Genomic DNA, 56,321 nt, shown 5'->3' with positions numbered 1-56,321 from the left:
CGGCGCCAGGAACCCGGCCGTCAGAAACTTCAGCAAATGACGAAACGGCAACCGCAACAACGGGTTGATCATCCGCAGCTCGATCAGGTCGTGCAGATAAGCGCCTACCGTCTCGTCGATCTCGACTTGCGCGCAGGCATCAATCCAGTAGTCGTCGAACGCTTTCCGAGTCGGTGGCCATTGCTCTTCGAGTACTTGCAGGGTGGTGCCCAATGGCCACGCGGAGCGGTAGAACTGTTCGGCCTGCTCGGCGTTCATCGGCCCGCGCAGCAGTTGATAGGTGTCTTCCAACCCGACGAACAAGCACGCGGCCACCCACAGCTGCAGGTTGCGGTCGAAGGCGTTGTAGCGGACCGGGCTGTCGGGCGCGGACCTGACGTGCCGGTGCGCGCCGTCGACGGCGTCGCGGAATGCGGCCCGGTCCCGCTCGTTTCCGAACACGGCGACGGCCAGGTATTGAAACGTGGTGCGGGCCCGTTTCCAGGGGTGCTTGAGCAGGTTGCCGGAGTCGACCTTGGATTCCACCACGCCGTAACCCACGCCGGGCCGCGACAGCTGCATGATCACATTTGCCGCGCCGGCCGCGAACGACCAGAAGTCCATCGCATGGCGCACGTCGACTGGTGCGTCGGTCCAGCGCGCCGTTTGCCGGGTGACCTGGATGCGGGTGCGCTCGAGGGTCAACGCCGGACGGCGAACCGACGGCTCTGGCGAAACAGTCATTAACTCAACCCTAGCTTTCATCGCGTCAAACCCGCGCTCAGCAGGTATCGCCAGATTCTCACAACCGACCGTGCTGGGCAACGATTGTGCGGAATTGCAGTTAACATAACGGTGATGCTCACCAAACTTCGCAACCTGCTCGATTACCGGATGACCATCGCCGAACTGATCGGCCTCGCGGTGATCGTGGGCGTCCCGTATTTCATCGTGGGGCTCGTCTGGTCGTTGACGCACACCACGCATCTGCACCGATTGCACGGCGCCGACCTGGTGGTGTCATTTCTGGGTTCCATCGTGTCGTGGCCGGTGCTGGTGTTTTCCAATGTGTGCATGACCTGAGTGCGCTGGACGACAGCGCAGACGTGGCTACTGGGGGTGTGAAGCCAGATAGTCCGCGACCGGAATGCGTTCGGACGCGGCGTAACCGACCGGCAGCAACACGTCGCCCGAGGTGGTCAGATAGTAGACATCCCAACGGTGATAGGCCGCGAATGCCGCCGGATCGCCGCCGATCGCCGCGGCGTAATCGTTGACCGCTCCGACATAGTGGCTCGAATGGTTGTAGCTGTAGATGGCGCCGTCGCGGTTGCCGGCGAACCCGTTTGCCGCGAGCATGCGCCCAGCCGCCATGATGCTGTCGCGTGGTGAGCGGATGTCGCCACCCTCGCCGTAGCTGGCGAACGTCGACGGCAGGAACTGCATCGGCCCCTGGGCGCCGGCAGTGCTCACCCCGGAGATGCGACCGAACGCGGTCTCGACCATATTGATCGCCGCCAGGTAGTTCCAGCCGACGCCGCTGGCCGCCTCGGCGGCACGGTAGTAACCCAGCAGCTCGCCGGTGGAAGCCGGCGCATCTATCCGCCACGCGGGCAGCGTGGGCTTCGCCTCGCCCGCGTTCAGCGCCTGCAGGTGGTGGCGGGCGTCGACATTGAGGTCGTAGGTCGCGGTGAGCGACGCCGGAATGATCGGGCGCACGGTCGACTCCCACTCCGGGTGGCGCCCGATGGCGCGGTAGGCGGCCTGTTGGCGCAGTGCGGCGGCCTGCAGAACGGCCTCCGACGACGACGGGTCGCGCAGCGCCTGCTCGTCGGCCACCAGATCCCGGGCCAGCAGCGCGGGGTCGGAGGCCAGTGCCGGCGCCGCGGGCCGCGGTGCGGCGTTTGCCGGTTGCGGCCCGACCAACAGTCCCAGGCCGGCCATGCCCGCCAATAGCATTGCAGCACAACGGGTTACGCTGGCTCTCAGGACCGAACCGGGAGACGGGCGTCGGCGGTTACGGCGTGGCTGTGCAACGTGCATGGGATACATCTTGTCCGCCGCGCACCATTTGTCCAAGCGTCCGGCGTCACCAGGTCGGTTCGGCGTCCAGCGCGACGACGCGGCTGCCCTGCCACTGGTAGCGCGTGGTGGTGATCGGGCCGGGGCATGCGGTGCAGACGTTGCGGCCGTCTTTGTAGTCCAGGGCGACCGTGTCGTCGGTGGTCTTGGCGGTGTTCAACGACGTGAACGGGAATGCCTTCGCGGTGGCGACACCGGCGAACGCACCCTTGTGGAACAGCAGGGCGAGGTCAGGCGAGCTTCCCGTGGCGCCCAGGACGGTGATGATCACCGTCGACAGCGTGGTGCAGGGGTTGTAGTTGCTGCTCGGGTCGAAGCTGTGGGTGTTGGTATCCCAGGCCGAGTTGTCCGGTAGCACCGGCAGCGATTTGACCGCCGTCTGAATCTCCGGCGCAGCAAGATTGACCCCGCATGTCGGTTCGGCGTAGGCGGGCGCGGTCAGTGGATTGAGCACGCTGAGAGCGGCGGCAAGCATGGCCAGGACAACCATTCGCATCGAAACATTGCCTCCCTGTTGGCTGCCATTCATCGTCGCCCTGCCTTCTGCCGGCGGGTAGGACTGTGGCGACATTGTTTCGAAGAAGTGACCCTATGGGTCCCCGGGAATTGACCTCAGTCTTCGGTCTCCACCACCAGCACCTCGGTCTGCGCGCGCTTGGAGACGGCTTTGGACACCGAACCGACGACACGCCCGACCAGCGAATTGGCCCCGACGTCGCCCACCACGATCAAGTCGGCCTTCGAGTCGTCGGCCAGTTCCAGCAGCGCATCCACCGGCGCCCCTTCGACGGCGCGTTCCTCGACGTCGGTGGCGCCGGCGTCGCGCGCCCGGTCAGCGGCTTTGCGAAGCAAGTCGTACACCGGCGCGTTGCCCTGGGTGCGGTACTTCTCGTCGCGCGCCTGGTCGGGATCCGGACCGCCGCCGCGGTCGTCGTCGTCCACGAACGCCGACGCCACGATCAGCTTGGCACCCGATTCGGCGGCGATCTTCGCGGCGCGATCGACGGCGCGAAGGGACGTGTCGGATCCGTCGGTACCTACCAGCACGACTTTGTAATCGCTCATTGCATACCTCCCGAAGGTGTGACCGTTGGCTAACCAATCGCGGGAGAAACGAAACAAGTTCGTTCCCACGACTCGGTCAAGTCGTCCTGATCGGCAGTCGCGCCCATCCCCGCACACTGGACGTCCGGGCCCGAATTGCGTTGTCGTAGTCGACTTCCCAGTCTGTCCACCGCTTCAGGACCTCTTCGAAAGCGACCCGCCCCTCAAGACGTGCCAGTGCCGAACCGAGGCAGAAATGCAGTCCCTGCCCGAAACTGAGATGACCACCCTTGCGGTGGATGTCGTAGCGGTCGGGTTCGACGAATTTCGTCTCGTCGCGGTTGGCGGACCCGTTGAGCAGCAGCATGTACGACCCTTCGGTGACGGTCTGCCCGTACAACTCGACGTCGGCGGCGACGTAACGTGCCTGCACCGGGGAAGGCGGCTCGTAGCGCAGGGTCTCCTCCACCGCGCCGGGGATCAACGAGGGATCGGCGACCAATTCGTGGCGTTGTGCTGGATGCTCGCCCAGCAGCTGACCCATGAATCCGATCAGCCGGGCGGTGGTTTCGTTGCCGGCGCCGGCGATCATCGCGGTGTAGGCGAGGACTTCGGTCCGGTCGAGTCGGCGCCGGGATCCGTCTTGTTCCTCCACCTCGGCGTTGAGCAGTTCGGTCATCAAATCGTCGGACGGGTGCTGGGCGCGCCACTCGATGTACTCGGCGAACAGCGCGATCGAATCCTGAAAGATGGTGGCGCTGATGTCGCCTTGCTCGGCGCCGACGGTGATGCTCTTGTCGTTGCGGTCGCGGATCTCCTGCTGCCCCTCCTCCGGGATGCCCAACAGGTAGCCGATGGTGCGCATCGGCATGATCGCGCCGAGATCGGCGACGAAGTCGAAGCCGTCCAGGTCGCGCAGCGGATCCAATGCGCGCGAGCATGATTCACGCACCAGGTCTTCGACGGCCAGCATCCGGCGCGGGGTGAACACCCTGGACAGCAGCTTTCGGTGCAGATCGTGCAGCGGCGGATCCTCGAACAGCAGGATGCCCGGCGGTACCTCGAGGCCGCTGAACAAGATGTCGGCGGTGGTGCCCCGTCCCGACCGGTAGGTTTGCCAATCATGCAGTGCCGGAGCCACATCCTGGTAGCGGCTCAGCGCGTAGAAGTTGTACCTGTCGTTGAAATACAGCGGCGCTTCCGCGCGCATCCGCTTCCACACCGGGTACGGATCGTCGTCGATGTCATAGTCGAACGGGTCGTAGTAAAGCTGCGTGGTTTGTTGACTCATGGCTCACTTGGGTTGATTGGGTACGCCGGGGAACAGCTGCTCGTCGGGTCCCGAGGTCACATAGCCGTTCAGCATGGTTATCAGATGGGGCGCAAAGACCGCGCCGTAGAGCAGGTTTCCGATCAGGACGACGGCGCCGATGGACAGCAGTGACGACTTGACCCGGCTCTTCGTCTTCGACTCCGCCCACATCTCGATGACGTTGCGCCCGAAGGAATCCGTGCGTCCGAGCAGATAAGCGAAGACCATCATCTGTACGCCCAGGGCGATGGAATCGTAGATCGGGTACTGGTGCTTGGTGCCTTCGAACACCGCAAGCCCGGGGATCACGTAGGCGTAGTGGAAGACACCCAACCGGGCGCCCAGGAACGCGTTGAAGGCAAACGCCCAACAGAAGCCGACCACGAAGCCGGTGCCGAGGAGCGCAAACGGCCGGCGCCAACCGAACCGCGCGGCCGCCCGTTGCCCAAGCGCCGCGCCGATCACGGCGGGCAAGCAGAAATACCCGATGTAACCCAGCGGCACGGACGACGGCAGCCCACCCCAGGTCATGTTCAGCGGCCACCACGACGGCATCCGCGGCAGCGCCGGCGGGAACTGCGCATACATCGCCCAGTCGTAGGGCGCCTCGATCCAGGAGAACGAGATCGCCGAGATACACAGCAGAAGCAGCGGGTGCAACCGGCGTTGGCGGACGCTCAAATACACACCCGCAGCGGTAAACGCGATACCGCTTCCCCAGCCGAAGATGACCGCTCCGGTGAGCAGCGGCGTCAGTTCGCCGCTCACTGGACCGGCTCGTCCCGGCCGCCGCCACGCGCTTCGGGATCGAAGTAATAGACCAGTCCGAAAATCAGGACGATCAACCCGAACAGCGTGCCGAGCATGATGACTGCGCCCACGTCCGCGCCCCTTCGTCAGGGAACAATCCGACGTTGAATAGTGCACACTATTCTAAGTGGAAGGTCAAGGGACTATCGTGGGAAATCGTGTCCCCGCGACCGGCGCCCAAGAAGAAGCCGGCGGCCGAAGCGTCCGTTCAACCGCTCCGGCGGCCACGAGGCGAGCCCCGCAGGTTGCTGCTCGACGCCGCCCGTGAGCTGTTCGGGCGCCAGGACTACCGCAGCACCACCACGCGTGAGATCGCCGAGGCCGCCGAAGTCAGCGAATACCTGCTCTTCCGCAACTTCGGATCCAAGGCCGGGTTGTTCCGGGAAGCGCTCGTCGTTCCGTTCACGAACTTCGTCGACGAATTCGGGCGGACGTGGCAATCGATCATCCCGGAGGAGACCGAGGAAGAGGAATTGGCACGCCTTTTCGTCGGACAGCTCTACGACGTGCTGGTGGAACATCGCGGACTGCTGCTGACGCTGTTGGCCTCGGAAAGTTTCAGTCGAGACGAGATCGCCGGCACCGGGATGGACGACATCCGCAGGGCGCTCGCGGTGCTCGGCGGGATCAGCGCAGAAGGCATGCAGTTACGCGGTTTTCGCTCGAGCCAGCCCGACCTGCCCGCGCACTCCACGGTGGCGATGATCGTCGGCATGGTCGCGTTGCGGTCGACCTACTTCGGCGAGAGACAACCTTCCCGGGAAGCCATCGTCGACGAACTCGTCCAGGCGACTCTGCACGGGTTCCTGCACCGCAACGACTGACCTCGAACCTGCTACGCGGGCTCCTCGGCCGGCCCGTCGCACCGCGGAAGCCGGTGCAGCGCGCCCGGCCCCTCCCCCGTCGTCCGCAGGATGCGCTGTCCGTCCGCGGTGGTGGCGACGCTGATCTGCAGATCGTCGCCCGCCGCGTTGTCCGGGGTGACGAAAAGCTCCAACTCACCGGAATCCGCGAACAGGATCGCGTCGTCGTTGGACAGCTTCCAGGGCTGGCCATCGCTGGGCCACCGGCCTCCGACCACCCGGATCTCCTCGCGGTCGCTGTCGTGTTCGTCGGACTTGATATTGACGCAATCGACCCAGAGCTTCGCCGGGACCGGACGGAAGTAGACCGCGAGGCGCTGACGATTCAGATTGGCGTCCACCGGGATTCCGAGCGGGGGCAGCAACGTCCCCTCCGGGCGGTCGTTCAGCGACTTCTTGACCTGGCGCGACCCCAGTCCGGCGCCGAACCAGTCGATGGTCAGCAACGTGCCGATGTACTGCACGATCGCCAGCGTCAGCACGCTTCCGGCGCTGGCGCCCACCCCCGCCCCCACGGCCCACGTCACGGGCAGCGCGAGCAGACCGACCACGGCCGCCGCGCCGGCCGCCGTCGCGGCCTTGCCGGCCAACGTCAGCCCGAATTCCGCGTTCACCTCGGGCTCGGGCGGATTCTGCGTCGGACGCACTCCGACCGTGCGGGGCAGCGCCTCGAACTGGTCGCTGACGTGCTTGACTATCGCCTCGTAGTCCTGCTCGTCGAGTTCACCGGCGCGCTTCTTGTCGCCGGCTGCGCTCAACGAACGCTCGAGAGCCTCGACGGTTTCCAGGTCGGCGTAGTGGGCCTCGCTGGGGTCGGGATCGCGCGGTATGTCGTCGAGACCCATTTCGTAGGTGACCTTGAAATTCGCCTTGAAATCGTAGAGCTTCGTGTCCGCGCTGACGGTGCCGTCGATGACCAACCGGCCTTCTTCAGTGCGCGGCAGGATATCGGCGGCAATGGCGTCCAGGCAGCGATCGTCGCCGCCGATGTTGACGGTCTTGGGACCGTTGAGCACACAGGGCACCTCGGCCACGAAGTCGCTTTCCTCCAGGCCGAAGTTCTTCATCACGGTGTCCCGGACCTGGCGCAGGATGCTCCACCCGGTGACGGCCAATCCTGCTTTCTCACGCGGGTTTTCGGCCAGTATCGACGCGGGCAACTCTTCGCCCGTCGGCAACTCGCGCAGCGTCTTGAGCTGGATCACCAGCGACTCGTGGGTGTCCTCCCCGATCTCGAAACGCTGCACGACGGCGTCGAGGTCTTTGAAGGTGGAGTCGTCCTGCGCGTCCGGGTCGATGTCGACCGGTGTGGGCATGATGTTCACGATGCCGCCCTCGCCCTCCTCGGCGAGTTTGGGACGCACGGCATCGGCGATTTGCGCGGCCAGGGAGTCGAGCACCCGGGTCCGCAATTCGTCGTCGGAAGTAGTGGGGTGCTGCACTCGCTCCAGGTTGACCAGCAGTTGCCCGGCAATGCTGTGCGTGATCCAGTACGCCTCGGCATAGTCGAGTTCCCAGCTGACCCGCGGGTCTTGGCCGGCGAAGACGGTATGACCATCCTCGCGGCGCTCGAGGTGTGAGCCGAACAGACGGCCGGTGTATTCGTCCGGCGGCGGACCGGCCACCAGGACGGGAGCGTCCTGCTCGGTCAGGTTCAGCACCACCGTCTGCTTGCCCGGTTCGATTTCGTGCGGCTCGAGTTGATCGTGCACCGTCAACCGTCCGAACAACGGAATCTCGTTGTAGGCGATTTCGCGCGACTCACCCTCGCGCGGGCCGTCCGGGATGGTGACCGTCGCCGGTGGCAGTTGCACCAGCGGGATGCAGGTCACCGAGTCGATGACGATCTTCGAATCGAAGATTGCCAAGTCGATCGCGAAGTGCCGCAACGGGTCTCGGGTTTCGCCGTCGATCTCTTCCTGCCACGGCCGCTCGTGCGAATCGAGGATGAACCAGACGCGGTCCAGCGTGAGGTCCAGCGTGGCCGTCGCGGAGTAGCCGGTGCCGTCGACGGACTCGGTGTACTTGTCACCGCCGACCATCTCGGCGGTCTGATCCTGGACGCGTTCACGATGGATTTCGATGATCGTGTCAGGGCGCTGCATGTCGACCTCTCAATACGTGCCGGCGGTGAGGGTGGTTTGCGGTTCTAGTACCCACATCGACCCGTATTGAGTCGTGTCCCGAGTCCGGGACGCACTGCCGGAGGTCAGGGCAGCTTGATCACCGACACGTACATCTCCAGCATCGGCCGGAACAGGTCGACGTCGTCGAGTTGAGTGCCCAGCATCACCGAGTCCGTGGTGGCCACCAGGATGTGCGCGAACGTCAACGGCGGAATCAGCAACGCTCCCCCGAGCCGGTCGATGCCCTCCACGACGAATTTGCCCAGCGCCTCCACGACCTCCGCACGTTTGGCGGACACCCGCTCGCGCGCTTCGGCGTTGCGCAGCAGATAGAGCGTGAACTCGTGCCCGAGCGCGGCGTGCTCGGCGCCGCGGTCGCGGCTCAGCTGCCGCCAGCGATCGGCGATCTCGTCGAGTTCGCGGGCACCGATGTGCGTCGCGGTCGACATCACCTCGGCGAAGTTGTCGAAATAGCGCCGCCAATAGCGGTCGCTGACCGCCAGGAACAGATCTTCCTTGGTGGCGAAGTGCTTGTAGATGGCGCCCTTGGTGTATCCGGCAGCGTAGGCGATGTCGTCGAGAGTTGCTGCGGTGAAGCCCTTTTCGGCGAAGACATCCTCGGCGGCATCCAGCAGCAGCGAGCGGGTGTGTTCGAGTCGTCGCTCCCGCGTCCAGCGCTCCGGCATGCGGCCGATTGTGCCACAGGGATCTGAGAAGCTCATTGTTCATCCAGATACTCGTTGGTATATTGCCGAAGGTCAGTCACCAAGGGGGACTTCATCGTGAGCAAACCGCTCAGGCAGCAGGAGCGGCCGGTCGTCACCGAGTCAGCCGGCAAGGTGGCCGGCCTCGGTGCGCAAAATCCGTCCCAGCGGGTGCGGATCTGGGCCGTTGCCGGCGGCGCGGTGCTTGCCCTGCAGGTCTATGTGTGGATTCGGTGGATCACCGGCCCCTACTTCCAGCGCGTCCCGGCCGGGCCGACGGAGCCGCCGCTGTTCATGAAGGTGCCGCTGATGGCGAACGCGATCGTGCTCTGGGCCGGTCTGCCGTTTGCCGTGTGGTGGTTCATCGTCAGACCGTGGCGGCGCGAGCGCCGTATCACGCTCGACGGCATGCTGTTCGCCTCGATGGGGCTGATGTTCTTCCAGGATCCGCTGCTCAACTACTTCAACACCTGGTGCACCTACAACACCTGGCTGTTCAACCGCGGGTCGTGGTCGTCGCACATACCGGGCTGGATGTCACCGGAGGAACCGGGCCGTCAGGTCGCCGAACCATTGTTGACCAATGCGCCGGGTTACGCATACGGGGTGCTGCTGATCACCATCCTCGGGTGTTGGGTGATGCGCAAAGTCAAGGCGCGGTGGCCGAACATCAGCAACATCCGATTGATCGGCGTCACATACCTTTTCACCTTCGTCCTGGATTTCGTGATGGAGGGTTGCCTGCTGCTGCCGACCGGCCTGTTCACCTATCCCGGTGCGATGCGGGCAGTTTCGATCAACGCCGGCCACTACTATCAATGGCCGGTCTACGAGGGGCTGATGTGGGGTGGCGTCCAGGCGGGGCTGTGCTGTCTGCGCTACTTCACCGACGACCGCGGCCGTACCGTCGTCGAACGCGGAATCGACCAACTGCGAGGCGGATTCGCGGCACGCGAGTTCACCCGTTTCCTGGCCATCTTCGCCGCGGTCAGCGCGTGCTTTTTCTTCTTCTACAACGTTCCCGCGCAGTGGATGGGCCTGCACGCCGACCCGTGGCCGCAGGACGTGCTGAAGCGCTCGTACTTTCTCGGCGGAACGTGCGGCGACGGGACGACCCAACCCTGCCCCGACCCTGCGCTGCCGATGCCCCGCAAGGGCTCCGGCTACGTGAATAACGAAGGCAGGCTGGTCCTTCCACCCGGCGTAGAGCTGCCCAAGACGGTCCCGGTCGAACGGGGTAAGTGAGTTTGACTATCCAGGAGTCTGTTTCGTGAGTGAACTGATGAACCATCATGCGCCCGTCGTCACCGAGCGGCTCGGCGGAGCCACCGCGCTCGGTACGCAGGCGAAGCGCCCCTCCGGGCCCGTCCGGGGTTGGGCGATCGTCGGCGGAGTGATTCTGGCTTTCCAGTTGTTCGTCTGGATCAGCTGGATCAGCGGACCGAACTTCGAGCGAGTGCCTACCGGTCCGAGCGACCCGCCGACGTTCATGAAGGCGATTCTTCTTACCTGGACCGGCGTCATCGTCATCGGTTATCCGGTGGCCATCTGGCATTTCCTCATCCGACCCTGGCGGCGCGAGCGGCGGATCACCCTGGACGGCATGCTGTTCGTGGCCTGCGGCCTGATCTTCTTCCAGGATCCGTTGCTGAACTACTTCAACACCTGGAGCACGTACAACACCTGGATGCTCAATCGCGGCTCCTGGGTGCTGAACGTGCCCGGCTGGCAGTCATTCGGCGAACCGGGCCGGATGATGGCCGAACCGTTGCTGATGAACGCACCGGGTTACTCGTTTGTTCTGCTGTGCACGATGCTTGGTTGCTGGGTGATGCGAAAGGTCAAGGCGCGCTGGCCCAATGTCAGCACCCTCGGTCTGATCGGCGTTGTCGTGGTGTGGGCGTTCTTCTTCGACCTGGTCATCGAGGGCTTGTTCTTGATGCCGATGGGGCTGTTCACCTATCCCGGCGCCATCCGGGCCTGGTCGATCAACGCGGGCACCTACTATCAGTGGCCGCTCTACGAAGGACTGATGTGGGGAGGTGTACAGGCGGGACTGTGTTGTCTGCGCTACTTCACCGACGACCGGGGCCGGACATTCGTCGAGCGGGGTCTCGAACGCATCCGGGGCGGGGTCGTCAGACAGCAGGTCACCCGCTTCCTGGCGATCTTCGCCGCGTGCAGCGCGTTCTTCTTCGTGTTCTACAACCTGCCGGCGCAATGGTTCGCCATGCACGCCGAGCCTTGGCCCGATGACGTACTGAAACGGTCTTATTTCTTGATGGGCATCTGCGGGGACGGAACCGATCGGCCGTGCCCGGATCCGTCACTTCCGATGCCGCGCAATGGTTCCGGCTACATCAACACCGACGGCAAGCTGGTCCTGCCGCCCGGGGTGGAATTACCGAAGACCGTTTCGGTGGAACGGGGAAAGTGACTTGCTGACCAACAGTGTGCCCGCCGTTGAAACTGATCGCACCGCGCCGTTTTACCGTGCAGTCGGCGACGAAGCACAGGTGTTCCGTGCCGCCGCGCGCCGCGGTCTGCCGGTGCTGCTCAAGGGGCCGACCGGATGCGGAAAGACCCGGTTCGTGGAGGCTATGGCGCACGAACTCGGACGCGACCTGATCACCGTCGCCGGCCACGAGGACATGACGTCGGCCGATCTGGTGGGACGCTTCCTGCTCAAGGGCGGCGAAACGGTCTGGGTGGACGGGCCCCTGACGCGAGCCGTACGCGAAGGCGCAATCTGCTATCTGGACGAGGTGGTGGAGGCGCGACAGGACACGACGGTGGTCATCCACCCGCTGGCCGACCATCGCCGTGAGCTTCCAGTCGATCGGCTCGGCACCACATTGCGCGCGGCACCCGGGTTTCAGCTCGTGATCTCCTACAACCCCGGCTATCAGAGCGTCCTGAAGAACATCAAGGAGTCGACTCGGCAGCGCTTCGTCGCGATCGAGCTGGATTTCCCGCCGGCCGAGATCGAGACGGAAGTCGTTGCCTATGAGGCGGGTATCGACTTCGCGACCGCACGCACCCTGGTCCGGCTCGGCAACGCGATCAGGAACCTGGACGGGTCCCCACTGGGTGAAGTGTCCTCGACCCGGATGCTGATACTGGCCGGCGGCCTCGTCGCAGAGGGGCTGAGCCTGCGCAGCGCGGTCGAGTCGGCAGTCGTTCGTGTCCTTTCCGATGACCGCGACGTGATCCGCGCCCTCGGGGAACTCGTCGAGGCCGTGCTGCCCACACCGTGACAGAGTCAACTGTCAAGGAGCTGAACCGGTTCCGGTTGCTGGCTACCTTCGTGGCGGGCAGGGCCGTCGATGTTGCCGAGGCGACATCCGGTGCCGCTCCGCACACCAACGGGCGGATCGTCTTCGTCTCTGCCGGACGTCCCGTCGCCGATCAACGCCGCGAGGTGCTGCTGCAGAGCGCGCTGCTCGGCGCGGGCAGCTTGAACCCGCGGCTGATCAAACCGCTGCGGGCGCGGCCAGCGGCGGCGCGCCGCTATCTGGCGCTGGAGGGTTGCCGGGTGCTCACCGCCCTCTCCGAGAGTCTCCCGCTTGCCCGACGGGTGGGCCTCGACATGGATCCCCGCACCGCCAGCGCCGAGGAGTCACTCGAAAAGGCCACGGGTCGAGGCAAAGTCGGCGACCCGCCGCCGTGGTTCGGAGTCCTCAGACCCGCCCAGCTGCTGGCAGCATCTAGCGCACCCGGGGCGCGACCCACCGACATGCAACTGCAGCTGGCAACCGACCTCGTCGACTCACCCGCAGACGACGGCGAGGAGGACGAGGAGAAGCCGCGAGAAAGCAAGATACTCAAACTCTTCGACAATCCACTGGTCGCCTCGAAGACCGTCTCGGACTACCTACGCAAGCTGCTCGGCACCTCGAGTGGCGGTGACAACGGCGCCGCCGGTGCTGAATTGCAGGTCCGCTCCGCGCGACGGGCACGCACCGTGGGACCCGAGGCGCGACCGCTGCCCGCGCGGATCCACTTCACCGACGACGGCCATCCCGGGGCTGCGGTCGGTGTGGGCGGGGCGCTGTACCCGGAATGGGACGTCCACCGCAACCGATACCGGCCGCGGTGGTGCCGGGTCATCGACTTTCCGCTGACAGACAATGCCGCCGTCGAAGACGCGGCCGTCACCCACGACGAGGTGCTGCGGCGACGGTTGGCTCGGGTGGGCCTGGGGCCCAAGGTGCTTCGCGGCCGGCCCGATGGCGACGAACTCGACATCGAGGCGTTGATCGACTTGTTCGTCGATTTGCGCTCCGGGCACTCGCCGCCGGAAAACGTGTATCAGGAACGTCGCAAGTTGGCCCGCAACCTGGGGGTGCTCATCCTGGTCGACGCGTCGGGATCCGGTACCGATACCGATCCGCACGGACTCGCCGTCCACGACCATCAGCGTCGCGCCGCCGCCACCTTGGCCCACACCTTGGAGGAACTCGGCGACCGGGTTGCGGTCTATGCGTTTCGCTCCGAAGGCCGGCACTCGGTGCACCTGCCGGTCATCAAAGGGTTCGGGCAGCGTTTCGGCGCCGTCGGACGAGCCCGGCTCAATCAGCTGCAGCCGCAGAGCTATACGCGCCTGGGCGCCGGTATCCGGGGGGCGGGTGAGATCCTCAAATCCCAGGCCGGCACGCCGAACAAATTGCTGCTGGTGCTGTCTGACGGTTTCCCGTACGACCACGGCTACGAAGGGCGCTACGCCGAAGCCGATTCCCATCGGGCACTGGCGGAGCTTCGCGCCGATGGTGTTGCCTGTCTTTGCCTTTCGATCGGCGCTGGAACAGCCACCGATGAGCTGGAGCGTGTCTTCGGCTCCGCCGGTTTCGCCGGCGCGGCGACGCTGGCTGACCTCAGCCCGCGCATGGACGAGTTGTTCCTGACGTCCCTGCGTGAACTGGCCGCCCCCAAACCCACAGCGAGGACACGACATTGAAGGTGCTGTTGACCGGCGCACTGGGCAACATCGGCTTTGCCACGCTGCAGGCGTTGCTCGACGAGGGACACGACGTGGTGGCTTTCGACATCGACTCTCGTCGGGCGCGCAAGCTCGCCGCCACTCTGGACGGAGGAGCACGTTTCGTCTGGGGCAACATCACCGATGCACAGGCAGTACGACACGCGTTAGAGGGGGTGGACGCGGTCATCCATTTGGCAGCCATCATCCCGCCGTACTCAGAACGGGCGCCGGAGCTGGCGCGCAAGGTGAACCTCGACGCCACCCGTGCTCTGGTCACCCAGATGGAGGAGTCCCCTACCGCCAAGCGGCTCGTCTTCGCCTCGTCTATCGGCATCTTCGGTGAGGTGCAGGACCGCGAGCCGCCGCTGCGGGCGGATACGCCCGTCGCTCCGACCGACGAGTACGGACGGCAGAAGGTCGCCTGCGAGGCCGCGATCCGGGAATCAGGGCTGCGCTGGAGCATCCTTCGCCTCGCGGCGGTGACGCCGATCCACTTGCAGGCGCAGGACCCCAGCATCATGTTCGAATTCAGCCCGGACGCGCGGTTCGAGTTCCTGCATCCCGCAGACGCGGGAACGGCTTTCGCGCGTGCGGTGGCCGAGGAGAAGACGGTCGGCAAGATCCTCTACATCGCGGGCGGGGCGGGCTGCCGAATGACCTACTACGACTTCACCAACGCACTGATGAACGCGATCGGAATCGGTCGGTTGCCGGCCGCGGCTTTCGTGCGCTCGAAACCCGCTCGCTTCTTCGGTGATTGGGTGGACACCGAGGAGAGCCAGCAGCTGTTGCGGTATCAGCAGCGCGGGCTCGACGATCAATTGCGGGACATGAAAAAGGATTTCGGCATGCTGGTGCCGCTCCTGCGAGTCGTACGCCCGCTCGCGACGTGGTTCATCACCCGTCGCTCCGCTTATCTTCAGGAGAATCGACGTGGGGCCGGGGTGAGCGTCAACCCCTGAGTCCGGCGATGAAACGTTGGAAACTCCGGCTCAACGAACGCGGGACGTGGTCGGGGTCCATCAGATCGTTTTCCGCCAACGGACTGGCTTCACCGGCGACCGACCGCTCGGTCAGTGGCCGCAACGTCTTGTCCTGGCCGCGGAGTTCCTCGACTGTTTTGAGCAACGACCGGGACTCACCGAGCGAGTTCTGTAGCTGTTCGACGGACACGCCGAGGTGTTCGGCCACCAAATCGTCTCGTACGGCGATCATTTGGTGCCGCAGCTCGTCGTGGTCCGGGTTGTCCGGATCGGCTTCGATGGCCACATCGCCTTCGCTGTCGAAGCCCATCGACCGGTTGTTGAGGTTCGACGAACCGATGCGCAGCAGTCGATCGTCGACCACCATCACTTTCGAGTGGACGTAGATCGGGGCCCCGCCGTCGGTTACCGGCCAATAGACGCCGAGCCGGCCGTGTTCGTCGGCGGCCCACAGTTGTTGGATGAGCCGGTGACGTGCGCCGTCCATCGTCCCTCTTTCCAGGGCGTTGTTGCCGCGCCGTGGCAGGACGATCACGATTTCTGGTCCGTCTTCCTCACGAAGCCGATCCGCCAGGACATCGACGACTCGCCGGGCCGCCAGGTACTGGTTCTCCAGGTAGATGGTGTGACGTGCCGCCGCGATGGCCACCAGATTGAGCGCTTCGGCTTCCCGAACTTCGTCTCGGCTGTCCAATTCCGGTAGCGTGCGCACGATTCCGACGTCGACGTTGCGCAACGTCGGTTCCAGCTTGCTCGGCCAACCGACATGCTTGGCGTCGATCTGGGGCAACGACTGATTCGTGGCCGTCTCCCACCGTTCCCGGGCGAGTTCGCTGAGCGCGTGCGCTGCGGGGCCGTCCACCGCCGCGGCGACCTCGTGTCGAGCCCCATAACTGCGCCCCACCGACCTACGGCAGCGGTTCTGGTGTTCGTGCGCACGGGTGTCCCAGCGGCTGAGGGTCAGATCGATACCACCGCAGAACGCCACCACGTCGTCGATGACGACGATCTTCTGATGGTGAACGGATCCCGGCGGATGGGCCCCGTCGACGGCGAAGTTGAGTCGCTTGCTACTGACCCGATTCAGCAGCGAGGTCGGGGTGATCCCGTACCAGATGCCGTCGAAAGCGGGAAGTAGGCGCAGATTGGACCGCAACAGGTAGACCTCGAGGTCGGGTCGCTTCCACAGCAGCCAATACAGGAACGCGCCGAGCTGGTTGGGGCCGGGCAACGTCTTGGTGCCCCGTTCGAATGTCATCCTCGAGTCGAGATCCCAGGCGATCACCATGATCCGGTGCCGGGCGCGCAGCATCGCCGCCTTGACGTGCTTGAAGTAGTCCGCCGCGTCGACGATGCAGGCGAACTGATCCGCGTGCTCCACCCGCCAGCAGGTCTGGCCCGGCATCAGCAACTGATCGTCACGCACAGACTTCCTCGACGCTTCCATGGGTTGTCGCGGACGTGGTGCCGCGGTATCCAGCATATTGAGCGCCGGGTTGACCGCGCCAATCGCATGGGACACGTCCTGCAGCGAATAGATTGAGGACCATGCGCGCGCACAGGCGACCCGACGAGGATCCGGACCTCGTCAGTCGTCGTCGGCTGCTTCGGCTGGCCGGCGGCGTCGGATTGGCCGCCGGCCTCGGCGCCTGCTCGACCAAGACCGCGGCGAGTCCCACCCCGACTCCATCCGGTCCGACGACGACCCCACCCGGTCCGACGACGACCCCACCCAGTCCGGTGGCGCCGGCCGCACCGAATCCTGCCACCGCCACGTCGACGGCGGTCCAGCCGCCCGCGGCCGGGGTCACGGTGCCACTGCTTTGTCGCGAGGCCTGGGGTGCGCGACCGGCCCGGGCCGGCGGCCGACCGCACACACCCAACCGGCTGACGCTGCACCACGCAGCCGTCGCGCTGGGCGACAACAGCAACGCCCCGGGCCGCTTCCGTGCAGATCAGCGCTACCACCAGGACAGCCTGGGCTGGATCGACATCGCCTATCACCTCGGGATCGACGGCAAGGGAAACATCTACCAGTTGCGCAACCCTGACATCGCCGGTGACACCGCGACGGACTACGACACCACCGGGCATTTCCTGGTCATCTGCGAAGGCGACTTCGACCACGAGACCGTGTCCGGGGCGCAGCTGCACGGTGCCGCCGTCGCATTCGCCTGGGCCGCCCAGCGGTATGACATCGCGACCAGCACGCTGGCCGGGCACCGGGACTTCGCCCAAACCTCCTGTCCGGGCGCCAGTCTCTACGCCCACCTCGCCTCGGGTGAACTCAAGCGTCAGATCGATTTGCTGTTGAGCGGCGGCCGAGTTGAATTGCGGCCGTCCTGCGGGGCAGAAGGTCTCGCGCAAGTCGCGGCCATCGAGGCCGGCAACTGACGCCATTGAGCGAACAGAACCGACAATCTACTGTCGGCTATGGGTGGCGATGCGACCGCAGACGAGAAAGGTTCACGGCGTCATCGAACTACCTGTGACCTATTGAGCCACAACGACATAGGAGTCTGCGACGAGCGCGACGGCGCACCCGTACCCTACCGGCAGGCTGTCCATCCGGTATGCCGGCCGCCTGGCGTGCGCGTATCTGCTGTCGGTCACCGCAGCCACCGCGATCGTGATACCGATCGGCGGCCACGCGTTCAGTGGGGCGCACGCCTATTTCACCCGTGCGAACGTGATCATCTCCGCCGTCCTGGTGGGCTTGGGAACTGTCGCCGTGGCCGTCGGCGGCGTACTGAACATCGCCTCACTATCCCGCTCACTGGCCACGGCGCCCGAACCCGGTCCAGTTCGACTCCCGAGCGCGACGAAGATCATCACCCGACAATCCACCATCCTGGTCGCGACATGGGCCGTCAGCGGCGCAATCTCGCTGCTGCTCAACCTCGACGGCGGGATAAGTGTCGCAGTCCCCACGCTCTTGGGCGCAGCGCTCGGCGGTGCCGCCGCGGCGTGCTTGGGTCTGTTGCTCACGCATCGCCTGCTGCGCCGCACCGTGGTCGCTGCCGCAGCCGAGTATGAAGAGGGCGTCTTTGCCCCCGGAGTCCTGCCGCGACTGCTCAGCATGTGGATGTTGTGCGGCGCACTGCCCTGCGGCGCCATCGCCGCGCTGGTACTGCTGCGGTCCAACGGATGGATCATCCCGCAGACAGCCTCGGTGGACGTTCCGGTCGTGGTCATGTCGCTGGCGGCCGTACTGATCGGGCTGCCGACGATGATCCTTACATCGCAATCGATTTCAGATCCCATCCGTGAAGTCGTCGACGCCATGGCACAGGTCGAACAAGGACACATCGATACCGCCGTCGGCGTATCGGAACGCTCCGAAATCGGCCGCCTGCAACGCGGATTCAACGGTATGGTCGCTGGGCTCGCCGAACGCGACCGGGTACGTGACCTGTTCGGGCGACACGTCGGCCCAGACGTCGCGCGCCGCGCCCTGGAACAGGGCACCTCGTTGACCGGAGATGTCTGCGAGGCCGCGGTCCTGTTCATCGATTTGGCCGGCTCGACACAATTGGCATCCAGCCGCCCACCCCAGCAGGTCGCCGGATTGCTCAACGACTTCTTCCGGGTCGTCGTGAGCGCCGTCGCCCACCACGGTGGTTTCGTCAACAAGTTTCAGGGCGACGCCGCACTGGCCGTCTTCGGGGTGCCGCCGCACACCGAAAACTCGGCGTCCGCAGCTTTGGCGACGGCACGCGATCTGGGAAACCAGTTGCAGGAGTTGGTCATTGACTTCGGGCTCGGAGTCTCAGCCGGTTCCGTCTTCGCCGGCAACATCGGCGCTGAAGACCGCTACGAATACACCGTGATCGGTGACCCGGTCAACGAGGCTGCTCGGCTGGCCGATCTCGCGAAAACCTCCGAGCGACCGATCCTGTGTTCTGCCGCCGTCATCGATCGCGCCGACAACGCGGAGCGCCGGCATTGGGTCGGGTTCGGCCGCACCGTGCTGCGCGGACGCTCGGAACCCACGGAGATCTCCGCACCCAAGGATCTCGGCGACCTCGGAGAGGACCAATGAATGCCGACACCGCCCGGTCGTCTTCGACGCGTAGCGTCAGGGCCGACAATCCACACGAAAGGTCCCAATGGCAGGCAACACGGTCGGCAGGGTCGCCGGCAAAGTCGCGTTCATCACCGGTGCGGCCCGGGGTCAGGGTCGTGAGCACGCGATCCGACTGGCCGAGGAAGGCGCCGACATCATCGCGGTCGATGTCTGCGAGGACATCGACGGTGTCGCCTACCCGGGAGCGACCGAGGCCGACCTGGCCGACACCGCGGACCTCGTCGAGAAGTCCGGCCGGCGCATCGTCACTGCGAAAGCCGACGTGCGGGACGTGGAAAGTTTGCGTGCCGCGCTCGAGCAGGGAGTCGCCGAACTGGGTGGCCTCGACATCGTCGTCGCCAACGCCGGTATCAGCGGCGTGCCTTCGCCGGCCGCGTTGATCGAGCAGTCGGCGTGGCAGACGATGCTGGACATCAACCTGACCGGCGTGTGGCAGACGGTGAAAGCCGCGCTGCCGCATATGACCAACGGCGGCGGCTCGATCATCCTGGTCAGTTCGATGCTCGGTATTCGCGGCGGAGGCTATATGGCCCACTACGCGTCGGCGAAGCACGCCGTCGTCGGCCTGATGAATTCGTTGGCCAATGAGCTTGCCCCGCAGTGGATTCGGGTCAACTCCATCCATCCCGGCAACATCCTGACTCCGATGCTCGACAACGATTGGTTCTGCCGGACGCTGCGACCCGATCTGCCCGACCCGACCGTGCACGATGCCGCGGAGATCATCGGGCAGTTCCACCTGTTGCCCAAGCCGCTGATCGAGGCACGCGCCGTCAGCAACGCCGTGCTCTTCCTGGCGTCCGACGAGGCGCAGTACATCACGGGCGCAGCACTGCCCGTCGACGCCGGCGCGGTCGCGAAGTTCTGACGCTCCGACGTGACCCAGCCACTCACGCTTCCCGCCCTGCTGGCGCAGAGCGTGCGTCGCTTCGGCCAGGAAACCTATTTGGTCACGCCAACCGAACGCATCACCTACCAGGACGCGGAACGGGACTCGGCGAAGATCGCGCGGTGGTTGCTGCGCGAAGGCGTCGGGAAGGGCAGTCGGGTAGGCCTGTTCTTTCCCAACGGCACGGAGTGGGTCAACTGGTGGCTGGCCGTGTCGCGGATCGGTGCCCTGGCCGTTCCGCTGAGCACCATGTACACGCCGGCAGAGCTCGCAAAAGTACTGCGGCTGGCGGACATCGGGTTGCTGATCGCACCCAGCCGGCTGCTGGACACCGACGTCACCGAACGATTCGAAGCCGCACTGTCGCAGCTAGCCGATCAGCGAGCGGGCCGACTGGCGCTGCCCGCCGCACCGTTCTTGCGTCGTATCGTGCTCACCGGCGAGACGGACCGCCAATGGGCGACCACCTGGAATGCATCCGGTGCCGGTGGCGTCTCCGGCGAAGTGCTGGCGGCGGTCCAAGACGAGGTCTCCCCCGCAGATCTGGCGATCATGGTGCACACCTCGGGATCAACCGCCGATCCCAAAGGGGTGCTGCACAGCCACGGCACGGTGGTGCGGCAGACCTCGACCTGGCCCACCGCGATCAAGGCGCTCACCGGGCCCGCGTCCCCGCCAAAGATCTTGTGCGCCATGCCGTTTTTCTGGATCGGCGGCCTGCTCGCCGCGACCGGGGCATTGCACGAACCCGTAACGCTGCTGGTGATGCCGCGCCTCGACCCTGGCACGGCGCTGGATCTTCTCGAACAGGAACGCGCCACCGGGATCGTCGGGTGGCCTGCCTTCACCCAAAGGTTGCGAGAGCACCCGACCTTCGCGGCGCGCGACCTCAGCAGCGCACCGATGCTGCGTGACGGCCCGCTGGACCTTGCGATGATCAACGTGCCGGACGGATTTCCCGTCCACCGCACCATGTCTGAGACCGCAGGCGGTTTCGCGTTCACCGAGATGAGCATCGTCGACGACCAGGGTGCGCCGGTTCCCGAAGGGTCCACCGGCGAGCTCCTCATCCGCGGCGTCGGGGCAATGGCCGGATACAACAAGCGGGAGCGGTGGGAAACCTTCGATGCTGACGGCTGGTATCACACGGGGGACCGCGTCTATCGAAAACAAGACGATCCGCGCCTGTTCTATGTGGGACGAACCAGCGAACTCATCAAGACGGCGGGCGCCAATGTCTCCCCACTCGAGGTCGAGGCGGTCATCGAGGAATTCGACGATGTCGCGCAGTGCGTCGTCGTCGGGATCGACGACCAAGAGCGGGGCGAGCAGGTGTGCGCCGTCGTGGTCGCGGCGACAGCGACGATCGACGTCTCGTCCCTGGCCGCGCGAGCCCGAAAACAGTTGTCCAGCTACAAGGTTCCAACCAGCTGGGCAATCGCGACGAGCGACGACATCCCCACGTTGCCCAGCGGCAAGCTCGACCGTCGGAGCTTACGGCGCATGCTGACCACCGGCGTGCTACGTCGCTTGATCTAGGGCGGAAGCGGTTGTCGACTCGTCGTGTGACCGACGAAGCCGACGCGGGTGAGAACCAGGGCGGTCGTTGCCGTCGCCGCGCTGCCGCTCAGCCGCGGGCAATGAGCCGCGAAGTCTCCGGCGAGGCCGGCGCCTCGAGAAAGCCGGCGAGCCCGTCGACGACGCCGCTGACGAACAAGGCGAACGCCACCACCGCATCACCGCGCCGGATCGCACGTTCGCGTTCGGCGGCGAGGTGCACGGCGAGGTCTTGAGCTTGCTGAATTCGCATGGTGCGCACCGGTTCCGGGATGTGCGGCAGCAAGCTTTGCATGCCCGAACTGAAGTCCTGCGCCGACTGCATCGCGTCGGGCTGATGCAGGAAAACCTCAACCGCACCGGCGCGCTGCAGCTGCTCGATGAACGACACATACGAGCTGTCGGGTGACTCCGCCAGCTCGATCAGCGGCAGGACGTGCGCCTCCAGCTGGGCGCGAAGGTCGCCCGGATCGGCTCTGGCCCTGAGCAACGCCCGACGTTGCATCAGGTCGTTCAGCCGGTAGGCGAAGATCGCGCGCAGCAGATCGTCCTTGGAGCCGAAGTGGTAGCGGATCGCCGAATTGTTCGACGAGCCCGCCTCGATCGATATCTGCCGCAAAGAGATTCCGGCGAGTCCGTGTTCGGCGAACAAGCGCTCTGCCGCCAGCAGCAACTGCAACGCCGTCGTCGGCGCGGGTCCGGTCCGAGTCGTCATCATCTGATCATTACGCATGCATCGCGTCGACGGTGGCCGTAGCCGTCTGGAGCAGACCGGATGGGCTGGCCCCCAGCACATCGGCCAGAATGCCGACGTCCTTGGCCAGCAGCGGTCCGGCCAACCCGGCAATCACCGCAAGCGTGTGGCCCGAGTTCGCGATCACCTCGCCGGCGTAGCTGCGACTGCTGCCCGTGGACAGGACACGGGTCAAACCCTCGACGTCCACCCCGAGTCGACGGGCGGCGGCGAACGTCTCGGCCGCCAGCCCCAGGTGCGCGGTGAACAGCGAGTTGTTCAACAACTTCGCCGCCTGCCCGGCACCCAACGCGCCGAGGTGGATGAGCGGATTGGCAAACGTGTCCAGGACGGGCCGGCATCGCTGGACCGTATCGTCATCGCCGCCGACCATGACCAGCAGCGATTTCGCGGCGGCCAGATGCCCGCCGCCGGAGACGGGAGCGTCCACAAAGTGCAGATCCGGGTAGTCGGCGGCAAGCCGACGGCAGGTGCCCGGATGAACGGTGCTGTGAATCACCACGATTCCACCCGGGGCCATACCGGCCAGCGCCCCATCGTCCCCGCGCAGCACTTCGTCGACGTCGGCGTCGTCGATCACGCACAGACACAACACATCCGACGCAGCGCCGAGGGCCTTACGGTCGGCTGCGACGGCCGCGCCGTCGAACGGTGCGAGCGACTCGCGCCGGCGGGCCCACAGCGTCGTCGGGAACCCGTCCTCGATGATCCTGCGCGCCATCGGGCCACCCTGAGAGCCAAGGCCCACGAAGCCGACCCGCAGCGCGCTCATTCCTGCGCGCCGATGTTCGCCTGCACGTATGCCTCGATGTCTTCGGCGCGCGCCCGCAGCGCGTCGTGCACCTGCGGTGCCGTCACGACCAGAAACTGTCCGGCCTCGACGGCGTCGGCGGTCAGGCGGGCGACCTCCTCCGGACTCACGATGGGGTATGCCGGAGCGCGAGGTGACAGCGGGGCGTCGCCGTAGGCGGTGATGCCTTCCAGGATGTTGGTGATCACCCCTGACGGGCAAAGGCAGGTCACCCCAACCCCTTTCGGCCCGAGGTAAACCGCCAGCGCTTCGGAGACACCGACAATCGCGTGCTTGGAGGCGACATACGGCAGCCGGTCGAAGCCGTAGCTCAGCAGTCCCGAGGCGGACGCGGTGTTGATCATGTGACCGCGGCCCTGCGCGATCAGACCCGGCAGGAAGACCCGGTTACTGCGAGCGACACTGAACAGATTGACGTCGATCGTGCGGACCCAGGCTTCGTCGGGCAGCGCCTCGGGCGCACCGATCGCGAGCACGCCGACGTTGTTCATCACCACGTCGAATCGCCCGAACCGTTGCAGAGCGGCGTCCCGCAGCTTTTCCAGGTCCGCTTCGACGGTGACGTCGGCCGCCAGTCCGATCACCGGTCGCCCGAGCGCGCTGATCTGTTCGACGACCTCGGCGACGCGGTCGGCCGAAAGATCGCTCAGCACAACCGATGCGCCGCGTTCGGCGAATGCCAGCGCGGTCGCCCGGCCGATGCCGCTGCCCGCGCCGGTCAGCACCGCGACCGCCCCGTCGAGTTGCAACGCCTTGGTCATGCGATGCCCACCGCCTTGGTGCGGAGAAACTCGAACAAGCCTTCCTGGCCGCCCTCGCGGCCGAACCCGGAGACGCCGATGCCGCCGAACGGGAGTTCACAGCCGGTCACCGGGCTCGCTCCGTTGACATACACGCCACCGGCCCGGAGCGCGGTCACCAACCGTTGCACCCGATCGATGTCTTTGGTGTAGACGTACGAGGCGAGCCCGTACTGGGTCGAATTCGCCATCTGAATTGCCTGTTCCTCGGTCCGGAATCGCATCAAAGAGAGCACCGGGCCGAACACCTCGACCTGACCGAGCTCCGATGCCGGGTCCACGTCTCCGAGCACGGTCGGTTCGACGAAGAAACCGGCCATCCCGGCGGGAGCCCGACCGCCCGTCAACAACTTCGCCCCGTCCTGTTGCGCCCGATCGACCATGTCCAGGATCCGCTGTTGCGCTTCACGTGTCACCACGGGGCTGATCACCGTTGCCGGGTCGAACGGATCGCCGCATCGCATGCCGGACACCATCGCCAGGACACGTTCGACGACGTCGTCGTAGATGTCGTCGTGCACGATCATGCGGGACGGGATCGCGCAGCCCTGCCCCGCCAGGGTGCCCAGGACGCTGAATGTGTTGACGGCTACCGCCGTGTCGAGGTCGGCGTCCGGGAACAGGATGTTGGCGGACTTGCCGCCGAGTTCGAGTACCGCGGGTTTGAGCGAATCGGCGCACGCGGCAAGGATTTTCCGTGCGGTAACCGGTCCGCCGGTGAAACTGACCTTCTGCACCAGGGGATGGCGCACCAGTGCGTCGCCGGTCCGTGGTCCGCCCAGCACCAGGTTCACGACGCCGTCGGGGATCCCCGCCTCTTTGACCAAGCGCATCAGATGTTCGGTCGCATACGGTGTGAGTTCGGACGGCTTCATCACGACCGTGTTGCCGGCGGCCAGGGCCGGGATCAGCTTCATGCCGACCGACACGACCGGACCGTTCCAGGTGAGGATGATCCCGACTACGCCGTACGGCTCGGGTAGCGAGTAGGCCAACTCGCGCTGGTTGGCCGGGAACGAAGTGACGCGTCCTTCGACCTTGTCGGCCCAACCCGCGTAGTACGCAGTCCAATTCGCCATGATGGCGACCAGCGGCTGACTCATCCCGGCCGACATTCCGTTGTCGAGCACCGACAGCCGAGCGATCTCGGCGGTGTCGCGCTCCATCAATTCACCGAGCCTTCGAAGCAGGCGCGCGCGCTCGGCGGGCCGGAGAGCGCGCCACTGCGGGTACGCGTCGTGCGCGGCGCGGACGGCGGCGTCGACGTCGTCGGGACCGGCAAGCGGCACCGTCCCCTGGACTTCTCCGGTCGCCGGATAGACGTGCTGGTGCACACCCCCGGAACCGGTCGTGCGGGTTTCACCGCCGATGTGCAGGTGCACGTCGGGCACGCGGAGGTCGACGGTCATTGCACCATCCTTAAGTCAGATTACTTATTACTAAGGCACTTGACTTCATTGGTCAAGTGATGCCTAATGCTCGAATGGACGTGAAGGAACTGTTCGACCTCACCGGCAAGGTCGCCGTGGTGACCGGTGGCGCCGGCGGCATCGGCGAGGTCTACGCGGAGGCGCTCTGCGAAGTCGGCGCGTCGGTGGTGATCGCAGACATCAATCTCGAAGCCGCACGCCGGTGCGCAGAAGCGATGCACGACAGAGGTTTTGCTGCTGTCTCCGTGCATCTCGACGTCACCTCCGCCGAGTCGGCCGCGCAGATGGCGGCCGAGGCAATCGCGGCCTTCGGTGGCATCGACATCCTGATCAACAACGCGGCGATCATGACCGACCTACCGCCTTATGGCCTGTCCAACATGCCGGTACCGGACTGGGACCGGATCCTCAACGTCAATCTGCGCGGCCCGCTGCTGTGCACCCAGGCGGTCGTCGCGTCGATGTCCGAGCGCGGTGGTGGGCGGATCGTGAACGGCTTGTCGGCCGGGGCGTTCATGTCCGGCGGGATCTACGGTCTGTCGAAATATGCGCTGCACGGGCTCACCTGCAACCTCGCCACCGAGCTCGGATCGCGCGGCATCAACGTCAACGGCATCGCACCCGGATTGGTCGCCAACGAAAGCGGTTACGCGAGCCTGCCGAAGGACTCGCCGTTCCGCGACGTCCTCGCCGCCCAGATTCCCGGCAAGACGTCGGGCCCGCCGGCGGACCTGATCGGCACCATGCTGCTGCTGTGTTCACCGGCGGGCGACTGGATCAACGGCCAGACGATCTCGGTGGACGGCGGCTGGATCATGCGATTCTGATGGCCGACTGGACAACTCGCGAGGAACGGCTCGCGGTCGCGCGGGCCGAGTACGAGCACATCATGACCACCCCGAGCCCGGATCCGACCGGTGCCTACCTCGAAGCCGGCGTGATCGGCTACGTCTTCGGCGAGATGTGGCGCCGCGGCGTCCTGACCGCGCGCGACCGGCGCTGGATCACGCTGACCTGTGTCGGCGCAGCAGGATCGGTGCTGCCGATCGAGACGCACGTCTACGCCGCCCTGAAAAGCGGCGACATCGCCTACCCGGATTTCGACGAGTTCGTGCTGCACTTCGGCACGCAGGCCGGCTGGCCCAAGGCCTCGGTGATGCAGATGTACGGGATGGCGGCCGTGTTCAAGATCGCCGAGGAAGCCGGGGAACAGCCGCAACCGCACGACTTCGAACGCTGGGCCGCACCCGTCGACGACGACGCCCGCCGGGAACGCGGCGTCGCCTCATACCGCCGGATCCACGGCACCGAACCGCCGGCGGCATCGACCGCGTTCCAGGGCCGGGCCCGTCTCGACTACCTGTACGGCGAAATATGGGACCGCGCAATGCATCTCACCCGACGCGACCGACGCATAATCAGCATCTGCAGCGCGGCGTCGAGCACCGTCGACGAGGAGGTGCGTGAACACCTTCGGGCGGCGCTCACGCTGGGTGACATGACCCGTGACGAACTCGAGGAACTCGTGGTTCATTTCGCCGTCTATCTGGGCTGGAATCTGGGCCGACGACTCGATGACCTACTGGTCGAGGTCGCCGCTGCCAATGATCAGGCATGCTGAGGTCGTGTTCGACGCGCTCGACCACGTCATCCTCGCCGTGCGCGACCTTGATGACGCCACGCATCGCGCAGGTTCCCGGACTGGGGCATGCGGCTCGAGCAGACGCAAAAGCCCCTCATTTCGTCCCGAAATGGGGGCTTTTGCGTCTGCTCACCACCCGTGGCCATCCCGGACGCGGGCGCGGCCGACGTGCTGCTGATCCTGGCCGAAAACGACGACGGCATCGGGGTTTTCGCCATCGACACCGGCGATCCCGGTGTCGTGGTGACGCCCGAACGCGGTATCGACCAGACGCGCAAGCAATTTCGGGTCGAATTGCGCGACGCCGAGGCACGACGGCTGGGCACGCTGGAGCCTTATGCCGTCGCCGCAGTCGAGGATGACGTACTCATCGCGATGGCCGCCGACGCTCTCGGGGCCGCGCAGGCGGTGCTGGACATGGCCGTCGAATACGCCAAGACGCGAAGGCAATTCGGTCAACCGATCGGGTCGTTCCAGGCTGTGCAGCACTTGTGTGTCGACATGTACGAGACGGTCGAGTTGGCCCGCAGCGGGGTGATCCACGCTCTGTGGGCGGCCGACGCATGCCCGCCCGAGCGGCACGCGGCGGCACTGCGGGCCAAGGCATTCGCCGGGCGGTTGGCCACCGTCGGTGACACCGCAATCCAGGTTTTCGGCGGCATCGGTTTCACCTGGGAACACGACGCGCACCTCTACCTCAAGAGATTGCTGAGTTGGAGCGCGTTCAACGGCGCACCCGACCGCTATCTCACCGAAATCGGGAAGCTCCTATCCAAGAAGGAGGCCAGATGATCGACTTCACCGGCCAGGTGGCGATCGTCACCGGAGCCGGCCGCGGCCTGGGCCGCTTGTACGCGCTGGAGTTGGCTCGCCGGGGCGCCGCCGTCGTCGTCAACGACCTCGGCGGAACCATGCACGGCGAAGGCTCCGATACCACCGTCGCCGACGAGGTCGTCGCCGAGATCAAGGCGGCCGGCGGAACAGCGGTGGCCTCGCATCACTCGGTGGCCAGCGCCGAAGGCGGCGAGGCGATCGTGGCGGCTGCCGTAGAGAATTTCGGCCGGCTCGACGCGGTGGTGAGCAACGCCGGCATCTTCGGCAGCGTTGCCTTCGACGAACTGTCCACCGACGATTGGCGTCGCATGCTCACCGTGCACCTCGACGGCGGGTTCTATCTGAGTCAGCCCGCCTACCGGTTGATGAAAGCGCAGAAGTACGGCCGGTTCGTGTTCGTCTCCTCCTCGGCCGGCATGTTCGGGCAGCCGCTGGAAGCCCACTACGCCGCGGCCAAATCCGGGCTGGTGGGGCTTTCTAACGTCATCGCGATCGAGGGCTCCGAACACGGCATCCAGTCCAATACCGTACTGCCGTTCGGGTTTTCGCGCATGGTGACCGAAACCGTCGGTGACCCGAAGGTGCTGGAAGAGATCGGTTTCCTCAGTGCGATCAAGCCCGAGCTGGTGGTGCCGATCGTCGCATTCCTGGCTAGCCGCGACTGCGGGTTCACCCACCACAACTATTCGGCCTGCGCGGGACGTTTCGCCCGGGTCTTTGTGGGTCTGGGCCAGGGCTGGTTCGCCGAATCCGGCAGCGAGCCCACTGCGGACGACGTGCTGGCTCATCTGTCCGAGATCTCGGCGACCGAGCCCTTCACCGTGCCCGGCTCGATCTTCGAGGAAGTGTTCGGCGTGGCCGCACAACTGGGCGTCGGCACCGGCTGATCATGGACATCCCCTACCTGCTGAACGCCACCCGGTCGGCCCGCAAGTCGCTCGATCTGGACGCGCCGGTCGAGCCAGCCGAGATCCGCGACTGTCTGCAGATCGGGCTGCAGGCGGCCAACGGTTCCAATCAACAGAACTGGCGATGGTTGGTGATCACCGACCCACAGTTGCGCGAGCAGATCGCGCGGCTCTACCGCGAGGCGTATCTGCGCCGGGTAGGCGGTCAATTGCTCGCCGGGTTCCTGCCGGCCGGCACCCCGGAGAGCCGGTTGATGTCGTCGACGGAGTGGTTGGTCGAGAACATGTCGCGGGTGCCGGTGCTGGTCATCCCCTGCTATCAGCCGTATTTGCCTCGCATCGAGGGCGACGAGTCGTTCCATCTGGCCACGCTGTACGGCTCGATCTTCCCGGCCGTGTGGAACTTTCAGCTGGCCTTGCACACCCGCGGCTACGGCACCTGTATCACCACCCTGCACCTGCATCACGAGGCCGCCGTGGCCGAACTGCTCGGCATCCCCCCGGACTACGTCCAGGGCTGCCTGCTGCCCGTGGGCCGGCTGCGCGCCGGACACACATTTCGGCCGGCTCCGCGGGCGTCCGTCGAGCACGTGGTCGCGCTGGACCACTGGACCGGCCCACCCATCTAGGATGGGGTCGTCGATGCGGAGCAGGTCGCTCAGCAGCGCGTTTGCCGCAGCCAATCTGATAACCTCTAACAAAGATTTGGTTCGGCAGGAGGACGGATTTCCGATGGTTTCCGCACTGCGATCCGCCCGGTCGTTCGAAGCGCCGTTCAGCGGGCCATGACTGACAGCGCCATCGAAACCGGTACCCGCCGCGCCGAGATCCTCGAAACCGCCGCGTCCCTGATCGCCTCCTCCGGACTGCGAACTTCGTTGCAGGAGATCGCCGATGCGGCAGGGATCCTTCCCGGCAGCCTGTACCACCATTTCGAATCGAAAGAAGCGATCCTGGTCGAATTGATCCGCCGCTATCAGGCCGACCTGGAACGCATCGGGCAAAGCGCCCAAACGAAATTGGACGAGGCCGACTCGCGACCCGCCGCCGGGAAGATCGTCGAATTGGGCCAGGCGATCGCCAACTGCGCTGTGCGGCACCGCGCCGCGCTGCAGATGTCGTTCTACGAGGGCCCGAGCGCGGACCCCGAGCTGATGAAGCTGACGCGGCAGCGGCCGGTCGCGATCCAGGAGGCGATGCTGCAGACCCTGCGGGCCGCCAGGTGGAGCGGCGACATCAATGCCGACGTCGATCTTCCCACGTTGGCCGACCGGATCTGCCAGACCATGCTGCAGGTCGGCCTCGACGTCATGCGGCACAATTCCTCCGCCGATCAGGTCGCAGCGCTGCTGTGCCGGATAATATTGCAGGGCTTGGCATCTCGTCCTCCTGACGATGGTCCGCTGGACCGCTCGACGGCTTTCACCGCGGCCAGCGACGTCATCGACACGTGGGCCGACGACAGCGAAGCCGACCCCCGTGACAAGGCCGCCCAACTGCGTGCGGTCGCACGAACGGAGTTCGGCCGCAAGGGATACGAAGTCACCACCGTCCGCGACATCGCCGCCGCGGCCGGACTGGGCACCGGAACCGTCTATCGCGTCATCGGGTCCAAGGACGAACTGCTGGCGTCGATCATGCGGTCGTTCGGCCAGAAGGTGGAGGCCGGGTGGATCGCCGTGCTGCGCGCCCAGGCGAGTCCCGTGGCGAAGCTGGACGCGCTGAGTTGGGTCAACGTCAATGCGCTGGACCAGTTTTCCGACGAGTTCCGGATCCAGCTCGCCTGGATGCGCCAGTCCCCGCCCCGGGATGCGGTGAACCCGGGCTGGTCGTACACGACGCGGTTGCGTCAGATGAAATCGCTGCTCTCCGAAGGGACTCGGTCCGGCGAGATCGCTATCGACTCGCCGTCGACCACGATGCTGGCCCGCTGCGTCATCGGCATGCAGTGGATTCCGGAGAACATCCTGCGCGACATCGGCACCCGGGCCTCGCTCATCCTGGCCCGCGACACCGTCCTGCGCGGTGTCGCCGTTCGCGGCAAGTGACGATCCGTTCCGAGCTGTAGCGTCGAATCATGGCGAACATCATCGTGATCGGCGGCCACGGCAAAGTCGCCCTACACCTGGCCCGCATCTTGAGTGACCGCGGCGACGCCGTGACCTCGGTATTCCGCAATCCCGACCACACCGACGACGTCGCTGCGACCGGCGCGAAGCCTGCCGTCGCCGACATCGAGCGTCTCGACACCGACGCGCTGGCCGACCTGCTGTCCGGACACGACGCCGTCGTCTTCTCGGCCGGGGCCGGTGGCGGCGACCCGGCGCGAACCTACGCGGTGGACCGCGACGCCGCCATCCGGGTGATCGATGCGGCCAGCCAGGCCGGCGTGCCGCGGTTCGTGATGGTGTCGTATTTCGGCGCCGGCCCCGATCACGGTGTGCCCGCCGATGATTCGTTCTTCGCCTACGCAGAAGCCAAGGCGGCCGCCGATGAACACCTACGTGCCAGTGCTCTCGACTGGACCGTGCTGGGGCCGGGCCGGCTCACGCTGGACCCGGCGACCGGCCGGATTGCGGTGGGCGAAGCGAAGGGCGCGGTTTCCCGCGAAGATGTCGCGCTGGTGGCGGCGGCCGTGTTGCCGGACGACTCGACCGTCGGCCGCACCATCGAATTCAACAACGGCGATGTGCCCATCGCGGACGCACTGACCGCGGCCGGGGAGTCGAGCTAACGCTCTACGGGCTGTTGTATCGACTCGAGACCGCGCAGCGACACGAGGCGCAGACATGCCTAGTAACATCTACCGTGCAGCTGGTCTGTTGTCGTCGCACCATGTGACGCCGGCATCGAGCGGGGCGACTTTTGCCCCGCGAGAGGGAACCCGGTGGGAATCCGGGACTGTCCCGCAGCGGTATGCAGGAACGAACGCCGTTTTCGACAAGCACTGGTCCCGAACGTGGGGGCTGGGAAGCGACGGTCACTAGGAGCACCACCTCGGTGCGCGCCTGCGAGTCCGAAGACCTGCCAGCTGTGCCGGGCGCGCCGCGTCCGGCGGTTCATCGCCTCGTGGAATGGGCGTTTGGCCGCACCCGTTGAGGTGTATGCGACTGACGACAGTCCGACACGCCCAACGGACGGCTGCGCGTCCGCGGGCGGTGTCCACTCCGTCGATCGAAGGACGAACCCGCTCGTGAACGCCACACCATTCACCGCCACCATCACCGGCTGCCCCCGCATCGGTCCGCGCCGCGAACTCAAACGCGCGACCGAAGGCTACTGGGCCGGACGTACCAGCCGAGCCGACCTGGAGTCCGTCGCCGCCTCGCTGCGCCGCGACACCTGGTCGGACCTGGCCGCAGCCGGCCTGGACTCGGTGCCCGTGAATACCTTCTCCTACTACGACCAGATGCTCGACACCGCGGTACTGCTCGGGGCCCTGCCGCCACGGGTAGGTGACGTTCCCGACGAACTTGACCGCTACTTCGCCGCGGCGCGCGGCAATGACGAGATCTCGCCGTTGGAGATGACGAAGTGGTTCGACACCAACTACCACTACCTGGTTCCCGAGATCGGGCCGTCCACCCGGTTCGCGCTGAACCCCGACAAGGTGCTCTCGGAGCTCAAAGAGGCTCAGGCCCTGGGGATTCCCGCCCGTCCCGTGGTCATCGGGCCGGTGACGTTCCTGCTGCTGGCCAAGTCCGTGGACGGCGGCGGCGCACCGATCGAGCGCCTCGAGGAATTGCTGCCGGTCTACACCGAGCTGCTGTCGCTGATCGCCGACGGCGGTGCTCGGTGGGTCCAACTCGACGAGCCCGCCCTGGTCACCGATATCTCCCCCGACGCACCCGCGCTGGCCGAGGCCGTCTACACCGCGTTGTGCGCGGCAAGCAATCGACCCGCCATTCATGTCGCCACCTATTTCGGCGACCCGGGTGCCGCCCTGGCGGGCCTGGCCCGCACCCAGGTTGAGGCGATCGGTATCGACCTGGTCGCCGGTGCGGGCACAGCGGTCGCGGCCGTTCCGGATCTGGCCGGCAAGACGGTGGTGGCCGGTGTCGTGGACGGACGCAACATCTGGCGCACCGACCTGGAAGCGGCGCTGGGCAAGTTGACGACTTTGCGCAATTCGGCTGCGGCAGTGGCGGTTTCGACGTCGTGCTCGACCATGCACGTGCCGTACTCGCTCAAACCGGAGACCGGGCTGGACGAGAACCTGCGCAGCTGGCTGGCTTTCGGCCGCGAGAAAGTGGATGAAGTGGTCGTGTTGGCCCGCGCGCTGCGCGACGGGCGCGAGACGGTCGCCGACGAAATCGCGGCATCCAACGCCGCGGTGGCCGACCGCAAGCGCGATCCGCGGCTGCACAACGCCGAGGTCCGGGCCCGGATCGATTCGATCGTGGCCTCCGGCGCGCATCGCGGTGACCCGGCCGAGCGTCGCGCCAGCCAGGAGGCGCGGCTGCATCTGCCGGCCCTGCCCACCACGACGATCGGCTCCTACCCGCAGACTTCGGCGATCAGGGTCGCCCGGGCGGCGTTGCGCGCCGGCGAGATCGACCAGGACGAATACGAGCGCCGGATGAAGGCCGAGATCGCCGACGTCGTCAAGCTGCAGGAGCAACTCGGGCTCGATGTGCTGGTACACGGGGAGCCCGAGCGCAACGACATGGTGCAGTACTTCGCCGAGCAACTGGACGGCTTTTTCGCCACCCAGAACGGCTGGGTGCAGTCCTACGGCAGCCGGTGTGTCCGTCCGCCTATCCTCTACGGCGACGTGTCCCGGCCGCAGCCGATGACGGTCGACTGGATCAGCTATGCGCAGTCGCTGACCGACAAGCCGGTGAAGGGGATGCTGACCGGTCCGGTGACCATCCTGGCGTGGTCGTTCGTCCGTGACGACCAGCCGCTGGCCGACACCGCAAACCAAGTGGCACTGGCGATTCGGGACGAGACGGTGGACCTGCAGTCGGCCGGGATCGCGGTGATCCAGGTCGACGAGCCGGCGCTGCGGGAGCTGCTGCCGTTGCGCCGCGCCGAGCAGGACGAGTATCTGACGTGGGCGGTGGGAGCTTTCCGGTTGGCCACCTCCGGTGTCGCCGACTCGACCCAGATTCACACCCACCTGTGCTATTCGGAGTTCGGCGAAGTGATCGGCGCGATCGCCGACCTGGACGCCGACGTCACCTCGATCGAAGCGGCCCGCTCGCACATGGAGGTGCTCGACGATCTCAACGCGATCGGCTTCTCCAACAGCGTCGGGCCGGGGGTCTACGACATCCATTCACCGCGGGTGCCGAGCACTTCGGAGCTGGCCGAGTCGTTGCGGGAGGCGCTCAAAGCCGTTCCCTCGCGGCGCCTTTGGGTCAATCCCGACTGCGGGCTCAAGACCCGCAATGTGGACGAGGTGACCGCGTCGCTGGAGCACATGGTGGCCGCCGCCAAACAGGTCCGCGCGGGGCTCTAGTTCCTTGCGCGAGCAGACGCAGAATCGCGTTCCGCCGGGGCGAAACATGCGATTCTGCGTCTGCTCGCGCTACTCGGGCGACTCGCGCGGCTCGGGCGACTCGCGCGGCTCGGGCGGCTCGAACAGCACCTGGACCGGCACGTCGTCGGCCCAGGGCTGGCGGGTCACCATGTCGGCGACCCGGACGTAGCCGCGCTCGAATTCGCCTGTGGCAGCGTCGTATAACCGATAACGCTGGGTCTGCCGGTGGATCGGCTGCGCGTCGAGCAGCACCACCCGCACCTCGCCGGGCTCGAACTGGCAGCGTCGCTGCATCGCCTGGATCAGCTGCTCGTTGTGCATGTGGCCGTCGCCGAAGTTCCAGCCGATCGCGGTGCTGCAGATCCGTTCCCCGTCGGTGATGACGTAGTCCTCCTCGTTCTGCCCCGCCATCGCGCGGTGCGCCAAGGTGAACAGCGCGCGGCCGTGCGTGTTGAAGCCGCGGAACGCATATCCCATGTAGATCGGGATCTGCGCGGCCTCCGGACTGCCGTAGAACCGCTCCAGCTGAGCCTGCGGCATGCTGGCGATCGCGACGATGCCGCGCGAAATCTTCTCGCTCGCCGAAGGTTTGATGCACCACAACGTGGTGTCCCAGTTGCCCGCGTAATACCGCATCCCCGGCAGGAAGGAGATCTTGCGCGGGAACAGGTTGCCGGCGATCACGGTGCCCACCAGCACGGCGAACAGAAGTGCCACCGGCACAGGGTGTCTGACATCACCGAGACCGAGCGTCGGATGGCCGACGAACAGCGTCAGCACCCCGAAGATCATGAAGACGTTCCACTCCAGCGGGACACCCATCGGGATCGCGGACAGGATCCCCAAGTGGAAAATCACCATGGCAATGGCGGCGACTTTGAGTTGCCAGCCTCCCTCGGCGAAGAACAGCGCCACCGGCACGAACATCTCGATGAACGTGCTGGCGTGGGCCAACATGCGCGACAAACGTCCGGGCCGCAGGTCGTCGGGAAACTTCTCGAAGAAACGCCGCTTGAGCCAACGGGTCCGGATCAGCGGGTTGTTGGACATCATCGTGGAGATGACGAACGGGAAGTGCTTGTTGAGCTTGGACGTGGCCGCGCCCATCCAGATCACCAGGAACACCAGTTTGGCGGCGACGATCATGTCGATACCGCCGAACAGGAAGGTCACCGTCAGCGACCCGTAGACCTCGCCGCGGGCGGCCAGAAAGATCACCTTGTCGCGCAACCCGCACGCGCCCAGCACCAGCAGGATCGCCACGATCTGCCATGTCGGCAGCAGCCCGACCTTGCTGCCCACCTCCGGTATCGGCCCGCTGCCGTCGGTGAACAACGCGGTGACCAACAACAGCAGCAGCAGCGCGTACAGCGCGACGTCCAGCGGCTTGCGTTTGGTGCCGAAAGTCAGCGGAACGCGATCCGGCCACGGTGGCAGGCGGATGGTGCCGAACCGCAGCCAGTACAGGATCGAGCCCAGCGGCGGGAAGAACCGGTTGTTCAGCGGCCCGAAGCCGCAGCCCAATCCGACCACCTCGAACAGCATCGTGTACAGCACGATCTTCTCGAAGACGATGGGTTCGGCGTACCAGGCGCGGACATTGGTGAACCCGTCAATTCCTTTGGTGCTCAACACGATCAGCCAGCCGACCAAGATATAGAGCAGGATCTTGACCACATAGAACAGGTGCAGCACGACCGGCGTGCCGAAGCCGACCTCGGCCCAGTGCCGGGCCATCGGGCGGATCCGCTCGCTACGGGTGCCCTTGCTCCATTCGGCGAAGTCGACTTCCGGAAGTTGGGGCTTGAGAAATCCCATGGTTTGACACATTAGAACGTGTTCTAGCGCTGCGGGACCTCACGGCGCTCCCGGCGGGAGGAAGGGCAGCCCCGGCGGGCAGCCGTGCCGGGCGAGTTCGAGGACGGCGTCGACGTCGAGGTGGCGTTCGACGAGATCGCCGAGCAGGTCGAGACGGCGCTCGCGGGCGGCCGAAAAGCACATGCCCGACGGGTCGAGGCCCAGCGCTTCGCGCAGGAACGCCGCGCGCAGGTGGTCGTCTTCCAGGGCGCCGTGCCACATCGTGCCGAACACCTGTGCGTCACGCGCACCGCCGAGGAACTCCGCCACATCCGCGCCGCGGGTGATCCTGCCGTGGTGAATCTCGTATCCGGACGCGGCCACGCCCAGCGCCTCGCCTTGCGGCCGTCGCAGCACTTTGCGGGCGTCGAACGTGGTCTCCACGTCGAGCAGACCCAGCCCCGCGACCTCGGTTGCCGGTGGACCTTCGACGCCGTCCGGGTCGCGGATCACCCGTCCCAGCATCTGGAAACCGCCGCAGATGCCGAGCACGGGCTTACCCGCCGCCGCGTGCGCTGACACCGCCCGGTCCAGGCCCCTGTCCCGCAGCCACGCCAGATCGGCAACCGTCGAGCGGGTGCCCGGCAGCACGATCAGGTCCGCATCGCCCAGAGCACGGCCGTCGGAGACGAACACGATATCCAATCCGGGCTCCAGGCCCAGCGCGTCCACGTCGGTGAAGTTGCTGATTCGGGGTAGTCGCACGACGGCCACGCGGCACGCCGCCGGACCCGACGCGCGTCGGCCCGCCAGGTCGAGTGCGTCTTCGGAGTCCAGCCACAGGTCGGGATGCCACGGCACGGTGCCGTACACCCTGCGCCCGGTGACCCGTTCCAGATCCCGCAGCCCCGGCGCCAGCAGGTCGAGGTCGCCGCGGAACTTGTTCACCGCGAACCCCGCGACCAGCGCCTGGTCCTGGGCGGACAGCAGCGCGACGGTGCCCAGGAACGCCGCGAACACGCCGCCGTGGTCGATGTCGCCGACCACGAGGGTCGGCAGCCCCGCGTGCCGGGCCAACCCCATGTTGACGTAATCGCCTGCGCGCAAGTTGATTTCGGCCGGACTGCCGGCACCTTCGGCAATGACGACGTCGTAGCGGCCGGCGAGGTCGTCGAAGGCCCGGTGCGCCGCCTCGGCCAGCGCGCGCCGTCCTTGCAACCAGTCCGACGACTCCAGCGCACCCCAGGGCTGCCCCAGCAACACCACGTGGCTGCGGTGATCGCTACCCGGCTTGAGCAGGACGGGGTTCATCGCCGGCTCGGGCGTGACCCGCGCCGCCAGGGCCTGCACCCATTGCGCCCGGCCGATCTCCGCACCCGCACCGTCCGGGCCGGTGCAGACCATCGAGTTGTTGGACATGTTCTGCGCCTTGAACGGCGCCACCCGCACCCCGCGTCGGGTCAACGCGCGGCACAATCCCGCGGTGACGGTGCTTTTTCCGGCGTCACTCGTCGTACCCGCCACCAGCAGACCTGACATCAGCACGAGCATGCCACTGTCACCGAATGTGCTCCTGACCACTGCTTGACGACTGGTCCGAAGGCGGCGGTGTCGAGTAACCTTGAGCCCGCAACTGGTTTGCTGGTGACATCGTGACCGTCGCCGGCGTCGAGGGGCCGAACGCTTATCCAGGTTCGCCCCGAGAGGGAACCCGGTGGGAATCCGGGACTGTCCCGCAGCGGTATGCAGGAACGACCGCCGTCAGGCGCACTGGCCCACAGTCCGGGCTGGGAAGCGACGGCCAGTAGGTACATCGATCAGTCGGTGTGTGCCTGTGAGTCCGAAGACCTGCCAGCTGCGCCGGACGCGTCGTGTCCGGCGCCCGGCGCCTCGTGGAGTGGGCGGACGGTCTTTGCTGGAACACAATCGTTCCGGGACTGGACGTTCCGAGGATGGCGGCGGGCATCCCGCCGCACCAAAGGAACCGTCGATGACCGCCCCGATCTGGCTGGCTTCGCCGCCGGAACTGCATTCGGCGCTGCTGAGCAGTGGCCCCGGGCCAGGCCCACTGCAGGCGTCCGCGGCCGAATGGACTTCGCTGAGCGTCACCTACGCCGAGGTCGCCGACGAGTTGTCCGCCCTGCTCGGCGGTGTCCAGGCCGGCGCCTGGGCAGGTCCGACCGCGGCAGCGTACGCAGCCGCTCACGTGCCGTATCTCGCGTGGCTGCGGCAAGCCTCGGCAGATTCCGCTATGTTCGCGGCTCGCCAGGAAGCCGCGGTCGCGGCCTATGCGTCGGCACTGGCGACGATGCCGACTCTGGTCGAACTGGCTGCCAACCACGTCGCGCACGGCGTGCTGACGGCGACCAATTTCTTCGGCATCAACACCATCCCTATCGCGCTCAACGAAGCCGACTACGCGCGGATGTGGATCCAAGCCGCGACCGTGATGGGCACCTACGAGGCCGTCTCCGCCGCGGCGCTGGCAGGCATACCGCCTTCCGGACCGGCCCCGCAGGTCGTGAAATCCGAGGCGCCGGCCACCGCGGAAGCGGCGGCGGATCCGCTGCAGCAGTTCCAGCAGTGGGCGTGGCAGATATATACATCGTTCTACGACAACGTCATTCAGCCGTTCATCGATTCGACGACCACCATCCCGTTCTTCCAGGAGATGTTCGGGGGATTCAACCCCTACCTCATCATCCTGGGTAATCCGCTGACCTATTTCAGTCCGCTCAACATCGCGTTCGCCATCGGCTACCCGATGGACATCGGCACCTATGTGGTCCTGCTGTCGCAGATGTTCTCTTTTGTCGCACTCGATCTCGCTGCCGCGTTCGCTTCGGGCAACCCGTTGACCATCGGCTTCACCATCATGTTCGTCACCGTCGAGATCTTCGGCACGGTGATCACCGACACCATCGCATTGCTCAAGACGACGCTGGAAAGCACTCTCGCGCTGACGTTGACCCTGGTGCCGTTGCTGACCACCCCGTTGGTGCCGCTGGCCGCCGGTGCGGTACTGGCGCCGATCGGCGTCAAAGGGCTGCTGGCGCTGGCGGCGGCGCCTGCGCCGCCGGTGACCGGTGTACCTGGCGCACCCGCGCTGGCCGCGCTCGCGGCGAGCCCTTCGCCTTCCACGCCGAGCCCGGCACCGTCGCCCGTCGAGGTGACCGCGTCGGCCCCGACGCCGGGAACGCCGCCACCGACCGCCGCGCCGCCGACGACGACCGGCACTGGGGTGGGTGCGCACCTGAATGCGTTCGACTACCTGGTAGGCGACCTGGGTTCGACGGCCAAGCGGGTGGCCAGCGGTCGCGCCCGGAAGCCGGCGGCCGAACCCGACAGTGCCGAGATCCCGGCGCCCGCCCCCGCGCCGGAGGAGTTCGCGCCTGCACGCAAGCGGCGGCGCTCGAAGGCCGAAATGCTCGGCCGCGGTTACGAGTACGCCGACTTGGATGACGACGCGTTCAGCACCGTGGGCGTTTCCGAGAAGGGCGCGGGGACGCTGGGATTTGCCGGCGTCGGCCCCAAACGCGGCGCCGAAGCCGTAGGGTTGGTCACGCACGGGGGTGAGGGAACGGCTGTCCCGCTGATGCCCAGCATCTGGGAGGCAGACAAAGGAATCGGAAGCAAACTGCCGTAAGCGCACGCAAAGGGGATGTATCCCCCGATAATTGGAGAAATTGAGCGGAGGGGTGGGCGTCATGACGTTGCGAGTGGTTCCCGAGGGATTGGCCGGCGCCAGCGCCGCGGTGGAGGCGTTGACGGCGCGTCTGGCCGCCGCGCACGCCGCCGCGGCGCCGTTGATCACCGCGGTGGTGCCGCCGGCCGCGGACCCGGTGTCGCTGCAGACCGCCGCCGGGTTCAGTGCGCAGGGGCAGGAGCACGCCGCGGTGGCGGCCCAGGGTGTCGAAGAGCTGGGTCGTGCCGGCGTCGGTGTCGGCACGGCCGGCGCCAGTTACCTCGCCGGTGACGCGGCGGCCGCCGCGACCTATGGGATTGCCGGCGGCTAGCCGGAACCGGAATTCGAATCGAAAGGGAGAGTCATGAGTTTGTTGGATGCGCATATTCCGCAGTTGGTGTCCTCGCAGTCGGCGTTCGGCGCCAAGGCCGGGTTGATGCGGCACACGATCGGTCAGGCCGAGCAGGCCGCGATGTCGGCGCAGGCGTTTCACCAGGGGGAGTCCGCGGCGGCGTTTCAGGCCGCGCACGCCCGGTTCGTGGAGGTCGCGGCGCGGGTGAACACGTTGCTCGACATCGCCCAAGCCAACCTGGGCGAGGCGGCCGGTACCTATGTGGCCGCCGATGCCGCGGCCGCGTCGACCTACACCGGCTTCTGAGCCGGCTCAGACGAGAAAGGGGTTTCTGATGTCGCAGATCATGTACAACTACCCGGCGATGCTCGCTCATGCCGGGGACATGGCGGGCTATGCCGGCACCATGATGGGTTTGGGGGCCGACATCTCCGCCGAGCAGGCCGCGTTGCAGAACGCCTGGCAGGGTGACACCGGTCTGACGTATCAGGCCTGGCAGGTGCAGTGGAACCAGGCCATGGAGGACCTGGTGCGGGCCTATCAGTCGATGGCCAGCACCCACGAGGCCAACACCATGGCAATGCTGGCCCGCGACGGTGCCGAAGCCGCCAAGTGGGGCGGCTAGCCATCGGTTGCTGTCCGACAGTCTCGTAAATCCGGGTGCCTCATCAGAAGATCCCGGCCGGGATCGTCGGCGCCATGGCTCGCACCTCCGGATCGACCAGTAGGTTCAGCGCGCCCAACGTGCCCGGCTGCTGCTGAGCGAGACCGTCCACCACCGTCAGGAACCGTTGCTGCTCGGCACGGGCGATGACGCCCTCGGCCAGGCCGGAGAACTTCCCGATGTAGTCCTGACGCTCAAATGGCTTGGCGCCCAATGGGTGCGCGTCAGCAACGGCGATCTCGTCGACGATCACTTCCCCGTTTTGCATGGTCACTTCCGCACGGGCGCCGAAGGCTTTCTCCAGCGGGTCGCTGGAGTGATATCGCCTGGTCCACTCTGGGTCTTCGACGGTGGATATCTTGTGCCACAGTTCGACGGTGTCCGGTCGGTGCGCCCGCTCCGATGCGTACGACCGTTCATGGTGCCAACTACCGTCCTGCAGAGCCACCGCGAAGATGTACATCACCGAGTGGTCCAGCGTTTCACGCGAGGCGTCCGGATCCATCTTCTGCGGATCGCCTGCGCCGGTGCCGATTACGTAATGGGTGTGGTGGCTGGTGTGGAGCACGATGGTGGCGATCTGCTCGGCGTTGCCGATCCGCTTACGCATCCGGCGGGCCAGGTCGATCAGAGCCTGACTCTGATATTCCGCCGAGTGTTCTTTGGTGTAGGTGTCCAGGATGGCGCGCTTAGGTTCGCCCGGCTCAGGCAACGGGACCTGGTAGGTATGCCCGGGTCCCGACAGCAGCCAGGCGATCACGCCGTCCTCCCCCTCCCAGATGGGTGCCGGGGCACCTTCCCCGCGCATGGCGCGATCGACGGCTTCGATGGCGACCTTGCCGGCCCAGGCGGGAGCGTAGGCCTTCCAACTCGAGATCAATCCCTTCCGCGACTGCCTGGTGGACGTGGACAGGTGTAACGCCTGGCCTACCGCCTGGTAGATGGTCTCCTTGTCCAGCTTCAGCATGGTGCCCAACCCGGCCGCCACCGACGGTCCGAGGTGTGCGACGTGATCGATCTTGTGCTCGTGCAGGCAGATTCCTTTGGTCAGCCCGACCTGGATCTCGTAACCCGTTGCGATGCCACGGATTAAGTCGGCGCCGCTGATACCCAGATGTTGGGCCACGGCCACCAGAGCGGGAATGTTGTCACCCGGATGCGAGTACTCGGCGGCCAGAAACGTGTCGTGGTAGTCCAATTCGCGCACCGCGACCCCGTTGGCCCAAGCGGCCCACTCGGGCGCGTAGTCGCCGTCGACACCGAATACCTTGGCTCCTCGCGCCGTATCCGGATGTGCCAGCGCCTGGGCTCGTGCGACGGTGACCGGACGGCGCAGGAAGGAGGCCGCCGACACCGCGGCGTTGTCGATGATCCGGTTGATCACCATGGACTCGGCATCGCCAGGGACGGCCACCGGGTCCGCAGCGACCTCCGCGATCTTCCAAGCCAACTGCTCATTGCGGGGAAAATCGTCCGCGCTGCGCCGTGTTCGAACGTCGTGGATACGCACAGTCGCACAGTATGCAGAATGTCGATCGGCCGGCCCACAACCGCAATCTTGGGAGAAGCGGGCCAACTCGCACTTCTATCGGTGTAGCTTCCTGCTGGGACGTGCCACGGTCATCAAGGGAGTCAGGCATGACGGATGTCGACTATTGCGTGGTAGGTGCCGGTTTCGCGGGGATGACGGCCGCGCTGCGGTTGAAACAAGCGGGTCGCTCGGTGGCTCTGCTGGAGGCCCGCGATCGGGTCGGTGGCCGCACCTTCACTGTGACCCGCGACGACGGGGTGTGGATCGACCGCGGGGGCGCCTGGATCGGCCCGGGCCAGGACCGGATCTACGCGATGATGAAAGAGTTCGGCGTACCGGAATACAAGCAGCACAACGACGGTGACGCGATGATGGTCGTGGACGGCAAGAAACACCGCTACGGCGGCAAGCTGCCGTGGACGATGAGCCCTTGGGCGGTGGCCAATCTCGGCGTGGCGCTGTTGCGGGTGGAACAGATGTGCAAGGCGATGCCCCGTGAAACCCCTTGGACGGCAAAGGATGCCGCCGAGTGGGACCGGATGAGCGTCGGCGACTGGCTGGAACGCAACGTGCCGTCCGCAGCGGCCCGGGAGATGCTGGACATGGCATTGGGCGGTACCTACACCTGCACGGCGTCCGAGGTGTCGATGCTGTGGATGTTGCTGCAGATGTCCTCCGGCGGTGGTCCTGGATTCGTCATTGGCGGCAAGGGTGGCTCTCAGGATGCCCGCCCGGTCGGCGGGATGGGTGCCATCTATCGACCGATGGTGGCCGAGATCGGCGATGCGCTGCACTTGTCGCGTCCCGTGCGCGAGATCTCGCAGGACGCCGACGGGGTCACGGTCAGCGCCGACGGTCTGACTCTGCGCGCCCGACGGGTGATCGTGGCGATTCCGATGGCCATCGCCAGTTCGATCGTCTACGAGCCGACGCTGCCGGTGGACCGCGCAATGCTGAACCAGCGCATGCCAAGCGGTGCGGTTATCAAGATCTCCCTCGTCTACGACGAGCCGTTCTGGCGGGCCGACGGTTTCTCGGGGCAGTCGGCCGCGCCGGGCACTCCGGTGACGCTGAGCATCGACGCCTGCACCGACACCGGGGACCCGGGCATCATGTGCGCGATCATCGAAGGACCCGCAGCTCGGCGGCTCACCCAGCTCGACGAAGCCGAACGCAGGGCGATCGTCATCGGTGAGCTCGTCGACCGGTACGGCGAAAAGGCAAGTACGCCAGCGGAGTACCACGAACAGAACTGGACCCAGGAGCGGTATTCCGGCGGCGGGATGATCAGTCACACCGGCACCGGCGTACTGACCGAGTTCGGCTCCGCCCTGCGGGCACCGTGCGGCCGTGTGCACTGGGCCGGCACCGAGAGCTCGGCCGTGATGTGCGGGTGGATCGACGGTGCCATTCGGTCCGGAGAGCGGGCGGCGGCCGAGGTGCAGGCGGCGGATTAGGATCTGCGGCGAAATCCTCTGTGGCGCTGGGTTATCCACAGTTGAAGCTTTATCCACAGGTGTGTCTTCGGGGCCGGGGAGTTGTCGGTGTCGCTCCCTAGAATTTGGGGTATGGCGGCGACATCAACGACCTCACCCTGGCCTGTGGCCCCGACAACAGACTGGCCGAAAAAGGCTGGACCACCCGCACCAACACCCAAGGCCACACCGAATGGATCCCACCACACCTGGATCACGGCCAACCCAGAATCAACACCTTCCACCACCCCGAGAAACTCCTGATCCCCGACGACGAGGACGACGACGGCCCGTAGCGGAGCGGCCCTAGCCCGCCTGCGCCGCCGGCGGACGGTAGAAGATCAGCAGCTGTCCGATGGCACCGACCAACCCGAGACCTAGCGAAATCACCAGCCCGGGCCAGCCGGGGAACCACAGCTTGTCACCGAAGATCAGGTAATCGAGGCTGAGCTTGCCCGCACCCACGGTGGCGACCGCGACGGCGCTGAGCGCCAACACCAGGTTGTACTCCCAACCCTCCTTGACGATGAAGAAGCCGTTGGCGCGGTGCACCGTCCAGGCCGCGACGATCATCAGCGACACGAAGCCCGCCGCGGGGATCGGCGTGAACAGCCCGGCCGCCAAGCCCAGACCCGCGGCCGTCTCCGTGGAAGCGGCCACGGTGGCGTGGAACCTCCCGGGCTTCATGCCGATGCTCTCGAACCACCGCGCGGTGCCTGGAATTCGCCCGCCGCCGAAGAATTTGTTCAGGCCGTGCGCGGCCAATGTCAGACCCAGTACCAGCCGCAGAATCAGTAACCCGACATCGATGGCGTTCATACCGTTCAAACTAGATCATCGCTCGTGGCGGTAGCGCGGACCCGCCGGTGTGGGACCATTGCGGACGTTCCGGTGTTTGCCCGCGCAACCAATCGGGCAGGTCAACCAACAAGGGGGTGCATCATGGCTCGTGCCACGCGGGGCCGTGGTTCACGCATCGACACCCTGCCCGACACCGTTGTCCCGCTGGATGGCCAGGCGAACCAACCCCGGGAGATCCTCGGGAACAAGGGCCACGGCATTGACACCATGCGACGGCACAATTTGCCGGTACCACCGGCCTTCTGCATCAGCACCGAGGTCGGCGTCCGTTACCTGACCGACCCTGAGCCGACGATGGACGCGGTCTGGGACGACGTCCTCGACCGGATGCACTGGCTGGAAGAGCAGACCTCGCGCACCTTCGGTCGAGGACCGCGGCCGCTCCTGGTCAGCGTCCGCTCGGGGGCCACCCAGTCGATGCCCGGCATGATGGACACGATCCTCGACCTGGGTATGAACGACGCCGTCGAGCAAGCCTTGACCACGCCCGGCGCCGAGTCGTTTGCCCGCGACACCCGCCGACGGTTCATCACCATGTACCAGCGGGTGGTGGGTGACCAGTCCGGTCCCCCGGACGACGCGTATGCACAGCTGCGCGCCGGCATCGAGGCCGTGTTCGAGTCATGGAACTCCCCGCGCGCCGTCGCCTACCGCGAGCACTACGGCCGCGGCGACGGCGGGGGCACGGCGGTGGTGGTGCAGGCGATGGTGTTCGGCAACCGCTCCCTTAATTCCGGCGCCGGAGTGCTGTCGTCGCGCAATCCGATCACCGGGGCCGACGAGCCGTTCGGTGAATGGCTGCCCGGCGGCCAGGGTGACGACGTGGTGTCCGGACTGGTTGACGTCGAGCCGATCGCCGCACTACGGGACGAGCAACCGGGCGTCTTCGACGAACTGATCGCCGCCGCCCGCAGCCTGGAACGCCTCCATGGCGACGTCCAGGAGATCGAGTTCACCGTCGACGACGGCAAACTATGGCTGCTGCAGACCCGGGCCGCCGAGCGGTCGGCGCAGGCCGCGGTGCGACTGGCGCTGCAGCTGCGGCGCGAACACCTCATCGACGACGCCGAAACCTTGCGCCGCGTGACGCCCGCCCACGTCGAAGCCGTGCTTCGGCCGTCGCTGCAGCCCGAAACACGCTTGGCTGCACCGCTTTTAGCCAAAGGACTACCCGCATGTCCGGGCGTGGCGACGGGCGTGGCATACACCGACGTCGACGAGGCACTCGATGCCGCCGGCCGCGGCGAACAGGTCATCCTGGTGCGCGATCACACCCGCCCCGAGGACGTCCTGGGCATGCTGGCCGCCCAAGGCATCGTCACCGAGGTCGGCGGAGCCGCAAGCCATGCGGCCGTGGTCAGCCGCGAACTCGGCCGGGTTGCCGTGGTGGGCTGCGGCCACGGGGTCGCCTCGGCACTGGCCGGCCGACAGATCACCGTCGACGGCTACGAAGGCGAAGTGCGGCAAGGCATTCTGCCGCTGACCGCATGGTCCGAGCATGATTCACCCGAACTGCGCGAGCTGGCCGAGATCGCCCGACGAGCCCAGGCCGACCGATGACCGAGCTGGCTGTGCTGCAAGCTGTTCGGCTCAAGGGCCGGGTAACCGCCACTGACCTGGCCGCGACCCTGCGCGCCGACGAAGCCGATGTTGCGGAGACGATCGGCCGGCTGACGGCAGATGGCCTGCTCACAGCCGGGCCCACGGTGCGGATCACGCCGACGGGCCGCACACACCTCGCCGACCTGCTCGCCGCCGAGCGCAGCAGCGCCGACACAGCCGTCCTGACCCGGACCTACCACGAATTCCATGCGGTGAACAGCGATTTCAAGGCGCTGATCACCGACTGGCAGCTCAAGGACGGACAGCCCAACAACCATGAGGACACCGCCTACGACGCCGCGGTGCTGGCGCGTCTCGACGACGTGCACCAAAGACTGGCGCCGATCATGGCGACCCTCACCGCGCAACTGCCGCGCCTGTCGGCGTATCCGACGAAGTTGGACGCTGCGCTGGCGAAGGTCAAGGACGGTGAAACCCTATGGCTGACACGGCCTCTCATCGACTCCTACCACACCGTGTGGTTCGAACTGCACGAAGAACTGATCCTGGCTGCCGGGCTGACCCGCGAACAAGCCGCCAGATCCGGCGACGCGGGCTAGTAACTACAGCGCCGCGTCCAGCAGGCGCACATAGGCGTCCACATCCGGCACCGCCGACTCGGCCGCGTTGACGCTGACCGCGACCATGTCGCCGATGCCGTGCACGCCGTGCGTCAGACCCATCACCGGCGACAGCGAAGGGTAGCCGGCGGTGAGCACCACCGCAGCGTCCCCGAAGCGCAGGTCGGCGGCTCCGCGATCGACACTGGACACCACCGTGTTGCCGGCCACCTGCACCGGTCGCGCATCGGGATCGAATTGGGATACGCCCCAACGCAACAACGCCGCCGGCACGGTGGCGAACGCTCGGTCGCCGGCCCGAACCGCAGGGTGCTCGAGGCGACGACGCGCATTCGCCAGGTCTGCGGTGATGCGCCGCAGTCGGTCGGCGTGGCCGAGTCGCGGGTAGAGCCCCACCACCACATTGGCGAAATGGTTATTGCCGAGGCGGGTGCCGGCTTTGGCCATCGGCACCTCCGCGGCCAGCGAGTCGACGTGATCGCCGAGCAACTCCGACATCGCACTGGCCACCGCGGCCAGCACCACGACGGTCACGGTGGCACCGGCCAATTGGGAACGACGGCGCACCAACGTGCGGATTGTCCGCACACCCTGGGGCCGCGCATTCGTAGCCTGTGGCGGGCGGGTCCCCAACCCCGGCGACAACAGCCCAGCCGCGGTGTCGGCGACGAGTTGCCGATGGGTCCGAACGGCGTCGACCGCGCGCCACGGCACCAGACCCGGCCGATGCCTCGGCACTGCAGGCACCGGACCGGGCCGCCCAAACAGTCGAGCCGCCAGCGCAGCGGCCCGCCGGCCGTCACCGAACGCGTGCGTAGCCTGCACGACGACGACGGTGCCGGGTCCCGATACGCCGGGAATGTCGCGTACCGGGGCGAAAACATGTAGCCGCCAAGGCATCCCGTTGCGGCTGAGCTGACTGTCGCCCAAGTCGGCCACCGCCGCCAGGCAGCCGTCCCAGGAGCCGTCCGGCAGGCTGTGGCGGACCGTGCACTCGGGTCCGACGCCGGATGGGTCCCAGCGCGGATAGCGGACGGCACAGTCGTCCTCGGCGCGCACCGCCAAGTCCGGACACGCACGGGCCCGCCGGTGGACGTCCTCGATGGCGCCCTCCAGATCGACAGGTACGCCGTCGAACGCGTACAGCAAGAACTCGTCGTTGGGGACCTTCGCCGACATCCAGTAGAACTGGGCGTCGACGGCCGCCATCCGCATCGTCAAGGGGAACCGATGAATCCCAGCACCAACTCGGCAACCTTCTCCGGCTGTTCGAGCTGTAGGAAATGACCGGCGTGCGCGACGATTTCCAGTTCACTGCCGGCGGGCAGTACCGGTTCCACCCAGCGCGCGAAAGCCGGTGTCATGCAACCGTCGTCGTGACCATGTAGGTAGAGAGTCGGCAACTTCGGCGGTTCGGTCCAGTGCCGGTGCAGTTCGGCATACTGCGCCGGCGGGCGCGTGTTGCGAATCGTGGCGCGGTACGGTCCCAGCGCCGCGCGCCAACTCTCCGGCGTACCGATCGCGGCGTCGACGTGGCGCAGGTCCTCGTCGGCGCGGTAGCCCGGCGACCACCGTCGCCACAGCAGCGGCAGCACCCACGACGCCGACCGTTCCGGCAGGAACGGCAGCTGAAAGTAGCTGATGTACCAGCTGCGCACCAGCTGTGGCGGTATCTCGCGGAACAACCGGCCACGGTCGGGCACCTGACCCAACGGCCGGAAGGCGCCGGCCGGTGGCACCGACATGATTACCGCCTTGGCGAACGGACTGTCGGGCAGCGCCGCCAGGCCGCCGGCCGCCATCGCACCCCAGTCGTGGCCGATGATCACGTCACGCTCGGAGCCGCCCGCGGCCGTTCGCACCCGCAGCGCATCATCCATCAGCGCCCCGATGTGATAGCTGCCGTCGGCAGGAATCGACGACGGCGCGTACCCGCGCATGAACGGCGCCACCACCCGCCAACCCGCCTCGGCCAGCCGCGGCGCGATCTTGCGCCAACCGTAGGCGGTGTCGGGAAAGCCGTGCAGACACAACGCAATCGGTGCATCGGTGGGACCCCAGGTCAGGGCCTTGAGGTCACCGTTGGGGCCTTTGACGTCGACCCAGCGTGGTTCGGACAACACGACTCCTGTTCATCGACCGCTCAGTCCAACGTAATGGGCAGCCGAGGAGAGCAGAAGTCCCGCTTACATGTGCGCGACGGCTTTTTCGAGGTCGGCCACGATGACCTTGCTCATCCCGTGCATGGCTTTGGTGGCCGCGGCTGCGCGCGCCGGGTCGGGATCGTTGACCAGTTCCAGGAGCCGGTCCGGGACGATCTGCCAACTCAGGCCGAAGCGGTCCTTGAGCCAGCCGCACTCGGACTCCTCGCCGCCGTCGGTCAGCTTCTCCCAGTAGTAGTCGACTTCGTCCTGGTCTTTGCAATGCACCATGAACGACACCGCCTCGTCGAACGTGAAGTGCGGTCCGCCGTTGATGCCCATGAACCGGGTGCCGTCGAGCACGAACGTCCCGTAGGCCGTCGAGCCGGGCTCGCCGGGTCCCACCTCGGTGTACTTGGTGTACCCCTCGACGTGCGAGTTCGGGAACACCGAGGTGTAGAACTCGGCCGCTTCCTCGAGGTTGTCGTCGAACCACAATGCGGGCGTGATAGCCGGCATGTCGCCTCCTTGTCGTTTGGCTTCTGCTACCGGGATAGACCCGAAGGAGGACGGGAACTCATCGCGCACGCCCAGATTGCAATCTCGACAGCCCGACACTTGCCGAAAAAGATTACAGCTGTAATCATCTGACGGGTGGGCTCACTGGACGGCAAAGTCGCCGTCGTCACCGGCACCAGCCGCGGCGTCGGCGTGGGCATCGCGCACGAGTTGTTGCGCGCCGGAGCCACCGTCGTCGGGTGCTCGCGAAGCGCGCTACCGGCCCTGCCCGGTGTCGAGGCCGAACCCGAATGGGCTCGACGCAGCGCCCAAATGGTTTGTGACCAAGGCGATTACCACGCCATCGACGCGTTCGTACAGCAGGTGGCCGACGACTACGGCCGCATCGACATCCTGGTCAACAACGCCGGCGGCACCGTGCCGACGCCGCACGTCGACGACGTCCCGAAGCTGGTGCAGCGCCTGCAGGGCGCACCACGCAGCGACGACGACTTCGAACGCACCGCGCTGTTCCACGCGTTCGCGGTGCAGATGAATCTGATCAGCCCGATGTGGTTCGCCATCCGCGCCTACCGGCAGATGAAGACCCAGGACGGCACCGGGTGCATCGTCAACGTCTCCAGCGGCGCCAGTCATCCGGCGGGCTCACCCACGCTGGTGTCCTACGGCGCGGCCAAGTCGGGCCTGAACCACATGACGCGGTCGCTGGCCCAGGAGTGGGGACCCAAGGTGCGGGTCAACTGTGTGGCGCTGGGTCCGACGATCACCGAGAACTTCCGCGCGTTGGTGCTGGACAAAGACGACCCGACCGGCACCGAATACTTCGCCAAGGTCCCGATGAAGCGGGGCGGCGAATCCGCCGAGGTGGGTCGCACGGTGGTCTTCTTGGCCTCGGGCGCAGCAGATTTCATCAACGGCACCACCATCGAGATCGACGGCGGTATGTTGCCGGGCGTGCTGTACGAGGCGGGCCTGAAGACCATCACCGATCTGCTGTGAGGAGCTGAAATGCCGTACGACAGAGACGACTTCGACGATTTCTGGACGGCTTGGCTGGACGTCAACCGTCAGGCGCAGGACTCCGGCGACTGGGGTGTGATGGCCGATTTCTACGAGCCCGACGCCACCTATGGCTGGTCCTATTCGCCGACCGACCAGTTCATGGCCAACGGGCGCGATGAGATTCGCGACCTCGCCTTGGGCACCGAGATGCTGGGCTTCCAGGGCTGGATATATCCATACCAGACAGTGCTTTTCGACGACCGATCCGGACAGGCGTTCGGTCTGTGGCGCCAGCTGTCCACATTTACCTCACCTGATGGCGAGCCGTACGAGATCCAGGGACTGGGCGGCAGCTGGTTTCAGTACAGCGGACACCGCAGCTGGTCCTGGCAGCGCGACATCTTCGACGTCGGAATGGCGACGGCGGCAATGCTGGACATCCTGCGCGACGGCAGGAACTCCCCGGAACTCGACGCGCGCATGGTCGCCATCCGCGGCGGCAAACAACCCGGACACTACGGGTCGTGGGCCGAAATGCCGGCGCCGCTATGGCCGATCCCGACGACCCTGACATGAGGCGGGTCATCCAATTTTCGACGGGCAATGTCGGCCGGCATGCCCTGCGCATGCTGATCGAGCGGCCCGGACTCGAACTGGTCGGTGTGCACGCGCGCAGTGCCGACAAGGTGGGGCGCGACGCCGCCGAACTGTGCGGATTGCCGACGCCGACGGGCATCACGGCCACCGACGACGTCGACGCTCTGGTTGGCCTGCGCGCCGACTGCGTCGTCTACACCTCGCAGGCCGAGACCCGGCCGCAGGAGGCTCTCGCGGAGATCACCCGCTTCCTACGGTCCGGCACCAACGTGGTCGGCTCGTCGTTCGTGTGGCTGGTCGCGCCGGAACAGGCCGGACGGTGGTTACGCGAACCGCTACACCAGGCCTGCGCCGACGGCGACGCCACGCTGTACGTCAACGGCGTCGACCCCGGCTTCTCCGGCGACACGCTTGCCTACACCGGGCTGAGCCTGACCGAGCGCGCCACCGGCATCACCGTGCAGGAGATCTGCGACTACGCCAGCTATGACGACGCTGAATTCACCGGTGTGAGTTTCGGTTTCGGCACTTCGCCGGATCACACCCCGATCATGTTCTCGCCCGGCGTGCTGACGTCGATGTGGGGCGTGCAGGTGCGCAGCCTCGCCCGGGACCTGGGCGTCGAACTCGACGAGATACGGGAGCGCTGCGAGAAGTGGGTGACACCCGAACCCATCGACTGCGTGATGATGCACGTCGACCCGGGACAGGTGGCCGCCGTGCGGTTCGGGGTCGAAGGCGTGCACAACGGCCGCACCGTGATCACCATGGAACACGTCAACCGACTCGGCGCGGCCACCGCCCCTGACTGGCCCTATCCTCCGGACGGCCGGCTCGGCGTGCACCGCGTGGTCGTCGAGGGCAGCCCCGGTGTGGAGATCAACACCCACCTGGGCGGAGCGATCGACCACAACGAAGGTGGTGTGATCGCCACGGCGGCGCGGGTGGTCAACTCGATCGACGCGGTGTGCCGCGCGCCCAGCGGCATCCTGGCCGCCCACCACCTCAGGCCGCTCGATCACCTGCGCGACGTGATGTGGTGACAGCGCGTAGACCGACGTCCGGCGCGCAGGCCCGCGCCGAGCGCAGCCGTCAGACCGTGATCGACGAAACCGTTCGCTACATCCTGCAGGAGGGGTTCGCCCCGCCGAGCATCCGGCAGATCACCGAGCGCGCCGGATTGACCTGGGGCGCAGTGCAATACCACTTCGGTGACCTGGACGGGATCTTGATGGCCGTGGTGGACAACGGCTTTGAGGATCTGTTGCGCACCTTGGACGAGTTACCCGCCCAAGTGGAGCGGATTCGGCCCGAACAGCGCCCGTCGTTCGTCGTCGAAGCGGTATGGCGCGCATTTTCCAGTCCGACGTCAATGGCAGCCCTGGAGATCCTGATCGCCACCCGCGGCGCCCGCACCGCCACCGCCAACGCCCACTTGACCGCGATGACCGCCCGCATGACCGAGATCGGCGAGCACCTCGGCACCGGCATCGCTCCCGCGCAGGCGAGCCGGCTGGGCAACCTCATCTGGAGCACCATCCGCGGTCTGGTTGCCCTGCAACTGACGTGGCCAAAGCCGCTGGACAGCACCCGAGACCGACAGATGCTCGTCGAAGTCATCAGCGCCTACCTGACCGTCCACCGAATCAAAGGAGACTCCTGAGATGACCAGCACCCCCCAGACCGTCGAGTTCTCCGGGGTCGACGGGATCACCCTGATCGCCGACGAATGGAACGGCGGCACAACCGATTCCGACCGGCCCACGATCCTGATGCTGCACGGCGGCGGCCAGAATCGGTTCTCCTGGAAGAACACCGGGCAGATCCTGGGCGACGACGGCTACCACGTGATCGCGATCGACACCCGCGGGCACGGCGACAGTGACCGCGCACCCGATGCCGACTACGACGTGGAGACGCTGACCGCCGACGTCTTGCACGTTCTCGACGCGATCGGGCGCCCGGTGGTGATCATCGGGGCCAGCATGGGCGGGTTGACCGGCATCCTGGTCGCCGACCGCGCCGGCCCGCAACGGGTGTCCAAGTTGGTGCTCGTCGACGTGGTGCCGCGGTTCGAAAAGAACGGCAGCGCCCGGATCCGGGATTTCATGATGACCAACATCGACGGATTCGAGACGCTCGAGCAGGCCGCCGACGCCGTCGCGGCGTACCTGCCGCACCGGACCAAACCGCGCAGCCCCGAAGGTCTGAAGAAGAACCTGCGCCTGCGCGACGGCCGCTGGTACTGGCATTGGGATCCGGCGTTCATGACCAAGCCAGGCGATGACCCGGAACTGCGCACCGAGGGCTTCGAGCAGGCGGCCGCGAATCTGACGATCCCGGTGTTGCTGATCCGGGGCAAATTGTCCGACGTGGTGAGTCCCGAAGGCGTCGAACACTTTCTGAGCCAAGTGCCCGGCGCGGAGTTCGCCGAACTGTCCAACGCGGGGCACACCGCGGCCGGCGACGACAACGATGCGTTCAGCGAAGTCGTGGTGGCATTCGTCGAACGAGCGTCCTGACGCGCGAGTGGGAATTGCACGACGCGACACGCGCTAGATGCGTCGCAGGATTCACGCTCGCCGGCGGGTGAGTAGTCAGTTGGCCGGCTTCTCCGCGTGCCCGCCGAACTGCTTGCGCATCGCCGACAGCGCCTTGTTGGCGAAGTCGTCGAGGTCGCGCGAAGCGAACCGCGACTGCAGCGCCGTCGTCAGCACCGGGGCGGGAACGCCTTCGTCGATCGCCGCGATAGAAGTCCAGCGCCCCTCCCCCGAATCCGAGACCCGACCGGAGAACTCCTTCAGGTCCGGCGATTCGTGCAGCGCGATCGCGGTGAGGTCAAGCAGCCAGGAGCCGATGACGCTGCCGCGTCGCCACACCTCAGCCACGTCCGGGATGTCGAAGTCGTATTGGTAGAACTCCGGATTCGACAGCGGCGCGGTCTCGGCGTCGCTTTCCTGGATTCGGGTGCCGATGTCGGCGTTGCGCAGAATGTTCAGGCCCTCGGCGAGCGAGGCCATCATCCCGTACTCGATGCCGTTGTGCACCATCTTGACGAAGTGCCCGGCGCCGGCCGGACCGCAATGCAGGTAACCCTGTTCGGCCTGCGCGACCTTGCCCTCGCGCCCCGGGGTCCGCTCGGCGGCGTTCACTCCTGGTGCGATGCTGGCGAAGATCGGTTCGGCGTGCTCGAAGGCGTCGGTGTCACCGCCGATCATCAGACAGTAACCCCGTTCCCGCCCCCACACACCTCCGCTGGTGCCGCAGTCCAGCAACCGGATCCCGTTCTCGGACAACGTCTTAGCGTGTCGCATGTCGTCACGGTAGTAGGAGTTGCCGCCGTCGATGACGATGTCGCCGGGTTCCAGGATGCCGGCCAGTTCGTCGATGACCCCGGTGGTGATGGTGCCCGCCGGGACCATGACCCAGACCAGGCGTGGAGTGGCGAGCTTGTCGCGTAACTCCTCCAAAGAGGCGACCCCGGTGGTGTTTTGATCCTTGGCCATCGCCTTGACGGCGTCAGGACTGTTGTCGTACACCACACACTCGTGGCCGGCTTTGACCACGCGGCGCACGATGTTGGCACCCATCCTGCCCAGACCGATCATGCCCAGCTGCATCTTGTCTCCTTCCTGCCGTCACCGGCAGTTCCAAGAATCACCAACACATCTGCGAGTTCCCGTCGTAGACAAACCCTAGACATGATCGGGCCGCCGAGATAGCGCTGCGACAGGCTGTCAGGATGTTCGGCATGGGTGATGCGCTGCAGATCGTGGTCTACATCCTGGGTGCAATCGCGGCCGGCGAGGCCGTCGGACTGGTGGTGCTGTGGCGTCTGCTGGACCGCAGCCGGAAAGAACTGGCCGAGCTTCAGCATCGGGCCGACGTCCGCACCCGGCTCTGGTCCGGTGGCCGCGAGGCCGTCAAACAGGTATGGAATACCGCCAACCTGGTACGCAAAGAGGGTTTCGGGGCGGCGGTGCGCAGCTCGATCGAGGACCTGGCGGACTGGGCCGAGGTGGAGCGGCCGGATCTGGCGAAAGTCACCAAGGATGGCCGCGTAGTGATCTTGTTCTCCGACATCGAGGAGTCCACCGCGCTGAACGAACGGATCGGCGACCGGGCCTGGGTCAAGCTGATCGGCGCGCACGACAAGCTGGTTCAGGAGCGGGTGCGAAAGCGCGAAGGTCACGTGGTCAAGAGCCAGGGCGACGGCTACATGGTCGCCTTCGCCCGCGCCGACCAGGCGGTGCGGTGTGGTCGCGACGTGCAGAACGCCATCCTGCGAGACGGAAAACGCAAGCGCCACCAAGAGATTCGGGTGCGCATCGGCATCCACATGGGTCGCTCGGTGCGCCGCGGTGACGACCTGTTCGGCCGCAACGTCGCGATGGCGGCCCGGGTCGCCGCGCAGGCCGAAGGCGGCGAGATCCTGGTCAGCGAACCGGTGCGGGATGCCGTGGTGGACTGCGACGACATCGGTTTCGACGACGGCCGCGAGGTCGAGCTCAAAGGTTTCTCCGGCAGTTACCGGTTGTTCGCGGTGGAGTCCGAACCCGACTCGGCCAATCGCTGATGCAGCCGGGCCCGGATTTCGTCCGGCGTGTACGCGCGGCGTTTGCGTTGATCACGCACCACCAGCGCACCGCCGGCGACGACGCCCGCAGCGCCGGCCAGCCCGATCCACTTCCAGATGTTGCGCATCCGGACAGGCTATCGCTGCCTGTCTCTGCCTAGAGTGCTCTGGTGGACTCGAGCACGCTCACCCTGGATCAAGCGCTGGCCGAAACCCGAACCGGCGACCTGTGGCTGTTTCGCGGCGTCTCGCGACCCGACCGTGCGATTCAGACGCTGACCAACGCTCCGGTGAACCACGTCGGCATGACGGTGGCCATCGACGACCTGCCGCCGCTGATCTGGCATGCCGAATTGGGCGACAAGCTCCTCGACGTGTGGACCGGCACCAATCAGCGCGGCGTGCAGCTCAATGACGCCCGGCAGGTCTTCGAGCGGTGGACCCAGAACTATCACCAGCGTTGCTGGCTGCGCCAGCTCACGCCGTACGCCAACCGCGAGCAGGAGGATGCCCTGCTGCAGGTGATCGCCCGGATGAACGGCACGGCGTTTCCCACCAGTGCGCGGCTGACGAGCCGTTGGCTGCGCGGCCGGCTGCCCACCGTCAACGACTGGTTCCGTGGAATCCCGTTGCTGGACAGGAAGGTTCGCGAGCACACCGAGCGCCGCAAATCAGAAGAGCGCAAGATGGGGATGGCCACGGCGTACTGCGCGGAGACGGTCGCGGTGACCTACGAGGAGATGGGTCTGCTCGTCACCGACAAGGACACCAACTGGTTCGACCCGGGCAAGTTCTGGAGCGGCGACTCGTTGCCGCTGGCTCCGGGCTACGAGCTCGGCAAGGAGATCGCGGTCAGC

At 66.3% G+C, this 56,321-nt stretch carries 54 protein-coding genes, 2 pseudogenes and 2 riboswitches (1 of these 58 running past the window's edge); of the genes and pseudogenes, 34 read left to right on the top strand and 22 right to left on the bottom strand.

What is annotated here, in order from left to right; all coding sequences use genetic code 11:
- A protein-coding gene (locus AC5Y47_RS15215; protein ID WP_499944832.1) for an oxygenase MpaB family protein crosses the window boundary here: on the bottom strand, positions 1 to 723 show its 5' portion. 180 nt of this gene lie to the left of the window's left edge; the window shows 723 of its 903 coding nt (coding positions 1-723); the start codon lies at positions 721 to 723; its stop codon lies beyond the left edge, outside the window.
- Between the two features lie 114 nt (positions 724 to 837).
- Between AC5Y47_RS15215 and AC5Y47_RS15210 the strand changes: the two genes are divergently transcribed.
- Positions 838 to 1,062: a hypothetical protein gene (locus AC5Y47_RS15210; RefSeq protein WP_499944831.1), complete on the top strand. Its 225-nt coding sequence runs from the start codon at positions 838 to 840 to the stop codon at positions 1,060 to 1,062.
- A gap of 27 nt (positions 1,063 to 1,089) precedes the next feature.
- Here AC5Y47_RS15210 and AC5Y47_RS15205 read toward each other — a convergent pair whose 3' ends face one another.
- From AC5Y47_RS15205 to AC5Y47_RS15185, 5 genes are all read right to left on the bottom strand, one after another.
- Complete coding sequence (locus tag AC5Y47_RS15205; protein ID WP_499944830.1) at positions 1,090 to 1,923, bottom strand: lytic transglycosylase domain-containing protein; 834 nt, start codon at positions 1,921 to 1,923, stop codon at positions 1,090 to 1,092.
- Positions 1,924 to 2,068: 145 nt separating this feature from the next.
- Positions 2,069 to 2,557, bottom strand: a complete 489-nt coding sequence (locus tag AC5Y47_RS15200) for an LppP/LprE family lipoprotein (RefSeq protein ID WP_499944829.1) — start codon at positions 2,555 to 2,557, stop codon at positions 2,069 to 2,071.
- A gap of 116 nt (positions 2,558 to 2,673) precedes the next feature.
- Positions 2,674 to 3,126: a universal stress protein gene (locus AC5Y47_RS15195; RefSeq protein ID WP_499944828.1), complete on the bottom strand. Its 453-nt coding sequence runs from the start codon at positions 3,124 to 3,126 to the stop codon at positions 2,674 to 2,676.
- A 76-nt stretch (positions 3,127 to 3,202) separates the two neighbouring features.
- Entirely contained in the window at positions 3,203 to 4,396 is a 1,194-nt protein-coding gene (locus tag AC5Y47_RS15190; RefSeq protein WP_499944827.1) for a cytochrome P450, read from the bottom strand.
- A 3-nt stretch (positions 4,397 to 4,399) separates the two neighbouring features.
- Positions 4,400 to 5,185, bottom strand: a complete 786-nt coding sequence (locus tag AC5Y47_RS15185; protein ID WP_499944826.1) for a spirocyclase AveC family protein — start codon at positions 5,183 to 5,185, stop codon at positions 4,400 to 4,402.
- A 200-nt stretch (positions 5,186 to 5,385) separates the two neighbouring features.
- Here AC5Y47_RS15185 and AC5Y47_RS15180 point away from each other — a divergent pair, with 200 nt between their 5' ends.
- On the top strand, positions 5,386 to 6,051 hold the full coding sequence (locus AC5Y47_RS15180; RefSeq protein WP_499944825.1) for a TetR/AcrR family transcriptional regulator: 666 nt from the start codon (positions 5,386 to 5,388) through the stop codon (positions 6,049 to 6,051).
- An 11-nt stretch (positions 6,052 to 6,062) separates the two neighbouring features.
- On the opposite strand, the gene AC5Y47_RS15175 is transcribed toward AC5Y47_RS15180, so the two are convergent.
- Entirely contained in the window at positions 6,063 to 8,195 is a 2,133-nt protein-coding gene (locus AC5Y47_RS15175; protein WP_499944824.1) for a hypothetical protein, read from the bottom strand.
- Between the two features lie 104 nt (positions 8,196 to 8,299).
- Positions 8,300 to 8,902 carry a TetR/AcrR family transcriptional regulator gene (locus AC5Y47_RS15170; protein ID WP_499944823.1) on the bottom strand — a complete coding sequence of 201 codons (603 nt, stop codon included), beginning with the start codon at positions 8,900 to 8,902 and terminating at the stop codon, positions 8,300 to 8,302.
- A gap of 96 nt (positions 8,903 to 8,998) precedes the next feature.
- On the opposite strand from AC5Y47_RS15170, the gene AC5Y47_RS15165 reads away from it, so the two are divergent.
- Genes AC5Y47_RS15165 through AC5Y47_RS15145 form a run of 5 tightly spaced genes read left to right on the top strand, consistent with a single transcriptional unit; the run spans position 8,999 to position 14,863 of the window.
- Positions 8,999 to 10,165: a spirocyclase AveC family protein gene (locus AC5Y47_RS15165; RefSeq protein WP_499944822.1), complete on the top strand. Its 1,167-nt coding sequence runs from the start codon at positions 8,999 to 9,001 to the stop codon at positions 10,163 to 10,165.
- A gap of 37 nt (positions 10,166 to 10,202) precedes the next feature.
- A complete protein-coding gene (locus AC5Y47_RS15160) occupies positions 10,203 to 11,357 on the top strand; it encodes a spirocyclase AveC family protein (protein WP_499944980.1) in 1,155 nt (384 codons plus the stop codon).
- Between the two features lies 1 nt (position 11,358).
- Positions 11,359 to 12,177: a CbbQ/NirQ/NorQ/GpvN family protein gene (locus AC5Y47_RS15155; protein WP_499944821.1), complete on the top strand. Its 819-nt coding sequence runs from the start codon at positions 11,359 to 11,361 to the stop codon at positions 12,175 to 12,177.
- Positions 12,174 to 13,877, top strand: coding sequence for a nitric oxide reductase activation protein NorD (locus AC5Y47_RS15150; RefSeq protein ID WP_499944820.1), 1,704 nt, complete (start codon positions 12,174 to 12,176; stop codon positions 13,875 to 13,877). The genes AC5Y47_RS15155 and AC5Y47_RS15150 overlap by 4 nt, the downstream gene beginning before the upstream one ends.
- 2 nt (positions 13,878 to 13,879) lie before the next feature.
- A complete protein-coding gene (locus AC5Y47_RS15145; RefSeq protein WP_499944978.1) occupies positions 13,880 to 14,863 on the top strand; it encodes an NAD-dependent epimerase/dehydratase family protein in 984 nt (327 codons plus the stop codon).
- Here the strand turns inward: AC5Y47_RS15145 and AC5Y47_RS15140 are convergent.
- A complete protein-coding gene (locus AC5Y47_RS15140; protein WP_499944976.1) occupies positions 14,853 to 16,331 on the bottom strand; it encodes a phospholipase D-like domain-containing protein in 1,479 nt (492 codons plus the stop codon). The two genes, AC5Y47_RS15145 and AC5Y47_RS15140, sit on opposite strands and share 11 nt — an antisense overlap.
- A gap of 101 nt (positions 16,332 to 16,432) precedes the next feature.
- Here AC5Y47_RS15140 and AC5Y47_RS15135 point away from each other — a divergent pair, with 101 nt between their 5' ends.
- From AC5Y47_RS15135 to AC5Y47_RS15120, 4 genes are all read left to right on the top strand, one after another.
- Entirely contained in the window at positions 16,433 to 17,278 is an 846-nt protein-coding gene (locus AC5Y47_RS15135) for a peptidoglycan recognition protein family protein (protein WP_499944819.1), read from the top strand.
- A 190-nt stretch (positions 17,279 to 17,468) separates the two neighbouring features.
- Positions 17,469 to 18,926 carry an adenylate/guanylate cyclase domain-containing protein gene (locus AC5Y47_RS15130; protein WP_499944974.1) on the top strand — a complete coding sequence of 486 codons (1,458 nt, stop codon included), beginning with the start codon at positions 17,469 to 17,471 and terminating at the stop codon, positions 18,924 to 18,926.
- Positions 18,927 to 18,993: 67 nt separating this feature from the next.
- Complete coding sequence (locus tag AC5Y47_RS15125) at positions 18,994 to 19,839, top strand: mycofactocin-coupled SDR family oxidoreductase (RefSeq protein ID WP_499944818.1); 846 nt, start codon at positions 18,994 to 18,996, stop codon at positions 19,837 to 19,839.
- 9 nt (positions 19,840 to 19,848) lie between these two features.
- Positions 19,849 to 21,399: a class I adenylate-forming enzyme family protein gene (locus AC5Y47_RS15120; RefSeq protein ID WP_499944817.1), complete on the top strand. Its 1,551-nt coding sequence runs from the start codon at positions 19,849 to 19,851 to the stop codon at positions 21,397 to 21,399.
- Between the two features lie 88 nt (positions 21,400 to 21,487).
- Here AC5Y47_RS15120 and AC5Y47_RS15115 read toward each other — a convergent pair whose 3' ends face one another.
- From AC5Y47_RS15115 to AC5Y47_RS15100, 4 genes are read right to left on the bottom strand one after another with little or no spacing between them, the layout of a single operon-like run.
- On the bottom strand, positions 21,488 to 22,132 hold the full coding sequence (locus tag AC5Y47_RS15115) for a TetR/AcrR family transcriptional regulator (protein WP_499944816.1): 645 nt from the start codon (positions 22,130 to 22,132) through the stop codon (positions 21,488 to 21,490).
- A gap of 10 nt (positions 22,133 to 22,142) precedes the next feature.
- Positions 22,143 to 22,934 (bottom strand): NAD(P)-dependent oxidoreductase, encoded by a 792-nt coding sequence (locus AC5Y47_RS15110; protein ID WP_499944972.1) that lies wholly within the window; start codon positions 22,932 to 22,934, stop codon positions 22,143 to 22,145.
- Positions 22,935 to 22,939: 5 nt separating this feature from the next.
- A complete protein-coding gene (locus AC5Y47_RS15105) occupies positions 22,940 to 23,743 on the bottom strand; it encodes an SDR family oxidoreductase (RefSeq protein WP_499944815.1) in 804 nt (267 codons plus the stop codon).
- Complete coding sequence (locus AC5Y47_RS15100; protein ID WP_499944814.1) at positions 23,740 to 25,191, bottom strand: aldehyde dehydrogenase family protein; 1,452 nt, start codon at positions 25,189 to 25,191, stop codon at positions 23,740 to 23,742. The genes AC5Y47_RS15105 and AC5Y47_RS15100 overlap by 4 nt, the downstream gene beginning before the upstream one ends.
- A gap of 74 nt (positions 25,192 to 25,265) precedes the next feature.
- Between AC5Y47_RS15100 and AC5Y47_RS15095 the strand changes: the two genes are divergently transcribed.
- From AC5Y47_RS15095 to metE, 8 genes and pseudogenes are all read left to right on the top strand, one after another.
- Positions 25,266 to 26,039, top strand: a complete 774-nt coding sequence (locus tag AC5Y47_RS15095; protein WP_499944813.1) for an SDR family oxidoreductase — start codon at positions 25,266 to 25,268, stop codon at positions 26,037 to 26,039.
- Positions 26,039 to 26,833 (top strand): carboxymuconolactone decarboxylase family protein, encoded by a 795-nt coding sequence (locus tag AC5Y47_RS15090; RefSeq protein ID WP_499944812.1) that lies wholly within the window; start codon positions 26,039 to 26,041, stop codon positions 26,831 to 26,833. The genes AC5Y47_RS15095 and AC5Y47_RS15090 overlap by 1 nt, the downstream gene beginning before the upstream one ends.
- Positions 26,834 to 26,995: 162 nt before the next feature.
- Positions 26,996 to 27,646: pseudogene (locus AC5Y47_RS15085) on the top strand (acyl-CoA dehydrogenase family protein); the annotation flags it as partial.
- On the top strand, positions 27,643 to 28,575 hold the full coding sequence (locus tag AC5Y47_RS15080; protein ID WP_499944811.1) for an SDR family NAD(P)-dependent oxidoreductase: 933 nt from the start codon (positions 27,643 to 27,645) through the stop codon (positions 28,573 to 28,575). The pseudogene AC5Y47_RS15085 and the gene AC5Y47_RS15080, both read left to right, overlap by 4 nt.
- A 2-nt stretch (positions 28,576 to 28,577) precedes the next feature.
- A complete protein-coding gene (locus AC5Y47_RS15075; protein ID WP_499944810.1) occupies positions 28,578 to 29,225 on the top strand; it encodes a nitroreductase family protein in 648 nt (215 codons plus the stop codon).
- A gap of 156 nt (positions 29,226 to 29,381) precedes the next feature.
- Positions 29,382 to 30,644 carry a TetR/AcrR family transcriptional regulator gene (locus AC5Y47_RS15070; RefSeq protein WP_499944809.1) on the top strand — a complete coding sequence of 421 codons (1,263 nt, stop codon included), beginning with the start codon at positions 29,382 to 29,384 and terminating at the stop codon, positions 30,642 to 30,644.
- A gap of 29 nt (positions 30,645 to 30,673) precedes the next feature.
- Entirely contained in the window at positions 30,674 to 31,330 is a 657-nt protein-coding gene (locus AC5Y47_RS15065) for an SDR family oxidoreductase (RefSeq protein ID WP_499944808.1), read from the top strand.
- Between the two features lie 64 nt (positions 31,331 to 31,394).
- A riboswitch (cobalamin riboswitch) is annotated at positions 31,395 to 31,642 on the top strand.
- 147 nt (positions 31,643 to 31,789) lie between these two features.
- Complete coding sequence (metE, locus tag AC5Y47_RS15060) at positions 31,790 to 34,060, top strand: 5-methyltetrahydropteroyltriglutamate--homocysteine S-methyltransferase (RefSeq protein WP_499944807.1); 2,271 nt, start codon at positions 31,790 to 31,792, stop codon at positions 34,058 to 34,060.
- A 69-nt stretch (positions 34,061 to 34,129) separates the two neighbouring features.
- On the opposite strand, the gene AC5Y47_RS15055 is transcribed toward metE, so the two are convergent.
- Together AC5Y47_RS15055 and AC5Y47_RS15050 are read right to left on the bottom strand one after the other, a co-directional pair.
- The gene (locus AC5Y47_RS15055; RefSeq protein WP_499944806.1) at positions 34,130 to 35,899 is read right to left on the bottom strand and encodes a DUF3556 domain-containing protein; all 1,770 of its coding nucleotides are present in this window, start codon (positions 35,897 to 35,899) and stop codon (positions 34,130 to 34,132) included.
- A gap of 39 nt (positions 35,900 to 35,938) precedes the next feature.
- Positions 35,939 to 37,417 (bottom strand): cobyric acid synthase, encoded by a 1,479-nt coding sequence (locus AC5Y47_RS15050; RefSeq protein WP_499944805.1) that lies wholly within the window; start codon positions 37,415 to 37,417, stop codon positions 35,939 to 35,941.
- A gap of 107 nt (positions 37,418 to 37,524) precedes the next feature.
- A riboswitch (cobalamin riboswitch) is annotated at positions 37,525 to 37,748 on the top strand.
- Positions 37,749 to 37,868: 120 nt separating this feature from the next.
- Here AC5Y47_RS15050 and AC5Y47_RS15045 point away from each other — a divergent pair.
- The 4 genes from AC5Y47_RS15045 to AC5Y47_RS15030 all read left to right on the top strand — a co-directional run bounded on the left by AC5Y47_RS15045 (position 37,869) and on the right by AC5Y47_RS15030 (position 40,540).
- The gene (locus AC5Y47_RS15045; protein ID WP_499944804.1) at positions 37,869 to 39,524 is read left to right on the top strand and encodes a PPE domain-containing protein; all 1,656 of its coding nucleotides are present in this window, start codon (positions 37,869 to 37,871) and stop codon (positions 39,522 to 39,524) included.
- A 61-nt stretch (positions 39,525 to 39,585) separates the two neighbouring features.
- The gene (locus tag AC5Y47_RS15040; protein ID WP_499943961.1) at positions 39,586 to 39,894 is read left to right on the top strand and encodes a PE family protein; all 309 of its coding nucleotides are present in this window, start codon (positions 39,586 to 39,588) and stop codon (positions 39,892 to 39,894) included.
- 33 nt (positions 39,895 to 39,927) lie between these two features.
- Positions 39,928 to 40,221, top strand: a complete 294-nt coding sequence (gene esxG / locus AC5Y47_RS15035) for a type VII secretion system protein EsxG (protein ID WP_499943959.1) — start codon at positions 39,928 to 39,930, stop codon at positions 40,219 to 40,221.
- Between the two features lie 28 nt (positions 40,222 to 40,249).
- Complete coding sequence (locus tag AC5Y47_RS15030; protein WP_499944803.1) at positions 40,250 to 40,540, top strand: WXG100 family type VII secretion target; 291 nt, start codon at positions 40,250 to 40,252, stop codon at positions 40,538 to 40,540.
- A 43-nt stretch (positions 40,541 to 40,583) separates the two neighbouring features.
- Here AC5Y47_RS15030 and prpD read toward each other — a convergent pair whose 3' ends face one another.
- Positions 40,584 to 42,089, bottom strand: a complete 1,506-nt coding sequence (prpD, locus tag AC5Y47_RS15025; protein ID WP_499944802.1) for a 2-methylcitrate dehydratase PrpD — start codon at positions 42,087 to 42,089, stop codon at positions 40,584 to 40,586.
- Positions 42,090 to 42,217: 128 nt separating this feature from the next.
- On the opposite strand from prpD, the gene AC5Y47_RS15020 reads away from it, so the two are divergent.
- Positions 42,218 to 43,567: a flavin monoamine oxidase family protein gene (locus AC5Y47_RS15020; protein ID WP_499944801.1), complete on the top strand. Its 1,350-nt coding sequence runs from the start codon at positions 42,218 to 42,220 to the stop codon at positions 43,565 to 43,567.
- A 119-nt stretch (positions 43,568 to 43,686) separates the two neighbouring features.
- Positions 43,687 to 43,881: pseudogene (locus AC5Y47_RS15015) on the top strand (hypothetical protein); the annotation flags it as partial.
- Positions 43,882 to 43,891: 10 nt separating this feature from the next.
- Here the strand turns inward: AC5Y47_RS15015 and AC5Y47_RS15010 are convergent.
- Positions 43,892 to 44,404 (bottom strand): DoxX family protein, encoded by a 513-nt coding sequence (locus AC5Y47_RS15010; protein WP_499944800.1) that lies wholly within the window; start codon positions 44,402 to 44,404, stop codon positions 43,892 to 43,894.
- Positions 44,405 to 44,527: 123 nt separating this feature from the next.
- Between AC5Y47_RS15010 and AC5Y47_RS15005 the strand changes: the two genes are divergently transcribed.
- Together AC5Y47_RS15005 and AC5Y47_RS15000 are read left to right on the top strand one after the other, a co-directional pair.
- Positions 44,528 to 46,006 (top strand): pyruvate, phosphate dikinase, encoded by a 1,479-nt coding sequence (locus AC5Y47_RS15005; protein ID WP_499944799.1) that lies wholly within the window; start codon positions 44,528 to 44,530, stop codon positions 46,004 to 46,006.
- Positions 46,003 to 46,608 carry a winged helix DNA-binding protein gene (locus AC5Y47_RS15000; protein ID WP_499944798.1) on the top strand — a complete coding sequence of 202 codons (606 nt, stop codon included), beginning with the start codon at positions 46,003 to 46,005 and terminating at the stop codon, positions 46,606 to 46,608. The genes AC5Y47_RS15005 and AC5Y47_RS15000 overlap by 4 nt, the downstream gene beginning before the upstream one ends.
- Positions 46,609 to 46,611: 3 nt before the next feature.
- On the opposite strand, the gene AC5Y47_RS14995 is transcribed toward AC5Y47_RS15000, so the two are convergent.
- The 3 genes from AC5Y47_RS14995 to AC5Y47_RS14985 all read right to left on the bottom strand — a co-directional run bounded on the left by AC5Y47_RS14995 (position 46,612) and on the right by AC5Y47_RS14985 (position 49,289).
- Positions 46,612 to 47,838, bottom strand: a complete 1,227-nt coding sequence (locus tag AC5Y47_RS14995) for a WS/DGAT domain-containing protein (protein ID WP_499944797.1) — start codon at positions 47,836 to 47,838, stop codon at positions 46,612 to 46,614.
- 8 nt (positions 47,839 to 47,846) lie between these two features.
- On the bottom strand, positions 47,847 to 48,749 hold the full coding sequence (locus tag AC5Y47_RS14990; protein ID WP_499944796.1) for an alpha/beta fold hydrolase: 903 nt from the start codon (positions 48,747 to 48,749) through the stop codon (positions 47,847 to 47,849).
- Between the two features lie 66 nt (positions 48,750 to 48,815).
- Complete coding sequence (locus AC5Y47_RS14985; protein WP_499944795.1) at positions 48,816 to 49,289, bottom strand: VOC family protein; 474 nt, start codon at positions 49,287 to 49,289, stop codon at positions 48,816 to 48,818.
- Between the two features lie 135 nt (positions 49,290 to 49,424).
- Between AC5Y47_RS14985 and AC5Y47_RS14980 the strand changes: the two genes are divergently transcribed.
- The 5 genes from AC5Y47_RS14980 to AC5Y47_RS14960 are packed head-to-tail and all read left to right on the top strand — an operon-like array spanning position 49,425 to position 53,410.
- Positions 49,425 to 50,288, top strand: a complete 864-nt coding sequence (locus AC5Y47_RS14980) for an SDR family NAD(P)-dependent oxidoreductase (RefSeq protein WP_499944794.1) — start codon at positions 49,425 to 49,427, stop codon at positions 50,286 to 50,288.
- 9 nt (positions 50,289 to 50,297) lie between these two features.
- Positions 50,298 to 50,867, top strand: a complete 570-nt coding sequence (locus AC5Y47_RS14975; RefSeq protein ID WP_499944793.1) for a nuclear transport factor 2 family protein — start codon at positions 50,298 to 50,300, stop codon at positions 50,865 to 50,867.
- Entirely contained in the window at positions 50,864 to 51,931 is a 1,068-nt protein-coding gene (locus tag AC5Y47_RS14970; RefSeq protein ID WP_499944970.1) for an NAD(P)H-dependent amine dehydrogenase family protein, read from the top strand. Before AC5Y47_RS14975 ends, AC5Y47_RS14970 begins: the two co-directional genes overlap by 4 nt.
- Entirely contained in the window at positions 51,928 to 52,551 is a 624-nt protein-coding gene (locus tag AC5Y47_RS14965) for a TetR/AcrR family transcriptional regulator (protein ID WP_499944792.1), read from the top strand. Before AC5Y47_RS14970 ends, AC5Y47_RS14965 begins: the two co-directional genes overlap by 4 nt.
- A 1-nt stretch (position 52,552) precedes the next feature.
- Entirely contained in the window at positions 52,553 to 53,410 is an 858-nt protein-coding gene (locus AC5Y47_RS14960; protein ID WP_499944791.1) for an alpha/beta fold hydrolase, read from the top strand.
- 75 nt (positions 53,411 to 53,485) lie between these two features.
- Here AC5Y47_RS14960 and gnd read toward each other — a convergent pair whose 3' ends face one another.
- Positions 53,486 to 54,508, bottom strand: a complete 1,023-nt coding sequence (gnd, locus tag AC5Y47_RS14955; protein WP_499944790.1) for a phosphogluconate dehydrogenase (NAD(+)-dependent, decarboxylating) — start codon at positions 54,506 to 54,508, stop codon at positions 53,486 to 53,488.
- Positions 54,509 to 54,630: 122 nt separating this feature from the next.
- Here gnd and AC5Y47_RS14950 point away from each other — a divergent pair, with 122 nt between their 5' ends.
- The gene (locus tag AC5Y47_RS14950) at positions 54,631 to 55,464 is read left to right on the top strand and encodes an adenylate/guanylate cyclase domain-containing protein (RefSeq protein ID WP_499944789.1); all 834 of its coding nucleotides are present in this window, start codon (positions 54,631 to 54,633) and stop codon (positions 55,462 to 55,464) included.
- Here the strand turns inward: AC5Y47_RS14950 and AC5Y47_RS14945 are convergent.
- On the bottom strand, positions 55,416 to 55,592 hold the full coding sequence (locus AC5Y47_RS14945; protein ID WP_499944788.1) for a hypothetical protein: 177 nt from the start codon (positions 55,590 to 55,592) through the stop codon (positions 55,416 to 55,418). The genes AC5Y47_RS14950 and AC5Y47_RS14945 overlap by 49 nt on opposite strands.
- Positions 55,593 to 55,634: 42 nt before the next feature.
- On the opposite strand from AC5Y47_RS14945, the gene AC5Y47_RS14940 reads away from it, so the two are divergent.
- A partial coding sequence (locus tag AC5Y47_RS14940; RefSeq protein ID WP_499944787.1) for a guanylate cyclase occupies positions 55,635 to 56,321 on the top strand: 687 nt, incomplete at its 3' end.

The organism is Mycobacterium sp. NGS22, assembly GCF_059813095.1.
This window is presented reverse-complemented; position numbering and strand designations above follow the sequence as displayed.

Excerpts from the sequence above, each read along its gene's own strand:
- AC5Y47_RS15210 (WP_499944831.1), top strand. The coding sequence starts at position 838 with ATGCTCACCAAACTTCGCAACCTGCTCGATTACCGGATGACCATCGCC.
- AC5Y47_RS15205 (WP_499944830.1), bottom strand. The coding sequence starts at position 1,923 with ATGGCCGGCCTGGGACTGTTGGTCGGGCCGCAACCGGCAAACGCCGCA.
- AC5Y47_RS15200 (WP_499944829.1), bottom strand. The coding sequence starts at position 2,557 with ATGCGAATGGTTGTCCTGGCCATGCTTGCCGCCGCTCTCAGCGTGCTC.
- AC5Y47_RS15195 (WP_499944828.1), bottom strand. The coding sequence starts at position 3,126 with ATGAGCGATTACAAAGTCGTGCTGGTAGGTACCGACGGATCCGACACG.
- AC5Y47_RS15190 (WP_499944827.1), bottom strand. The coding sequence starts at position 4,396 with ATGAGTCAACAAACCACGCAGCTTTACTACGACCCGTTCGACTATGAC.
- AC5Y47_RS15175 (WP_499944824.1), bottom strand. The coding sequence starts at position 8,195 with ATGCAGCGCCCTGACACGATCATCGAAATCCATCGTGAACGCGTCCAG.
- AC5Y47_RS15170 (WP_499944823.1), bottom strand. The coding sequence starts at position 8,902 with ATGCCGGAGCGCTGGACGCGGGAGCGACGACTCGAACACACCCGCTCG.
- AC5Y47_RS15160 (WP_499944980.1), top strand. The coding sequence starts at position 10,203 with ATGAACCATCATGCGCCCGTCGTCACCGAGCGGCTCGGCGGAGCCACC.
- AC5Y47_RS15140 (WP_499944976.1), bottom strand. The coding sequence starts at position 16,331 with ATGGAAGCGTCGAGGAAGTCTGTGCGTGACGATCAGTTGCTGATGCCG.
- AC5Y47_RS15135 (WP_499944819.1), top strand. The coding sequence starts at position 16,433 with ATGCGCGCGCACAGGCGACCCGACGAGGATCCGGACCTCGTCAGTCGT.
- AC5Y47_RS15125 (WP_499944818.1), top strand. The coding sequence starts at position 18,994 with ATGGCAGGCAACACGGTCGGCAGGGTCGCCGGCAAAGTCGCGTTCATC.
- AC5Y47_RS15115 (WP_499944816.1), bottom strand. The coding sequence starts at position 22,132 with ATGACGACTCGGACCGGACCCGCGCCGACGACGGCGTTGCAGTTGCTG.
- AC5Y47_RS15105 (WP_499944815.1), bottom strand. The coding sequence starts at position 23,743 with ATGACCAAGGCGTTGCAACTCGACGGGGCGGTCGCGGTGCTGACCGGC.
- AC5Y47_RS15100 (WP_499944814.1), bottom strand. The coding sequence starts at position 25,191 with ATGACCGTCGACCTCCGCGTGCCCGACGTGCACCTGCACATCGGCGGT.
- AC5Y47_RS15095 (WP_499944813.1), top strand. The coding sequence starts at position 25,266 with ATGGACGTGAAGGAACTGTTCGACCTCACCGGCAAGGTCGCCGTGGTG.
- AC5Y47_RS15090 (WP_499944812.1), top strand. The coding sequence starts at position 26,039 with ATGGCCGACTGGACAACTCGCGAGGAACGGCTCGCGGTCGCGCGGGCC.
- AC5Y47_RS15080 (WP_499944811.1), top strand. The coding sequence starts at position 27,643 with ATGATCGACTTCACCGGCCAGGTGGCGATCGTCACCGGAGCCGGCCGC.
- AC5Y47_RS15075 (WP_499944810.1), top strand. The coding sequence starts at position 28,578 with ATGGACATCCCCTACCTGCTGAACGCCACCCGGTCGGCCCGCAAGTCG.
- AC5Y47_RS15070 (WP_499944809.1), top strand. The coding sequence starts at position 29,382 with ATGACTGACAGCGCCATCGAAACCGGTACCCGCCGCGCCGAGATCCTC.
- AC5Y47_RS15065 (WP_499944808.1), top strand. The coding sequence starts at position 30,674 with ATGGCGAACATCATCGTGATCGGCGGCCACGGCAAAGTCGCCCTACAC.
- AC5Y47_RS15055 (WP_499944806.1), bottom strand. The coding sequence starts at position 35,899 with ATGGGATTTCTCAAGCCCCAACTTCCGGAAGTCGACTTCGCCGAATGG.
- AC5Y47_RS15050 (WP_499944805.1), bottom strand. The coding sequence starts at position 37,417 with ATGTCAGGTCTGCTGGTGGCGGGTACGACGAGTGACGCCGGAAAAAGC.
- AC5Y47_RS15045 (WP_499944804.1), top strand. The coding sequence starts at position 37,869 with ATGACCGCCCCGATCTGGCTGGCTTCGCCGCCGGAACTGCATTCGGCG.
- AC5Y47_RS15040 (WP_499943961.1), top strand. The coding sequence starts at position 39,586 with ATGACGTTGCGAGTGGTTCCCGAGGGATTGGCCGGCGCCAGCGCCGCG.
- esxG (WP_499943959.1), top strand. The coding sequence starts at position 39,928 with ATGAGTTTGTTGGATGCGCATATTCCGCAGTTGGTGTCCTCGCAGTCG.
- AC5Y47_RS15030 (WP_499944803.1), top strand. The coding sequence starts at position 40,250 with ATGTCGCAGATCATGTACAACTACCCGGCGATGCTCGCTCATGCCGGG.
- AC5Y47_RS15020 (WP_499944801.1), top strand. The coding sequence starts at position 42,218 with ATGACGGATGTCGACTATTGCGTGGTAGGTGCCGGTTTCGCGGGGATG.
- AC5Y47_RS15010 (WP_499944800.1), bottom strand. The coding sequence starts at position 44,404 with ATGAACGCCATCGATGTCGGGTTACTGATTCTGCGGCTGGTACTGGGT.
- AC5Y47_RS15005 (WP_499944799.1), top strand. The coding sequence starts at position 44,528 with ATGGCTCGTGCCACGCGGGGCCGTGGTTCACGCATCGACACCCTGCCC.
- AC5Y47_RS15000 (WP_499944798.1), top strand. The coding sequence starts at position 46,003 with ATGACCGAGCTGGCTGTGCTGCAAGCTGTTCGGCTCAAGGGCCGGGTA.
- AC5Y47_RS14995 (WP_499944797.1), bottom strand. The coding sequence starts at position 47,838 with ATGGCGGCCGTCGACGCCCAGTTCTACTGGATGTCGGCGAAGGTCCCC.
- AC5Y47_RS14985 (WP_499944795.1), bottom strand. The coding sequence starts at position 49,289 with ATGCCGGCTATCACGCCCGCATTGTGGTTCGACGACAACCTCGAGGAA.
- AC5Y47_RS14975 (WP_499944793.1), top strand. The coding sequence starts at position 50,298 with ATGCCGTACGACAGAGACGACTTCGACGATTTCTGGACGGCTTGGCTG.
- AC5Y47_RS14970 (WP_499944970.1), top strand. The coding sequence starts at position 50,864 with ATGAGGCGGGTCATCCAATTTTCGACGGGCAATGTCGGCCGGCATGCC.
- AC5Y47_RS14960 (WP_499944791.1), top strand. The coding sequence starts at position 52,553 with ATGACCAGCACCCCCCAGACCGTCGAGTTCTCCGGGGTCGACGGGATC.
- gnd (WP_499944790.1), bottom strand. The coding sequence starts at position 54,508 with ATGCAGCTGGGCATGATCGGTCTGGGCAGGATGGGTGCCAACATCGTG.
- AC5Y47_RS14950 (WP_499944789.1), top strand. The coding sequence starts at position 54,631 with ATGTTCGGCATGGGTGATGCGCTGCAGATCGTGGTCTACATCCTGGGT.
- AC5Y47_RS14945 (WP_499944788.1), bottom strand. The coding sequence starts at position 55,592 with ATGCGCAACATCTGGAAGTGGATCGGGCTGGCCGGCGCTGCGGGCGTC.